The sequence below is a fragment of the Actinomyces sp. zg328 genome (assembly GCF_009829635.1).
Lineage (GTDB): Bacteria > Actinomycetota > Actinomycetes > Actinomycetales > Actinomycetaceae > Actinomyces > Actinomyces marmotae.
Map to the genome: position 1 here is coordinate 1 of NZ_VWPE01000001.1, position 56557 is coordinate 56557.

49 protein-coding genes (1 of these 49 cut by a window edge) are annotated in these 56557 nt (G+C 71.4%); 24 read left to right on the forward strand and 25 right to left on the reverse strand.

All coding sequences use genetic code 11. The annotated features are described in order from the left end of the window. Positions 1 to 107: 107 nt before the first annotated feature. Genes GVV75_RS00005 through GVV75_RS00015 form a run of 3 tightly spaced genes read right to left on the reverse strand, consistent with a single transcriptional unit; the run spans position 108 to position 2796 of the window. Entirely contained in the window at positions 108 to 1118 is a 1011-nt protein-coding gene (locus GVV75_RS00005) for an Fpg/Nei family DNA glycosylase (RefSeq protein WP_159812941.1), read from the reverse strand. Between the two features lie 57 nt (positions 1119 to 1175). After that, entirely contained in the window at positions 1176 to 2285 is a 1110-nt protein-coding gene (locus GVV75_RS00010) for a glycerate kinase (protein ID WP_159812943.1), read from the reverse strand. 49 nt (positions 2286 to 2334) lie between these two features. After that, the gene (locus GVV75_RS00015) at positions 2335 to 2796 is read right to left on the reverse strand and encodes a ribose-5-phosphate isomerase (RefSeq protein WP_159812945.1); all 462 of its coding nucleotides are present in this window, start codon (positions 2794 to 2796) and stop codon (positions 2335 to 2337) included. 92 nt (positions 2797 to 2888) lie between these two features. Here GVV75_RS00015 and GVV75_RS00020 point away from each other — a divergent pair, with 92 nt between their 5' ends. The 7 genes from GVV75_RS00020 to GVV75_RS00050 all read left to right on the forward strand — a co-directional run bounded on the left by GVV75_RS00020 (position 2889) and on the right by GVV75_RS00050 (position 11843). After that, positions 2889 to 5009 carry a M13 family metallopeptidase gene (locus GVV75_RS00020; protein WP_159812947.1) on the forward strand — a complete coding sequence of 707 codons (2121 nt, stop codon included), beginning with the start codon at positions 2889 to 2891 and terminating at the stop codon, positions 5007 to 5009. 317 nt (positions 5010 to 5326) lie between these two features. Continuing rightward, entirely contained in the window at positions 5327 to 6280 is a 954-nt protein-coding gene (locus GVV75_RS00025; RefSeq protein ID WP_159624826.1) for an LPXTG cell wall anchor domain-containing protein, read from the forward strand. Between the two features lie 20 nt (positions 6281 to 6300). Continuing rightward, positions 6301 to 7377, forward strand: a complete 1077-nt coding sequence (locus GVV75_RS00030; RefSeq protein WP_236266008.1) for an LCP family protein — start codon at positions 6301 to 6303, stop codon at positions 7375 to 7377. Between the two features lie 123 nt (positions 7378 to 7500). Further along, on the forward strand, positions 7501 to 10080 hold the full coding sequence (gene pepN, locus GVV75_RS00035; protein ID WP_159812949.1) for an aminopeptidase N: 2580 nt from the start codon (positions 7501 to 7503) through the stop codon (positions 10078 to 10080). Positions 10081 to 10198: 118 nt separating this feature from the next. Beyond that, the gene (locus GVV75_RS00040) at positions 10199 to 10993 is read left to right on the forward strand and encodes a GntR family transcriptional regulator (RefSeq protein WP_159812951.1); all 795 of its coding nucleotides are present in this window, start codon (positions 10199 to 10201) and stop codon (positions 10991 to 10993) included. A 113-nt stretch (positions 10994 to 11106) separates the two neighbouring features. Next, positions 11107 to 11388, forward strand: a complete 282-nt coding sequence (locus GVV75_RS00045) for a PTS glucose/sucrose transporter subunit IIB (RefSeq protein WP_268891767.1) — start codon at positions 11107 to 11109, stop codon at positions 11386 to 11388. Beyond that, the gene (locus tag GVV75_RS00050; RefSeq protein ID WP_159812953.1) at positions 11385 to 11843 is read left to right on the forward strand and encodes a PTS sugar transporter subunit IIA; all 459 of its coding nucleotides are present in this window, start codon (positions 11385 to 11387) and stop codon (positions 11841 to 11843) included. Before GVV75_RS00045 ends, GVV75_RS00050 begins: the two co-directional genes overlap by 4 nt. A gap of 80 nt (positions 11844 to 11923) precedes the next feature. Here the strand turns inward: GVV75_RS00050 and malQ are convergent, their stop codons facing one another. Both malQ and GVV75_RS00060 read right to left on the reverse strand, forming a co-directional pair. After that, on the reverse strand, positions 11924 to 14110 hold the full coding sequence (gene malQ / locus GVV75_RS00055; RefSeq protein ID WP_159524167.1) for a 4-alpha-glucanotransferase: 2187 nt from the start codon (positions 14108 to 14110) through the stop codon (positions 11924 to 11926). 258 nt (positions 14111 to 14368) lie between these two features. Further along, complete coding sequence (locus tag GVV75_RS00060; protein ID WP_159524166.1) at positions 14369 to 14623, reverse strand: glucose PTS transporter subunit EIIB; 255 nt, start codon at positions 14621 to 14623, stop codon at positions 14369 to 14371. Positions 14624 to 14858: 235 nt separating this feature from the next. On the opposite strand from GVV75_RS00060, the gene ptsP reads away from it, so the two are divergent. After that, entirely contained in the window at positions 14859 to 16556 is a 1698-nt protein-coding gene (gene ptsP / locus GVV75_RS00065; RefSeq protein WP_159524165.1) for a phosphoenolpyruvate--protein phosphotransferase, read from the forward strand. Further along, positions 16553 to 17509: an acyl-CoA thioesterase gene (locus GVV75_RS00070; protein WP_159524164.1), complete on the forward strand. Its 957-nt coding sequence runs from the start codon at positions 16553 to 16555 to the stop codon at positions 17507 to 17509. Before ptsP ends, GVV75_RS00070 begins: the two co-directional genes overlap by 4 nt. A gap of 284 nt (positions 17510 to 17793) precedes the next feature. On the opposite strand, the gene ettA is transcribed toward GVV75_RS00070, so the two are convergent. From ettA to sucC, 4 genes are all read right to left on the reverse strand, one after another. Beyond that, positions 17794 to 19476 (reverse strand): energy-dependent translational throttle protein EttA, encoded by a 1683-nt coding sequence (gene ettA, locus GVV75_RS00075; protein WP_159524163.1) that lies wholly within the window; start codon positions 19474 to 19476, stop codon positions 17794 to 17796. Positions 19477 to 19668: 192 nt separating this feature from the next. Beyond that, complete coding sequence (gene purN / locus GVV75_RS10170; RefSeq protein WP_235905475.1) at positions 19669 to 21582, reverse strand: phosphoribosylglycinamide formyltransferase; 1914 nt, start codon at positions 21580 to 21582, stop codon at positions 19669 to 19671. Beyond that, positions 21579 to 22517: a succinate--CoA ligase subunit alpha gene (sucD, locus tag GVV75_RS00085; protein WP_159524162.1), complete on the reverse strand. Its 939-nt coding sequence runs from the start codon at positions 22515 to 22517 to the stop codon at positions 21579 to 21581. Before sucD ends, purN begins: the two co-directional genes overlap by 4 nt. Positions 22518 to 22520: 3 nt before the next feature. Then, positions 22521 to 23777 (reverse strand): ADP-forming succinate--CoA ligase subunit beta, encoded by a 1257-nt coding sequence (gene sucC, locus GVV75_RS00090; protein WP_235905473.1) that lies wholly within the window; start codon positions 23775 to 23777, stop codon positions 22521 to 22523. Positions 23778 to 24047: 270 nt separating this feature from the next. On the opposite strand from sucC, the gene GVV75_RS00095 reads away from it, so the two are divergent. Both GVV75_RS00095 and GVV75_RS00100 read left to right on the forward strand, forming a co-directional pair. Beyond that, on the forward strand, positions 24048 to 26450 hold the full coding sequence (locus GVV75_RS00095) for a 6-phosphofructokinase (RefSeq protein WP_235905466.1): 2403 nt from the start codon (positions 24048 to 24050) through the stop codon (positions 26448 to 26450). A 70-nt stretch (positions 26451 to 26520) separates the two neighbouring features. Next, entirely contained in the window at positions 26521 to 27816 is a 1296-nt protein-coding gene (locus GVV75_RS00100; protein WP_175994054.1) for a chloride channel protein, read from the forward strand. An 88-nt stretch (positions 27817 to 27904) separates the two neighbouring features. Here GVV75_RS00100 and GVV75_RS00105 read toward each other — a convergent pair whose 3' ends face one another. From GVV75_RS00105 to GVV75_RS00130, 6 genes are all read right to left on the reverse strand, one after another. Next, on the reverse strand, positions 27905 to 28387 hold the full coding sequence (locus GVV75_RS00105) for a hypothetical protein (RefSeq protein ID WP_159524161.1): 483 nt from the start codon (positions 28385 to 28387) through the stop codon (positions 27905 to 27907). Then, complete coding sequence (locus GVV75_RS00110) at positions 28387 to 29679, reverse strand: AAA family ATPase (protein WP_159812955.1); 1293 nt, start codon at positions 29677 to 29679, stop codon at positions 28387 to 28389. Before GVV75_RS00110 ends, GVV75_RS00105 begins: the two co-directional genes overlap by 1 nt. 28 nt (positions 29680 to 29707) lie before the next feature. Then, complete coding sequence (locus tag GVV75_RS00115; RefSeq protein WP_159524159.1) at positions 29708 to 31561, reverse strand: glycoside hydrolase family 13 protein; 1854 nt, start codon at positions 31559 to 31561, stop codon at positions 29708 to 29710. A 204-nt stretch (positions 31562 to 31765) separates the two neighbouring features. After that, positions 31766 to 32674 (reverse strand): carbohydrate ABC transporter permease, encoded by a 909-nt coding sequence (locus tag GVV75_RS00120; protein WP_159812957.1) that lies wholly within the window; start codon positions 32672 to 32674, stop codon positions 31766 to 31768. Between the two features lie 6 nt (positions 32675 to 32680). Next, positions 32681 to 33610: a carbohydrate ABC transporter permease gene (locus GVV75_RS00125; protein WP_236263174.1), complete on the reverse strand. Its 930-nt coding sequence runs from the start codon at positions 33608 to 33610 to the stop codon at positions 32681 to 32683. Positions 33611 to 33619: 9 nt separating this feature from the next. Continuing rightward, positions 33620 to 34891 (reverse strand): ABC transporter substrate-binding protein, encoded by a 1272-nt coding sequence (locus tag GVV75_RS00130; RefSeq protein WP_159524157.1) that lies wholly within the window; start codon positions 34889 to 34891, stop codon positions 33620 to 33622. A gap of 144 nt (positions 34892 to 35035) precedes the next feature. Between GVV75_RS00130 and GVV75_RS00135 the strand changes: the two genes are divergently transcribed. From GVV75_RS00135 to GVV75_RS00150, 4 genes are all read left to right on the forward strand, one after another. Next, positions 35036 to 36280: an ROK family transcriptional regulator gene (locus tag GVV75_RS00135; RefSeq protein ID WP_236263176.1), complete on the forward strand. Its 1245-nt coding sequence runs from the start codon at positions 35036 to 35038 to the stop codon at positions 36278 to 36280. 244 nt (positions 36281 to 36524) lie between these two features. Further along, positions 36525 to 37253 carry a hypothetical protein gene (locus GVV75_RS00140; RefSeq protein ID WP_159812959.1) on the forward strand — a complete coding sequence of 243 codons (729 nt, stop codon included), beginning with the start codon at positions 36525 to 36527 and terminating at the stop codon, positions 37251 to 37253. Further along, complete coding sequence (locus GVV75_RS10175; protein WP_159812961.1) at positions 37250 to 37912, forward strand: OmpA family protein; 663 nt, start codon at positions 37250 to 37252, stop codon at positions 37910 to 37912. Before GVV75_RS00140 ends, GVV75_RS10175 begins: the two co-directional genes overlap by 4 nt. A 71-nt stretch (positions 37913 to 37983) precedes the next feature. Further along, positions 37984 to 38661: a sugar O-acetyltransferase gene (locus GVV75_RS00150; RefSeq protein WP_159812963.1), complete on the forward strand. Its 678-nt coding sequence runs from the start codon at positions 37984 to 37986 to the stop codon at positions 38659 to 38661. A 134-nt stretch (positions 38662 to 38795) separates the two neighbouring features. On the opposite strand, the gene GVV75_RS00155 is transcribed toward GVV75_RS00150, so the two are convergent. The 3 genes from GVV75_RS00155 to GVV75_RS00165 are packed head-to-tail and all read right to left on the reverse strand — an operon-like array spanning position 38796 to position 42023. Beyond that, complete coding sequence (locus GVV75_RS00155; RefSeq protein ID WP_159624854.1) at positions 38796 to 39671, reverse strand: carbohydrate ABC transporter permease; 876 nt, start codon at positions 39669 to 39671, stop codon at positions 38796 to 38798. Continuing rightward, on the reverse strand, positions 39668 to 40690 hold the full coding sequence (locus GVV75_RS00160; protein WP_159812965.1) for a carbohydrate ABC transporter permease: 1023 nt from the start codon (positions 40688 to 40690) through the stop codon (positions 39668 to 39670). The genes GVV75_RS00155 and GVV75_RS00160 overlap by 4 nt, the downstream gene beginning before the upstream one ends. A gap of 52 nt (positions 40691 to 40742) precedes the next feature. Then, complete coding sequence (locus GVV75_RS00165; protein ID WP_159812967.1) at positions 40743 to 42023, reverse strand: ABC transporter substrate-binding protein; 1281 nt, start codon at positions 42021 to 42023, stop codon at positions 40743 to 40745. Positions 42024 to 42303: 280 nt separating this feature from the next. Here GVV75_RS00165 and GVV75_RS00170 point away from each other — a divergent pair, with 280 nt between their 5' ends. The 3 genes from GVV75_RS00170 (at position 42304) to GVV75_RS00180 (ending at position 44514) form a co-directional block, all read left to right on the forward strand. Next, positions 42304 to 43221: a cation diffusion facilitator family transporter gene (locus GVV75_RS00170; RefSeq protein WP_159524150.1), complete on the forward strand. Its 918-nt coding sequence runs from the start codon at positions 42304 to 42306 to the stop codon at positions 43219 to 43221. A gap of 240 nt (positions 43222 to 43461) precedes the next feature. Beyond that, positions 43462 to 44013, forward strand: a complete 552-nt coding sequence (locus GVV75_RS00175) for an NAD(P)H-dependent flavin oxidoreductase (RefSeq protein WP_201288673.1) — start codon at positions 43462 to 43464, stop codon at positions 44011 to 44013. A 12-nt stretch (positions 44014 to 44025) separates the two neighbouring features. Continuing rightward, the gene (locus tag GVV75_RS00180; protein ID WP_159812969.1) at positions 44026 to 44514 is read left to right on the forward strand and encodes an MBL fold metallo-hydrolase; all 489 of its coding nucleotides are present in this window, start codon (positions 44026 to 44028) and stop codon (positions 44512 to 44514) included. A gap of 71 nt (positions 44515 to 44585) precedes the next feature. Here the strand turns inward: GVV75_RS00180 and GVV75_RS00185 are convergent, their stop codons facing one another. Continuing rightward, on the reverse strand, positions 44586 to 47495 hold the full coding sequence (locus GVV75_RS00185) for a UvrD-helicase domain-containing protein (protein WP_159812971.1): 2910 nt from the start codon (positions 47493 to 47495) through the stop codon (positions 44586 to 44588). A 201-nt stretch (positions 47496 to 47696) separates the two neighbouring features. Here GVV75_RS00185 and GVV75_RS00190 point away from each other — a divergent pair, with 201 nt between their 5' ends. Then, positions 47697 to 48326: a hypothetical protein gene (locus GVV75_RS00190; protein ID WP_159524146.1), complete on the forward strand. Its 630-nt coding sequence runs from the start codon at positions 47697 to 47699 to the stop codon at positions 48324 to 48326. A 241-nt stretch (positions 48327 to 48567) separates the two neighbouring features. On the opposite strand, the gene GVV75_RS10515 is transcribed toward GVV75_RS00190, so the two are convergent. The 3 genes from GVV75_RS10515 to GVV75_RS00205 form a co-directional block, all read right to left on the reverse strand. Continuing rightward, a complete protein-coding gene (locus GVV75_RS10515) occupies positions 48568 to 49665 on the reverse strand; it encodes a DNA alkylation repair protein (protein ID WP_442858375.1) in 1098 nt (365 codons plus the stop codon). Positions 49666 to 49709: 44 nt separating this feature from the next. After that, the gene (locus tag GVV75_RS00200) at positions 49710 to 50585 is read right to left on the reverse strand and encodes a hypothetical protein (protein ID WP_159812973.1); all 876 of its coding nucleotides are present in this window, start codon (positions 50583 to 50585) and stop codon (positions 49710 to 49712) included. 306 nt (positions 50586 to 50891) lie between these two features. Next, the gene (locus tag GVV75_RS00205; protein ID WP_159812975.1) at positions 50892 to 51578 is read right to left on the reverse strand and encodes a GntR family transcriptional regulator; all 687 of its coding nucleotides are present in this window, start codon (positions 51576 to 51578) and stop codon (positions 50892 to 50894) included. Positions 51579 to 51765: 187 nt separating this feature from the next. Here GVV75_RS00205 and GVV75_RS00210 point away from each other — a divergent pair, with 187 nt between their 5' ends. The 3 genes from GVV75_RS00210 to GVV75_RS00220 are packed head-to-tail and all read left to right on the forward strand — an operon-like array spanning position 51766 to position 53707. Then, positions 51766 to 51999 carry a hypothetical protein gene (locus GVV75_RS00210; protein ID WP_159522292.1) on the forward strand — a complete coding sequence of 78 codons (234 nt, stop codon included), beginning with the start codon at positions 51766 to 51768 and terminating at the stop codon, positions 51997 to 51999. Next, positions 51996 to 52796, forward strand: a complete 801-nt coding sequence (locus GVV75_RS00215) for an alpha/beta fold hydrolase (protein WP_159812977.1) — start codon at positions 51996 to 51998, stop codon at positions 52794 to 52796. The genes GVV75_RS00210 and GVV75_RS00215 overlap by 4 nt, the downstream gene beginning before the upstream one ends. Next, positions 52793 to 53707 (forward strand): alpha/beta hydrolase, encoded by a 915-nt coding sequence (locus GVV75_RS00220; protein ID WP_159812979.1) that lies wholly within the window; start codon positions 52793 to 52795, stop codon positions 53705 to 53707. Before GVV75_RS00215 ends, GVV75_RS00220 begins: the two co-directional genes overlap by 4 nt. A gap of 192 nt (positions 53708 to 53899) precedes the next feature. On the opposite strand, the gene GVV75_RS00225 is transcribed toward GVV75_RS00220, so the two are convergent. Next, positions 53900 to 54622 (reverse strand): DNA alkylation repair protein, encoded by a 723-nt coding sequence (locus GVV75_RS00225; protein ID WP_236266009.1) that lies wholly within the window; start codon positions 54620 to 54622, stop codon positions 53900 to 53902. 66 nt (positions 54623 to 54688) lie between these two features. Here GVV75_RS00225 and GVV75_RS00230 point away from each other — a divergent pair, with 66 nt between their 5' ends. Next, positions 54689 to 54892 (forward strand): hypothetical protein, encoded by a 204-nt coding sequence (locus GVV75_RS00230; protein WP_236263178.1) that lies wholly within the window; start codon positions 54689 to 54691, stop codon positions 54890 to 54892. On the opposite strand, the gene GVV75_RS10415 is transcribed toward GVV75_RS00230, so the two are convergent. Both GVV75_RS10415 and GVV75_RS00235 read right to left on the reverse strand, forming a co-directional pair. Then, a complete protein-coding gene (locus GVV75_RS10415; RefSeq protein WP_268891820.1) occupies positions 54871 to 55002 on the reverse strand; it encodes a hypothetical protein in 132 nt (43 codons plus the stop codon). The two genes, GVV75_RS00230 and GVV75_RS10415, sit on opposite strands and share 22 nt — an antisense overlap. Positions 55003 to 55127: 125 nt before the next feature. Next, positions 55128 to 55880, reverse strand: a complete 753-nt coding sequence (locus GVV75_RS00235; RefSeq protein ID WP_159812981.1) for an NAD(P)H-binding protein — start codon at positions 55878 to 55880, stop codon at positions 55128 to 55130. Between the two features lie 322 nt (positions 55881 to 56202). Between GVV75_RS00235 and GVV75_RS10420 the strand changes: the two genes are divergently transcribed. Then, positions 56203 to 56557 carry the 5' portion of an ATP-binding cassette domain-containing protein gene (locus tag GVV75_RS10420; RefSeq protein WP_159812983.1) on the forward strand. 131 nt of this gene lie beyond the right edge of the window, so 355 of the gene's 486 nt are visible here — the first part of the coding sequence; the start codon lies at positions 56203 to 56205; its stop codon lies beyond the right edge, outside the window.

Consider the following 56557-nt stretch of genomic DNA (forward strand, 5'->3'; position numbering starts at 1 on the left):
TGGCCCGCCCCGCGCTGCCGGGGCTCCGCCCGGGGCGCTGCCGGGGCTCCGCCCGGGGCCCACCGGCCCACCGGCCCATCGCCCGCCCGGGGCGGATGGGAGCGGCGTCAGGCGCGCTGGCAGGCCGGGCACCAGAAGAGACGGCGCCCGGCGACCTCCCGCTGCGCGATCGGCGTCCCGCAGCGCAGGCAGGGGCGCCCGGCGCGGTGATACACGTACCAGCGGGCGGCCTCCGGATCATCCTCGGGCAGCGGTGACGGGACGTCGTCGAGGTCGACGGTCGTGATGAACCCCGTGGCCACCCCGTACTCCATGAGGGGGACAAGGTCGTCCCACACCGCCCTCAGGCGCGCCAGGCTCACCCGGTTGCCCGCCCTGAAGGGGCTGATGCCGCAGCGGAAGAGCGTCTCGGCGCGGTAGATGTTGCCCGCGCCGGCCAGCACCGACTGGTCCATGAGCAGCTCGCCGATCGCCTTGCGGCGCGCCCGGGCCGAGGCCACAAAGGCCTCCCGCTGTCCGTCGGCGCGAAGCGGGTCGGGGCCGAGGCGACGGCGAACCGCCGCCACGCCCTCGGCGTCGATCACCTCACAGGCGCTCGGCCCGGTCAGGTCCGCCACCCCGTGCTCGCCGAGCAGGCGCAGCCGGACGGCGCCGCGCGGCTCGGGCGGCACCCACGCCCCTGGCTGGGCGCTGGGCGCGCCGGCCCCATGGCCCGCGCCGCCGTCGGCGTCCTCGGCGCCTCCCGCCAGGCCCGCCAGCGCCGATCCGCCACCGCCGCGCAGGGCGTGCTCCCCGCGCTCCCCCACCTTCCGCCTGGGCGCCCCGATGGCGTGCGGGGCGGTGAAGCGGGAGTCGCCGTCGAAGGTCCATGAGCCGTACAGCCCCAGGTGGATGCGCAGCCAGACGACGGCGCTGTCGCCCACCGGCATATCGGCGCGGGGCGCGAAGGCGGTGAAGAGGTGCTTGCCGTGGGCCTGCGCCTCCAGGAGGACCCGGCCATCGAGGAGGGCGGCCCCGGCGGCGAAGCGGCCCTGGGGCGAGGAGACTCTCAGCACCTGCCCGCCGTAGAGCTCGGTGAGGGCGGCGGCGAGTCGGTGGATGGTGTGTCCTTCGGGCATGGGCCGACGGTACCCGCGCGCGGCCCGCGCCCGCGCGCCGGCGGTGAGGGGCGGGCGTCAGAGGCGGTCCCGCAGGTAGCCGGCGACCGCCTCGCGCATGTTCTCCGGGCCTCGGGCCAGGGCTTGGGCCAGCGGCTCATCGGGGGACCCCACCTTGACGAGGTCGCGAACGCCGTGGTCGAGGAGGGCCTCCGCGCCGGGCTTGATCCGTCCCGCGAGGACGACGCACGGAACGCCCTCCTGGCGGGCCAGGCGGGCCACGCCCGCGGGCGCCTTGCCGTTGAGGGTCTGCTCGTCGACGGAGCCCTCCCCGGTTAGGACGAGGTCGGCCCGCGCGATCGCGTCGCGCAGCCCGATGGCCTCGGCGACGAGCTCGACGCCGGGGCGCATGCTCGCGCCGAGGAAGGCGCTCAGCGCGAAGCCGAGCCCCCCGGCCGCCCCGGCCCCCGGCTGCGCCGCCTCGGCCCGCGCGCCGGTGAGCTCGGCGAGGCGGGCGAGGCGGGCGTCGAGTATCCCCACCATGTCGGCGCTGACGCCCTTCTGGGGCCCGAACACCGCCGTCGCTCCATTGGGCCCGGTCAGCGGGTTAGTGACGTCGCAGGCCACGAGGATGGTCGCCTCGCGGGCGGCCTGGGACAGGCCCGCGAGGTCGACGCTCTCGATGAGCCCCATCCGCGCCGGCTCGGGACCGACCGGCCCGCCCGAGGCGTCGAGGAGGCGGACGCCGAGTTCGGTGAGCATGCCCAGGCCGCCGTCGTTCGTCGCTGACCCGCCCAGGCCGATGACGAGGGTGCGGGCGCCGCCCTCCAGCGCGTGCGCCATGAGCATGCCCAGGCCGCGCGTGCTGGAGCGCAGGACGTCCCGCTCGCCCGGGGCAACCCGCTCCAGCCCGGCGCAACTGGCGACGTCCATGACGGCGCGGTCGCCGGCCAGCCCGTAGACGGCCTCGATGGGCCGCCCGAGCGCGTCGGCGCTGGGCGCGCGGACCATGTCGGCGCCCCAGGAGGCGCCGACCGCGTCGACGAACCCCTCCCCACCGTCGGACATGGGCATCAGGACGGTGCAGGCCCCGGGGACGGCGTCGCGCACGCCCTCATCCATGGCCCTGGCGGCCTGGAGGGCCGTCATGCTCTCCTTGAAGGAGTCCGGCGCGAGCACGATCCTCATCGCTGCTCTCCTCTTATCGGCTCGGTGGATGGCCCGCCCCGCCCTCTCCTCAGGCGTGCCCTGGGCGCGCAGCCTCGTAGGCGGCCAGCTGGTCGATGCGGCGCTGGTGGCGCGCCTCCCCGCTGAAGGGCTCGGCGATGAAGGCGTCGACGATCGCCAGGGCCTCCTCCAGTGAGTGCATGCGCCCGCCCACGCTCACCATGTTCGCGTCATTGTGGGCGCGGGTCAGGCGCGCCGTCTCCAGGTTCCAGGCCAGGGCGCAGCGCGCGCCGTCGACGAGGTTGGCGGCCATCTGCTCGCCGTTCCCGCTGCCGCCCAGCACCACCCCGAGGCTGCCGGGCTCGTCGACGACGGCCTGGGCCGCCTCCAGGCAGAAGGCGGGGTAGTCGTCGTCGGGGTCGTAGGAGAAGGCGCCGTGGTCGATGACCTCATGGCCGGCGTCCTGAAGGTGGCTGACGAGGGCCTCTTTGGTCTCGTAAGCGGCGTGGTCCGTGGCGATATGGATGCGCATGAGCCGATTCTGCCCCAGCTCAGCGGCGCGCGCCCACCCCCGCCGGCCCACAGATGTGCGACAGGGGATGGCCCCCGGGTTAGGTTGGGCGCATGACCACCACAGGCAGCACAGCCAGCACCGCCAGCGCCCCTGAATCACCCGATGCCGGCCGTGTCCGCGCGGGAGTCCTCGAGCTCGACGCCGTCGACGCCGGGCTGCGCCCGCAGGACGACCTGTTCCGGCACGCCAACGGCTCCTGGCTCGCCACCGCCGAGATCCCCGCCGACCGCCCGGGCACGGGCTCCTTCACGCTCCTGCGCGACGCCGCTGAGGAGGCCTGCCACCAGATCCTGCGCGACGCCGCGGCGAGCGAGGAGGCGGCCCAGCCCCGCCCCGCCACGCCGGCGGGCAAGATCGGGGCCCTGTTCGCGACCTTCATGGATGAGGAGCGCATCGAGGCTCTGGGCGCGGCGCCCCTGGCCCCCGAGCTCGCCCCCGTCCTGGAGGCCCCCACCAAGGAGGCCCTCGCGCGGGCCCTGGGGGCGGGCGCGCACTTCACCGGGCCCATCGACGCCGGCGTCTACAACGACATCAATGATCCCAACCGCTACACCACCTGGATGGACCAGGCCGGCCTCGGCCTGCCCGATGAGTCCTACTACCGCGAGGAGGGACGCCAGGAACTGCGCACCGCCTACGTCGCGCACGTGGCCAGGATGCTGGAGCTCGCCGGGCTGCCCGAGCGCCTCGGCGCGGGCCCGCAGGACCTGGCCGAGCGGATCATGGCTCTCGAGACCTCCCTGGCCAAGGGCCACTGGGACCGCGTGGCCTGCCGGGACATCGACAAGACGAACAACCCGATGAACTGGGAGGGGATCGTGGGCTCCTCCCCCGCCTTCCCCTGGGAGGCCTGGCGCGAGGGTGCCAGGGCGGCCGCCGCCGCCGCGGGGGTGGGGCGGACCACTTACCTGGACGAGACGATCGTCAACCAGCCCGATTACCTCGCTCACATGGCTGGCTGCTGGGAAGCCGCCCCCCTGGCGGACCTGCGGGCATGGGCCTGCTGGCACATCACGCAGAGCCGGGCCACGCTGCTGTCCAGCGACTTCGTGAATGCCAGCTTCGACTTCTACGGAAAGACCCTTCAGGGCACCGATGAGTTGCGGCCGCGCTGGAAGCGCGGCGTGGGCCTGGTGGAGTCGAGCCTCGGGGAGGCCCTGGGCGAGATCTACGTGGCCGAGCACTTCCCGCCCGAGCACAAGGCCGCCATGGAGCGGCTCGTGGCCGACCTCATCGAGGCCTACCGGGGCTCGATCTCCACCCTGGAGTGGATGGGCCCGGCCACCCGCGAGCGCGCGCTGGCCAAGCTCGACCAATTCACCCCCAAGATCGGCTACCCGGACTCCTGGCGCGACTACTCCGCCGTCGTCATCACCCCAGGGGACCTGCTGGCCTCTGTCCGCTCGGTGGAGGCTCACGAGAACGCCCGGGCCCTGCGCAAGCTCGGCGAGCCGATCGACCGCGCCGAGTGGCACATGACGCCGCAGACCGTCAACGCCTACTACAACCCGGCGATGAACGAGATCGTCTTCCCCGCCGCGATCCTCCAGCCCCCGTTCTTCGACCCCGAGGCCGACGACGCCGTCAACTACGCGGGCATCGGCGCCGTCATCGGCCATGAGATAGGTCACGGCTTCGACGACCAGGGATCGACCTTCGACGGCACGGGGAAGGTCGCCGACTGGTGGACCCCTGAGGACCGTCAGGCATTCTCCGCGCGCACCTCCGCGCTCATCGCCCAGTACGACGCCCTCACCCCGGCCGCCATCGCCGCCAAGCATGAGGAGGCCGGCACCCCGGCCGCTGATGTTCCGCACGTCAACGGGGCCCTGACGATCGGGGAGAACATCGGCGACCTCGGGGGCGTGGGCATCGCCCTGAAGGCCTACCGCCTGGCCCTGGCCCGCGTCGGCATCGAGGGCTTCGAGGGGGCGCCGGTCATCGACGGCCTGACGGGCCTGCAGCGCTTCTTCTACTCGTGGGCGCGGATCTGGCGGACGAAGAACCGCGACGACTACGCCGAGCTGCTGCTGACGATCGACCCGCACTCGCCGGCCGAGTTCCGCTGCAACAGGATCGCCAGCAACGTTGACGCCTTCTACGAGGCCTTCGACGTGGCCCCCGGTGACGGCATGTGGCTCGACCCGGAGCAGCGCGTGTCCATTTGGTAAGACCCAGGCTCGCCGATGGGGGCGGTGGGGAGGACTCCCCACCGCCCCCGTCGCACCCCATGGGCGCGGCGATTCCTGGCGGTCCGATGAGCGCAGCCGATGACCGCCATCCCGGGCCATGGGCCCGCCCGCCGCCGCCCCCGCCCGGCATGGGGCGTCGCCAGAATGGATGAGACTGCTGCGACACGCGAGCCTCCTGGGACGAGAACCGGGCTCATCACACGGGTTATGCGCCTTGCATCCGCAATCAGATCGAGGCAGGATCGTTACCGTCCCCAGGCACCCCATGGTGCGCCCCGACCTCAAGGAGGACACAGATGCGTCTTGGACGTCCCCTCGCTATCACCGCCGCAGCCGTTCTCGCCGCCGGTGCCGTCACCACCACCGCGACCGCCGCCGAGTCCGACTTCGCCTTCAGCGACGACGTCGCCCGCGTCGCGGACCCCGCCAGCACCGCCTTCCCCATCAGCGGCACCGGCTGCACCAGCACCGCTGACCGCCCCACCGAAGTTCTGGTGACCCTCGCCCAGGGCGACCCGGCCAAGAACCCCAAGGCAGCGACGCCCACCACCATCAGCGTCAAGCCCGGCACCAGCAACTGGTCCGGCACCCTCAACCTGGCCGCCGCCATCAAGGAGGTCGGCGCCGACCCGACCACCGAGCCCTGGTTCCTCGCCGCCGAGTGCCAGGAGTACGACAAGCACGATGGCGCGACCACCGCCCGCCGCCTCATCCTGGACGCCACCAAGGCCGAGGGCACGCTGACCCTCAAGGAGGACAACGGCGCCCAGAGCTTCGAGTTCACCGGCTCCGGCTTCACCCCCGCTGAGACCGTCACGCTGACCCTCAGGGACGACAACGGCAAGATCGTGGCCACCCTGGCCACCATGACCGCCGATCCCGATGGCAAGGTCTCCTCCTCCTTCCCGGCCCCCGCCGGCGTCCCCGACGGCTCCTATGACGCCGTCGTCGAGGGCTCCCGCTACGGCGAGGGCGGCACGCTCGAGTACAAGGTGACCGTCTCCAACGGCGTGTTCTCCTACGAGGGCAAGGGCGGCAGCGGGCTTGTGCGCTCCGCCAACAAGCCGTCCGCCAACAACGCCGCGGCCGACCCGGCCGTCGCCGCCCCCGGCGCGGCGCAGAACGCCGCCGCCCCCGCGAAGGAGGGCCTGGCCAACACCGGTGCCGACGCGATGACCTTCGTCATCATCGGCGGCAGCCTCGCCACCGCTGGCGGCCTGCTCCTGGCGGCCCGCCGTCGTCGCGCCTGACGCCCCATCGGGCCGGTCGAGTGAGCAGTTCACCCGCCGCCCCTGACCGCGCGCCCGCCCGGGCCCCGAAAGCGCTCACCGCGCTCGGGGCCCGGGCGGGCCGTTTCGCGCGCGCTCACCGCGCCCTGACCGTCCTCATCGCCGGCCTCGTGCTCGCCCTCGCCCTGGCGCTCGGCGACCTGGGGCTCCTCGCCCACCGCATCAGGCACATGCCCGTCGCGATGCCCCACCACGCGAGCGCCCTGGCCGCGGGCGACGCCACCGTCCCCTACGAGGGCGAGACCTGGCTCATCATCGGCACCGACTCCCGGCTCAGCGTGCCGGGCGGGCCGGACCGCTACGGGGACGCCTCCGGGGACCGGGCGGGCGCCCGGGCCGACGTCGTCGTCCTCCTCCAGCCCGGGCCCGGCGCCCCGCGCGCGACCGTCCTGCCCCGCGACCTCACCCTGCGCGTCGGCGCCCTTCATCACGAGCGTCTGACCACCTCCTACCTCAAGGGCCCGCAGAGCACCGTCGACCTGCTGTGCTCCGCCCTGGGCGTGCCCACCACGCACCTGGTGACCGTCGACATGGCCGGCTTCGCAAGCATCGTCGACGCCGTCGGCGGGCTCACGCTCGACTTCCCCGAGCCCATCCGCGACGAGAGGGCCGGGCTGGACATCCCCACCGCCGGAACGCGCACCCTCAGCGGGATCGACGCCCTCGCCCTCGTGCGCTCCCGCCACCCGCAGATCCTGCGCGACGGGCAGTGGACCGCCCTGAGCGAGACCGAGGGGGCCCAACGCCGCAGCGAATCCACCGGCCTCGTCATGAGTGCCCTCATGACCGCCCTCGCCCAGAAGTCCTCGACCCCGTGGGGCGCGCGCTCCCTGGCGCGCGCCGTGGCCGGCACCCTCACCACCGACGAGGGCACCGGACTGGTCGATCTCGCCCGGCTCGGCTGGGACCTGGCCGCCGGGATCGAGGACTCTCAGGGGCTGGAGGTCACCACCGTCCCCGCCCCCACCGTGGGCGACGGCTTCATCGCGCTGCCCACGCCACAGACCTACTCCGCGCTCTCGGCCCGGGGCTACGCCCCCGGCACCTGCTCGCCCTGATGCCCCGGGAGCCCCAGCACTGTTCACGCGCCGCGCATGAGGGGGCCGCGCCGGCGCGGCAGTGAGAGGATCGGGCGAAGCCCCGCGGGGCGCGCGAGCCCCGCCACGATGACAGGAGCGCAGATGCCCGGAATCAACCTGACCCGCGATGAGGCCCGCGAGCGCGCCTCGCTCGTGACCACCGAGAGTTACGACGTGGTCCTGGACCTGTCCGGGGCGGCAGACCCCGACCAGGTGACCTTCCGATCGGTGACCACCGCGCGGTTCTCCGCGACGCCGGGCGCCTCGACCTTCATCGACCTCATCGCCCCACGGGTGCGCGAGGTCCGCCTCAACGGGGCTGCCCTCGACCCGGCCGCGGTCTTCGCGGACTCCCGGATCGCCCTGGAGGATCTGGCGGAGTCCAACGAGCTCGTCGTCGTCGCCGACTGCGCCTACATGCGCACCGGTGAGGGCCTGCACCGCTTCACCGACCCCGCCGACGGCGCCACCTACCTCTACACGCAGTTCGAGGTGCCCGACTCCCGGCGCGTCTTCGCGGTCTTCGAGCAGCCCGACCTCAAGGCCTCCTTCACCTTCACCGTCACCGTGCCCGACGGCTGGACCGTCTTCTCCAACTCCCCCACCCCCGAGCCGAGCCCCGCGGGCGCCGGGGCGCGGGTCTTCTCCTTCGCGCCGAGCGAGCGCATGAGCTCCTACATCACGGCGATCGTCGCCGGGCCGTACGTGGGGGCCACCGATGAGTACCGCGCCGATGACGGCCGCGTGGTGCCGTTGGGCGTGTACTGCCGCGCCTCGCTGGCCGAGCACCTCGACGCCGACGAGATCCTGGCGCTGACCAAGGGCGGCTTCGCCTTCTACGAGGAGCTGTTCGGCACGCCCTACGCTTTCCCCAAGTACGACCAGGTCTTCGTCCCCGAGTTCAACGCCGGCGCCATGGAGAACGCCGGGATCGTCACCCACCGGGACGACTACGTCTTCCGCTCCCGCCCGGTGGAGGCCCGCGTCGAGCGCCGCGCGGTGACGATCCTCCACGAGCTGGCCCACATGTGGTTCGGGGACCTGGTGACCATGGAGTGGTGGAACGACCTGTGGCTCAACGAGTCCTTCGCCGAGTACACCTCCACCCTGGCCACGGCCGAGACGACGCGCTTCACCGACGCCTGGACCACCTTCCAGACCCTGGAGAAGGCCTGGGCCTACAACCAGGACCAGCTCTCCTCCACCCACCCGATCGCCGCCGAGATCAGGGATCTTCACGACGTCGAGGTGAACTTCGACGGCATCACCTACGCCAAGGGCGCCTCGGTGCTCACCGCCCTCGTGGCCTATGTGGGCCGCGAGCGGTTCTTCGCGGGGATCGCCCGCTACCTGGAGGCGCACGCCTTCTCTAACGCGACGCTGGCCGACCTGCTGAGCGAGCTCGAGGCCGTCTCCGGGCGGGATCTCGCGGCCTGGACGCGGGTGTGGCTCCAGGAGGCGGGGGTGACGGCCCTGCGCCTGGAGACCACCACGGATGATGCGGGCCGCATCGCCTCCGCCACCGTCGTCCAGGAGGTCCCGGAGGGCTCTCCGGCGACGCTCCGCCCGCACCGCCTGGCGATCGGGGCGTATAGCCATGACGACTCCGGGGCGCTGACGCGGGTCGGGCGCGTCGAGTTGGACGTTGCCGGCGCGCGCACGCCAGTGCCGGGCCTGGTCGGCATGCCCCGCCCCGAGGTCCTGCTCGTCAACGACGACGACCTCACCTACGCCAAGCACCGCCTAGACGAGGCCTCCCTGTCCGCCGCGCTGGAGGGGATCGGCGACTTCACCGACTCGTTGGCGCGCTCACTGATCCTGGCCTCGGCCTGGGACATGGTGCGCGACGGCGAACTGCCCGCGTCCCGCTACCTCTGCGCCGCCTTGGAGGCGCTGAAGGCGGAGTCCCACTCCAGCGTGGTCCAGGGGCTCCTGGCGCGGATCGGCACCTGCCTCGCTCTCTACCTACCCCCCGCGGTGCGCCGCGAGGCCGCCCCCGAGGCCGCCGGGGCCCTGCTGGCCCTGGCCCGCGGCGCCGAGCCCGGCTCCGACCGCCAGCTCCAGCTCGTGCGCGCCGTGGCCGCTCACGCCGTGAGCGAGGAGCAGATCGACGCCGTCGCCGGGTGGCTCGACGGCTCCGCCGCCCTGCCGGGACTGGCGGTGGACGCCGACATGCGCTGGGAGCTCCTCACCGGTCTGGTGGCGGCCGGCCGCGCCGGCGAGGCCGAGATCGCCGCCGAGGAGGCCCGTGACCGCACGACGACGGGCCGCGAGCGGGCGGCGGGTGCCCGCGCCTCGATCCCCACCGCCGAGGCGAAGGGGGCGGCCTGGCGGGCGCTCGTGGAGGACTCCTCAATGCCCAATGAGACGCAGCGCCAGGCGCTGGCCGGCTTCGGCCGCGTTGAGCGCGCCCCCGAGCTCATGGCGCCCTTCATCGAGGAGTACGTGGCCGCCATCGAGCCCGTCTGGTCGTCGCGGACCTTCCACATGGCCGAGGCCCTCCTGGAGGGGCTGTGGTCCTGCGCGACCGTCGGCCTCCCGGGCGCCGACCCGATCGGGGCACTCGAGGGCTGGCTGGACGCCCACGCCGATGCCCCGGCCGCGCTGCGCCGGATCGTGGCGGAGAATCTTGACGACGCTCGCCGGGTGGCCCGCGCCCAGGCGGCGCAGGCGGCGGCCTGAGTGGCGAGGGGCCGTGGCCTCCCACGGCCCCTCGTGGCTCTCGCCCGTCCAAGAGCGCACATCGCCCTGACGATGCGAGGCACAATGGGACCGCCCCTGGCCCCTTTCCGAAAGCGCCATGACCACCTCATCATCCCCATCGAGCCGCCGCGCCCGCTCAGCCCCGCGCGCGCCCGCCAAGTACGTCGTCGTGAGGGACCACCTCCTCTCCCTCATCGCCGACGGCCTTGAGCCGGGCTCGCCCATCCCCTCCGAGAGGGAACTGTGCGAGACCTTCTCCGTGTCCCGGATGACGGTGCGCCAGGCAATCGACACCCTCGTCGTCGACGGCGCCCTGGAGCGCCACCAGGGCCGGGGGACTTTCGTGTCCCAGCCCAAGCTCGACCTCCAGTTGCGCCTGTCCTCCTTCACCGATGAGATGCGCCGGCGCGGCATGGAGCCGGGATCTGTCTTCCTGACCGCCGAGACCACGCGGGCCACCCCTCAGGTGGCCCAGGCCCTCGAGATCGCCACCGGGGACGAGGTGCATCACCTGCGGCGCCTGCGCACGGCGGACTCGACCCCGATGGCGATCGAGGAGAACTGGCTGACCGCCTCGCTGCTGCCCGGCCTCCTGGAAGGAGCGCTCGACTTCTCCGTCTACCAGCGCCTGGGGGAGGTCGGCCTGGAACCGAGTTGGGGCGAGGACGTCATCCAGGGGCATGTCGTGTCCTCGGAGGAGGCGATCCTCCTGGGCGTGCCCGAAGGCGCGCCGGCCCTCGACATCACCCGCCGCGCCTTCCACGACGACGTGGCGGTGGACTACTCCCGCTCCCTGTACCGCGCGGACCGCTACACCCTGTGGGTGCCCGTCGCGGCCCCTCACCCCGCGGCCTCGCGCCCCTCCGCCCTGCGAACCAGGCTGAACCAATGAGCCCGCCCGCACGGGCCCGCGGAGCGCCCGCGCACCGGGCGAACGGCGCCCCCATCGGGTGACGCGGGAGTGATAACGCTCTCAATCAGCGGTATCGTTCACATCCAGCCGCTATAGCCGGCAGCGCACCGCAGCCGCGCCCACCGCATCCAGGAGGAGCAACCATGTCCCAGGCACGCCAGATCGTCGAGGCCCTCGGCGGCTTCGACAACATCATCGAGATCGAGCCCTGCATCACCCGGCTGCGCTGCGAGTTGGAGAGCGCCTCCGCCGTCGACGAGGCCGCGCTCAGGGCCGCCGGAGCCCACGGCATCATCACCGTCGGCGACGTCGTTCAGATCGTCATCGGCCCCACCGCGGACGCGCTCTACGAGCAGATCGAGGACCTTCGATGACCCTGGAGGTCCTCTCCCCCCTGGCCGGAGCCGTCGTCACCCTCGACGACGTCCCGGACCCGGTCTTCTCCGGCCGGCTGATCGGGCCGGGGCTCGCCGTCGATCCGCCCCGCGCCCCCGGGGAGGTCGTCACGCTGGCGCCGATCCCCGGGCGCGTGGCCAAGATCCACCCGCACGCCTTCGTCATCGCCGCCGATGACGGCAGGAGCGTGCTCGTCCACCTGGGCCTGGAGACCGTGGGCCTGGGGGGCGGGGGATTCACCGTCCACCGGGAGGAGGGGGCGAGGGTGCGCGCGGGCGACCCGATCATCACCTGGAGCCCGGCCCGGGTCGAGGAGGATGGTTTCAACCCGGTCGTCCCGATCGTCGCCCTCGACGCCGGTGCGGCCGACCTCGCCCTCGTCGCCCCCGGCACCGCCGTCGCCCCCGGCGACGCGCTCATCACCTGGTCCTAGGCGGACGGACGGCGCCCCCAGGGACCAACGAGGCGGGGTCCCGGCCGATCGGCCGGGACCCCGCCTCGCGCTCACGATGATCAGTCCCGGGGCGTGCGGCGCTGGCCCATCTCCTGACGGATCGCCTGGAACAGGCTCGCCGACCGCGTATTGCCCGGTAGGTCCTCGATGAGGACCGGCTCGCCCGAACTGTCCGCCAGGGGGATCCTCCAGTTCGGGTACTCCTGGTCCGTGCCCGGCTGGTTCTGCGTCCTGCGCTCGCCGACGCAGTCCACGAGGGCGACGCCGATGAGAGCCGAGGGAGTACGCGCGATGTACCGGTGGAGCGCTTCGACGATCTCGCGCTCGGAGGGGTCGGCGCCCAGCAGGCGGTGCTCGCGCAGGCGCTCGATCATCCGGTCGCGCTCCATGCTCGCCTCGGCGCGCACCTGCTCGACCGGGTCCGCCAGCAGGCCGAGGCGCTCGCGCAGGGCGACGTGCTCGTCGGCGAGGTAGCCCGCGGTGGGCGGCAGGTCGTGGGTGTTGACGGTGGACAGCGCGAGGCGCCGGTAGTCCTGCGGCTGGAGCGGCCAGCCATCGCCCTGCTTCTCGAACCAGAGCACGGAGGTGCCCAGCACGCCCCGGCCGGCGAGGTAGTCGCGGGCCCAGGGCTCCACGGTGCCCAGGTCCTCGCCGATGATGACGGCGCCGGCGCGGTGAGCCTCCAGGAGGACCACGCCGACCATTGCCTCGTGGTCGTAGCGCACGTAGGCGCCCGAGGCGGCGCCCATGCCCTTGGGGATCCACCACAGGCGGAACAGGCCGATGATGTGATCGACGCGCAGCGCGCCGGCATGGCGCAGGACGGTGCGCACCATGTCCCGCAGTGGCTGGAAGGCCGTCTCGGCCAGGTACACGGGGCTCCACGGCGGCTGGGACCAGTTCTGCCCCAACTGGTTGTACATGTCCGGCGGGGCGCCCACTTCGATGCCGGGGGCGAAGGCCTCGGGCTCGGACCACACGTCCGCCCCCCGGGCGTGGACGCCCACGGCGAGGTCGTCCATGATCCCCAGCGCCATGCCGGAGGCCTTGGCCTGCTCCTGGGCCCGCGCGAGCTGCTCATCGACGATCCACTGCAACCAGGCGTAGAAGTCGATGCGGTCGGTCAGGGCGCGGGCCTCGTCGGCCACGACGGCAGAGGAGGGGTCCTTGAGGGCCTCGGGCCAGCCAGCCATCTCGCCGTGCTTCTCGGTCAGCGCGCACCACAGGGCGAAGCGCTCCAGGCCCTCGCCGGCCTCGGCGCGGAAACGCTCGAAGTCCCGGCGCCGGGAGCGCGAGCGCCCGGCGGAGAAGACGACCTCAAGGGCGTCGCGCTTGAGCTGCCAGATGGAGTCCCGGTCGATCGGGTCGACGGTGCGGTTGGTCGCGGCGAGCTCTTCCAGGGACCACTGGATGAGCGAGCGGCGCGGCCCCGACAGCCGGGTCATCTCCGGGATGGCCTCGGGGCGGATGTAGATCGGGTTGACGAAGCGCCGGGTGACCGGGAGGTAGGGCGACGGCGTCATCCGCCCTGAGGGCTCGGCCGCGTGCAGGGGGTTGATGAGCAGGAAGTCAGCGCCCTCGTCGCCGAGGAAGGAGGCGAGCTCGGTCAGGTCGTCCGCGTCGCCGATGCCCCAGGAGTCGGCTGAGCGCGCCGAGTAGAGCTGCGCCATGACACCCCAGCCGCGCTCGCCCAGGCTGGCGGGGAGGTCGAGGCGGTCCGGGGTCATCGCCAGCGCCGCCGTGGCGGTGGTGGCGGGGCGGTCCTCGACGGCCTCGATCTCGGCCACGAGGGTGTGCCATCCCAGTGGCAGGTCCCCGGGGACGCGGAAGGAGGCGCGGCCGGTGAGGACGCCGTCGACCTCCCGGGGGCGCTCCCAGTCCTCGGCCTGCTCCAATTCCACGGAGCCCCCGGACTCGAGTTCGACGCGCACGGTGACCTGGGCGCCGTGGGGGATGTGGAGGGCCACGGGGGCCTCCCATCCCTGGCGGCGCACGACGGTCGGGGGGAGGATGCGCTTCCAGGGGGCGAGCTCGGCATCGGCCAGGGACGCCTCGATCTGGGCGTCGGTCGCGGCCGCGACCCCGAGCGCGGCGAGGACCGCCACGAGGGTGGCGCGGCTGGGCGCGGCGCGATTGCCGTGGTAGTCCCAGTACTCGGTGGAAACGCCGTGCATCTCCGCGAGGCGCTTGAGGTCCTCGCCCGCGGGCTCGTCGGAGGCGGTTCCAACGGGGGTCGACTCAGTCATGGGCAGTGCCGCCTGTTCTCGTGAGCGCTCTCACGCCGGGAGCGCTCGTGCGATGCCGTCGCGCTCGGGATGGATCGGGTACGGACCTTCCCGCCGGGGTGACGTCTTAGTCAGTCGCGGTCGTAGGAACAGGATAGGGTCCGCGTGTTGCTGCAAGCCTTTCACAGTCTGGGCCGGAGCGCCAAAGCCTCCCGTCGGCGAGTCGCGCCCGCGGGGCGGGATGAAGGGCGCCGAGCGGGAGGGCCCGCGGGAGGGCCCTCAGAGCGACGCGATCTCGTCGGCGAGGGCGTCCGCCGTCGGGCCGACGACGACCTGCACGACAGAGCCGGAGCGGACCACGCCGAAGGCGCCCGTAGCCCTCAGGGCCTCCTCATCGACCTTCCCCTGATCGACGACCTCGACCCTGAGCCGGGTGATGCAGGGCTCGAGGACCATGATGTTGTCACTGCCCCCGAGGCCCGCGACAATGCGCTCCGCCGTCGTACTCATCGCTACTCCTTCACTCGCCTTCATGCGCGGCCCGCACTCCCTGTGCGAGAGTGATCCGACATCTATTATCAGGCTCGCCCGGCGCCGCCGCGCACGGCTCGCCATCATGTGCGCTCCATCACCTCCCCCGGGACGCTGCTCCCCTTTAAGGCGGGGCCGTGTGCCAATCGTGATTCATACCCCGGTCCCTCTCCCGAAAGCGCCCCCAGGCGTGCACAATGGTCCCTACGACCGCCTCCAGCACTGACGAGGAGCACTCATGGCGCTGTCCGACGCATCTCCTACTTCCCTGTCCGGTATCGGCGTGAGCCCCGGCATCGTCGCGGGGCCCGTCGCCCGCATGGCGCCGGGCATCCCCGAGCCCGAGCTCGCGCTCATCGACGCCTCCCGCGACCTCGACAAGGAGTGCGAGCGGATCGAGGCCGCGGCGCAGACCGTCAAGAAGGGCCTGGAGCTCTCCGCCGCCCAGGCCAAGGGCGAGGGGCGCACCCTCCTGGAGACGACGGCGCAGATGGCCGCGGACCCCACCCTCACCTCCTCCGCGCAGGCCATGGTCCGCGAGCGCAGGCTCGTGCCCGAGCGGGCGGTCTGGGAGGCCGCCGGCACCCTCGCCTCGATGCTCGAGTCGCTCGGCGGCTACATGGCCGAGCGCACGCGCGATGTCGCCGACGTGCGCGACCGCATCGTCGCCGTCCTGACCGACTCCCCCATGCCCGGCATCCCGGTACTGCCCGAGCCCTTCATCCTCGTGGCCGAGGACCTGGCGCCCGCAGACACCGCGCTGCTGGACCCGGAGAAGGTCGTCGCCTTCGTCACCTCCGAGGGCGGCCCCACCTCGCACACGGCGATCCTCGCCCGCGCCCTGGGCATGCCCGCCATCGTGGGCACCGGCGCCGAGGTCGCCGACCAACTCCATGATGGGGACATCGTCCTGGTGGACGGCACGAAGGGCGTCATCACGCTCAACCCCGACGAGGCCGCGCTGCGCCGTGCCAAGGAGTTGGCCAGCCGGGTGCGCGTCTTCAACGGCGACGGCGCCACGAAGGACGGCCGGGAGGTCCAGTTGCTCGCCAACGTGGGCGACGCCGCCGGGGCCCGCAGCGCCGCTGAGGCCGGGGCCATGGGCGTGGGCCTGTTCCGCACGGAGTTCTGCTTCCTCGACCAGCCCGAGGAGCCCACCATCGAGGCGCAGGTGGAGGCCTACACCGGTGTCCTGGCCGCCTTCCCCGGCAAGAAGGTCGTGGTGCGGACCCTGGACGCGGGCGCCGACAAGCCCCTGCCCTTCCTCACCGACGCGACGGAGGCCAACCCGGCTCTCGGCGTGCGCGCCTACCGGACCGCCCGCCGCGACCCCGATGTGCTGGAGCACCAGCTCGAGGCGCTGGCCAAGGCCGAGGCCGCCACGGACGCCAAGGTGTGGGTCATGGCCCCCATGATCTCCACCGCCGAGGAGGCCAAGGCCTTCACGGACAAGGCGCGCTCCTACGGCCTCAAGACGGCCGGCATGATGATCGAGGTCCCCTCGGCGGCCCTCATGGCGGATAAGCTCTTCGAGTACGCCGACTTCGCCTCGGTGGGCACCAATGACCTCACCCAGTACGTCATGGCAGCGGACCGCCTCCTGTCCTCCCTGGCGGACCTGTCCACCGCCTGGCAGCCGGCCGTGCTGCGGCTCATCAAGCAGGCCTGCGACGGCGCGGCCCCGCACGGGCGCCCGGTGGGCGTGTGCGGCGAGGCCGCGGCGGACCCGGCCCTGGCCACCGTCCTCGTGGGCCTCGGCGTGGCGAGCCTGTCGATGACCGCGCGCGCCCTGCCGGACGTGGACGCCGTCATGAAGTCGGTGACCTTCGAGGAGTGCCAGGAGCTGGCGCGCATCGCCATCGACTCGCCCACCGCCGAGGACGCGCGCGCGGCTGTGCGCGCCAAGCTGCCGATCCTGGAGGAGCTCGGCCTGTGACGACGCCGTATCCCGTCCCCTCCGCCAGCGAGGAGCCACTCGGCTCCCTCACCCGCATCCTGGCACTGGCGGAGGGTGACGGGACCGACTCGTTCCTCGGCGACTCCCTCCCCCACCTCTCCGGGCGCATCTACGGCGGGCAGGTCATCGCCCAGGGCCTGCTGGCGGCCGCCGCCACCCTTCCGGAGGCGGCCGATAACGCCCTGGAGCCGCGCCTGCCACACTCGCTCCACGCGTACTTCATGCGGGGCGGGGATCCTAAGCAGCCCGTGGTCTACGAGGTGGAGCGGCTCCATGACGGGCGCTCCTTCTCCCAGCGCCGCACCACCGCCCTGCAGGCGGGCCGGGCGATCCTGGCCATGGTCGCCTCCTTCCAGATCGACCAGGAGGGATCACAGGCCCAGATCGCCGCGCCATCGGTCCCCGGTCCCGAGGAGTTGGTCAGCGCCCTGGAGATCTTCCGGACGCTGGACGACCCGGCGGCCAAGTTCCTCGGGCGCACCGCCTCCTTCGATATCCGCCATGTGGAGGGGAACATCTACCTCGGCCCGGGCGCGGAGGTCACCCACCGGCAGCGCCTCTGGCTGCGCTCGCGCGGACACGTCCCGGAAGAGGCCTCGCAGACGGTGCACCGGGCGCTGCTGACCTACGTCTGCGACCAGGTGATGCTGGAGCCGGCGCTGCGCAGTCAGGGGCTGAGCTGGCGCAGCGAGGGGATGAGTCTGGCCACGCTCGACCACGCCCAGTGGTTCCACCGGGATGTCGACGCCTCGGACTGGCTGCTGTTCGTCCAGGACTCCCCCACCTCGCAGGGCGGGCGCGCGGCGGCGCGGGCAGAGGTCTTCGACTCCGCCGGCCGCCTGGTCTCCACGATCGCCCAGGAGGGCATGATCCGCATGCCCACGGCCACCTCGCGCGGCAGCGGCGAGTGGGCCGTCCGCTTCGACGCCTGAGCCCCGGACCTGGTGAGCGCCCGCGAGCCTGAAGCTTCTCCGCGGGCCTCCATCCACGCGGCGGGAAGTTGCTCGCGCGTCGACATCCGTTCCCTCCGCGCCGGGGCCCTCAGCCCGCGGATACCGTCTCACCCCGCTCCTGCGCCCTCAAACTGCGAGAATGAGGGCGCAGGAGCGGGGTGAGACGGTATCTGGCGAGTTGGCTCAATCGCGTGTGTTCGGCCTACGGCCCCCAACACCGCTCAATCGCCTCGGCAGCACGAGCAAGCTCGGCTGCGCTCGGCTCAATCGCGTGTGAGCTTCCGGTAGGTGACGCGGTGGGGGCGGGCGGCCTCGGCGCCCAGGCGCGCGACCTTGTTCTCCTCGTAGGAGGCGAAGTTGCCCTCGAACCAGTACCAGTTCGCCGGGTTCTCCTCCGTTCCCTCCCAAGCCAGGATGTGAGTCGCGACTCGGTCGAGGAACCAGCGGTCGTGGGTGATGACAACGGCGCAGCCGGGGAACTCCAGCAGCGCGTTCTCCAGGGAGCCCAGGGTCTCGACATCGAGGTCGTTCGTGGGCTCGTCCAGCAGGATGAGGTTGCCGCCCTGCTTGAGGGTCAGCGCCAGATTGAGGCGGTTGCGCTCACCACCGGAGAGCACGCCAGCGGGCTTCTGCTGGTCCGCGCCCTTGAAGCCGAAGGAGGCCACGTACGCGCGGGACGGCATCTCCACGCCCCCGACCTGGATGTAGTCCAGTCCGTCGGAGACGACCTCCCAGAGGGTCTTGGCAGGGTCGATGCCGGCGCGGGACTGGTCCACGTAGGACAGCTTGACGGTCTGGCCGATCTTGAGGCTGCCGCCGTCGAGCTCCTCCAGCCCCACGATGGTCTTGAACAGCGTGGTCTTGCCGACGCCGTTGGGGCCCACGATGCCCACGATGCCGTTGCGCGGCAGCGTGAAGGACAGGTCATCGATGAGGGTGCGGCCGTCGAAGCCCTTGCTCAGGTGGCTGGCCTCAAGGACCTGGTTGCCCAGGCGCGGGCCCGGCGGGATCTGGATCTCCTCGAAGTCGAGCTTGCGAGTGCGCTCGGCCTCGGCGGCCATCTCCTCGTAGCGGGCCAGGCGGGCCTTGGACTTGGCCTGGCGGCCCTTGGCGGAGGAGCGCACCCACTCCAACTCCTCCTTGAGGCGCTTGGCGAGCTTGGCGTCCTTCTTGCCCTGGACCTCCAGGCGCTTCTCCTTGGTCTCCAGGTAGGTGGAGTAGTTGCCCTCGTAGGGGTAGAGGTGCCCGCGGTCCACCTCGGCGATCCACTGGGCGACGTGGTCGAGGAAGTAGCGGTCGTGGGTGACCGCGATGACGGCGCCCTTGTAGGTGCTCAGGTGCTGCTCCAGCCACAGCACGGACTCGGCGTCCAGGTGGTTGGTGGGCTCGTCGAGCAGGAGCAGGTCGGGGGCCTCCAGGAGGAGCTTGCACAGGGCGACTCGGCGGCGCTCACCACCGGAGAGGTGCTTGACCTCGGCATCCGGCGGCGGGCAGCGCAGGGCGTCCATGGCCTGCTCGAGCTGGGAGTCGAGGTCCCAGGCGTTCGCGGCGTCGATCTCCGTCTGGAGCTTGCCCATCTCCTCCATGAGGGCATCGAAGTCGGCGTCCGGGTCCGCCATGGCCGCGGAGATCTCGTTGAAGCGGTCGAGCTTGCCCTTGATCTCAGCCACGCCCTCCTCGACGTTGCCCAGGACGGTCTTGTCCTCATTGAGGGGCGGCTCCTGCATGAGGATGCCGACGCTGTAGCCGGGGGTCAGGCGCGCCTCGCCGTTGGAGGGCTGGTCGATGCCGGCCATAATCTTGAGGATCGAGGACTTGCCGGCGCCGTTGGGACCGACCATGCCGATCTTGGCGCCGGGCAGGAAGGCCATGGTGACGTCGTCGAGGATGACCTTGTCGCCATGGGCCTTGCGCGCCTTGATCATCTGATAGATGTACTCAGCCACTGTGCGGTGCGCCTTTCGTCGAATTACGGGGAGGTCTGGTGGGCTCGCGCTCGGGACGGGCCCGCCGGTGGTCCTCCGGGGCCGACGACGCGCGCCGCGGCCCAGCCTAGAGCAGTCGCCGCCCATCGGCGACGACGCGGCGCATGACCCCGCGCACGCGGCGCTCGGATGGGCCCGGCGGGGCTGGGTCCCTCAGCGCCCGGGGCCGACGAGCAGGCGGATCTGCTCAATGAGCTGAGGGGTCTCGGCGGCCTTGATGCGCTCGGTGAGGGCTGCCTCGTCGTCATCGGCCAGTACCGGGACCTCCACCTGGGCGATGATCTTCCCGGTGTCCACGCCGGCGTCGACCCAGAACAGGGTGGCGCCGGCCCGCGTGGCCCCGGCGGCCAGGGCGTCGCGCACGGCGTGGGCGCCGGGGAAGTCGGGGAGGAGCGAGGGGTGGGTGTTGAGGACGCGCCCACCGAAGCGGGCGAGGAAAGCGCCCCCCAGCAGGCGCATGAACCCGGCGCAGACCACGAGGTCCGGCACGTATCCGCCCACCGAGCGGGCCAGGGCCTCGTCCCAGGCGGCGCGATCCGGGTAATCGGCCAGGGCGACGACCTCGGTGGGGATGCCCGCCGCGCGAGCGCGCTCCAGCCCCGCGCACTCCTTGTCCGCGACGACGCCGACGACCTCGGCGCCGTAGGCGGGGTCCTCACAGGCCTCGATGAGGGCGGCCAGGTTCGAGCCCGTCCCCGAGACGAGCACGACGAGGGCCGCGGGCTCAGCGCCCTCCGGCTCCTCATCCCACGGGCCCGCCGGGACGGCGTCGCCGGCCTCCTCGGCGCTGCTGGCCCCGTGGGCGCTGTTGGCCCCGTGGGCGCCGCGCCGCTCGCGCAGGCCCTGGGCCGTGCTCCCGGCCGCCTGACTGGCCGCGCTCACGCCGCGCCGCGTCATCCGGCGGGTCCAGGGGTGGATCATGAGAGCGGCGGTGAGCAGTCCGAGGCCGACCTCGATCAGGCACAGGATGATGATGGAGGAGGTCGTCGGGCCGACGTGCGCCAGCCGCGCGGGCCCGATGGGACCGGTGGCGCCCAGGCATAGGACGGCCACCCCGGCGGTGAGAAGGAGCGCCCCACCGGCGGCGGCGGCGAGGGCCCGTCCGAAGCTCAGGGAGGTCAGCTCGCCCCGGTGGCGCCAGCCGATGGCGATCGCCCCCAGGACGATGAGGAAAGGCAGCAGGCGCGCGGGCCCCCAGGTGCCGGCGGGGAGGGCGCCGAGGATCGGCAGGGACGGCACCGCGCCGGCGATGATCGCGCTGGGGGCGAAGAGAGTCCCGCTCCCCACACTGAAACCGGGGCCGAGCACCCAGGACATCGCCCAGATGAGCCCCGTGGGGACCCAGGCGGCCTGGAAGAGGACGAGTCCGGCCGAGGAGATGATGCCGCCCCCGGCGATGGAGTCGTGGAGCAGTGAGATCCTGCCCGCCCCGGCGACGACGGCGGCCAGGAGCGCCACGAGGGACAGCCCGAGCAGCCCGAGCGCGCAGTCGCGGGCCATGCCCAGCGCGGGGCTCACCCAGTCGGGCCGCTCGCGCCACCAGCGCTCCAGTGCCGGGATGCCCCGCCCCTGGGAGTGGAGGCGGGCGCCGATGACGGCCGTCGACAGGACTATGAGGCCCGGCAGGGCCGACCAGGCCCCGCCGCTGGGGGCGGACAGCAGGAGGAGGACGGCCCCGGTCAGGGCTGCGGAGGCGGCGGCCACGCCCCCGGCCGCCGGGCCGGAGAGGCCGGCCCGGCGGGCGGAGGAACGCAGGAGCAGCGCCTGGAGGATGGTGACTCCCAGGAGGGGCAGGCCGAGGGTGCCACTGGGGCCCCCGGCGTCGCCGAGGCGCCCACCCAGGCCGAGAGCCCACAGGCCCGCGCCCGTGCGGATCGTGGAGCCCAGGTTGAGAGCGGTGGAGGCGCTCAGCGGGGCCGAGGTCATCATGACAGCAGTGGTCGCGCCGACGACGAGGAACCAGGCCAGGAGGACGGCCTCGATCCCCGCGCGCAGCGCGAAGGGCCAGTCGTCGGGCAGGGCGGCGCGTCGGCGCGGCTCCGGCCGGCGTTGGGCGGGCCCGCTCACGCGCGCGCGCCCGCGAGATCGCGGTGGATGCGGCGCGCGAGCTCCGCGGTCTGGCTCGGGGTGCGGCCCACGGTGACCCCCACGGCCTCAAGGGCCTCCTTCTTGGCGGCGGCCGTGCCCGCGGAGCCCGAGACGATGGCGCCCGCGTGGCCCATGGTCCTGCCCTCGGGGGCGGTGAAGCCGGCGACGTAGGCGACCACTGGCTTGGTGACGCTCTGGGCGATGTAGGCGGCGGCGCGCTCCTCGGCGTCGCCCCCGATCTCGCCGATCATGACGATGAGCTCGGTGTCGGGATCGGCCTCGAAGGCGGCGAGGGCGTCGATGTGGGTGGTGCCGATGACGGGGTCCCCCCCGATGCCGATGCAGGTGGTGAACCCGAGATCGCGCAGTTCGTGCATGAGTTGGTAGGTGAGGGTCCCGGACTTGGAGACCAGTCCGATGGGGCCCGGGCCGGTGATGTCCGGCGGGGTGATGCCCACGTTGGAGCGGCCGGGGGAGATGATGCCGGGGCAGTTGGGGCCGATGACGCGTGCCCCGTGGGCCGCGGCGTGGGCGCGGAAGGCGACGGCGTCGGCCACGGGGATGCCCTCGGTGATGACGACGATGAGGCGGATCCCGGCATCGACGGCCTCGATGACGGCGTCCTTGGCGAAGGCGGGGGGCACGAAGATCACGGAGACCTCGGCGCCGGTGGCGGCCCTGGCCTCGGCGACGCTGCCGTGGACGGGGACCTCCACGGCGCCGGTGGGCACGGCCCCGGCGCCCGGTCCGATGGGCTCGACGTCGAAGGCGACCGAGGTGCCCGCCTTGCGGGGGTTGACGCCGGCGACGACCCGCGTGCCGGCGCAGAGCATGCGCCGCGTGTGCTTACGGCCCTCCGATCCGGTCATCCCCTGGACGATGACGCGGTCGGACTCGGTGAGGAAGACGCTCATGGCTCAGGCCTCCTGGGGGGTCGGGGCAGCGGTGCGCGGGTCGGGCAGGGGCGGGGCCGGCCGCCCCTCCGGCGCTTCACGCGTGACCCGCTCGGCGATGGCGGTCACGGCGTCGGCGGCGCCGTCCATGGTCTCCACGATGGTGACGCCGGGCAGGTCGGCCTGGCGGAGGATGCGGCGGCCAAGCTCCGCGCTGTTGCCGTCCAGGCGCACCACGATGGGCTTGGCGGGGCCGGTGAGCGTCCCGTGGGCGGCCACGATGCCCTCGGCCACGGTGTCGCAGGAGGTGATGCCGCCGAAGACGTTGACGAGGATGGCCCGCACCTGCGCGTCGGAGGCCACGATGCTCAGGGCGTCGGCCATGGCCTGAGCCGATGAGCCACCGCCCAGGTCGAGGAAGTTGGCGGGGCGCATCCCCCCATGCCTCTCCCCCGCCCCGGCGACGACGTCGAGCGTGGACATGACCAGGCCCGCGCCGTTGCCCAGGACGCCAACCTCGCCGCTCAGGCGCACGTAGTTGAGGCCGGCCTCCTTGGCGCGGGCCTCAAGGGGATCCACCGAGGAGGCATCGACGAGGCCCTCGTGGTCCCGGTGGCGGAAGCGGGCGTTGTCGTCGAGGGTGACCTTGCCATCCAGGGCGATGATCCGCCCGTCGTCGGCCAGGACGAGGGGGTTGACCTCCACGAGGGTGGCGTCCTCAGCCACCAACGCCTCCCAGAGGCGCTCGATGACCCCGGCGACGCCGTCGGCGGTCGGCCCGGGCTCGAAGCCGGCGGCGGCCACGATCTGGCGCGCGGCCTCGGCGGTCAGGCCGGCCACCGGGTCGATGGGGATGCGGGCCAGGGCCTCGGGGCGCTCGGCGGCGAGGGCCTCGATGTCCATACCGCCCTCGCGCGAGCACATCGCCAGGTAACCGCGCTCGGCGCGGTCCAGGAGGATCGCGAAGTAGTACTCCTCGGCGATATTGGTCCCCTCGGAGATGAGCACGGAGCGCACAGTGTGACCCTTGATGCTCATGCCGAGGATGGCGGCGGCGCGCTCGGCGGCCTCCTCGGCGCTGCGGGCGAGCTTGACACCACCGGCCTTGCCGCGCCCGCCGGTCTTGACCTGGGCCTTGACGACGAGCAGCCCGGCCCCGCCGTCGAGGAGGTCCTGGGCGGCGGCGCGCGCCTCCTCGGGGGTGGTGGCGATGATGCCGGGCAGGACGGGGACGCCATGGCGGCGGAAGAGGTCCCGAGCCTGGTACTCATAGAGGTCCATGAGGCGGTGTCCTTTCGCGCGGGTATCGGCCCTCGTCGGGCACCGGCCGGCCGCGGGCCCACTTTGGCTCTGGTCTGAGGGTATCGCGGAGTAGGGCGCCGCGGTGGAGAATCGCGCGCGAGTCTTGGAGGGCCGGCGGGCTCGCACCCCGATGATGGTGACGCCGCGTCATCGGTGTGACGCAGGCCCCTCCGGCGGGACACAATAGGGGCTGACCGGACTGGGCCGGACAGGACCGGGTCGCAGCCGGACCGCATGAGAAGGAGTCCCATGACCGCCGCAGGCAACACCGCTCCGCAGCCGCCGTCCACCGCCTCCCAGGAGCCGGTGATCGACGCCGTCACCTCCGTGGTCCGCGACACGACCGATGCCGCGGCGCCCGCCGGCCCCGCTGGGGAGCCGATCAGGGTCGGGGTACTCACCTCGGGCGGCGACGCCCAGGGCATGAACGCGGCGGTGCGGGCCGCCGTGCGCACGCTGCTGCGCCTGGGCGCCCAGCCCTACGCCGTCATGGAGGGCTGGGCCGGGGCCGTCGCCGGGGGCGAGGGCATCCGCCCCCTGGGGTGGGACTCCGTGGGCGCGATCCTCCACCGGGGCGGGACGATCATCGGCACCGCCCGCTCCGCGGAGTTCCGCGAGCGCTCCGGGCAGCTCGACGCCGCCGCCCATCTCCTGGAGCACGGCATCGACCGGCTCATCGTCATCGGTGGGGACGGCTCACTCACCGGCACCAATGAGTTCCGGATGAACTGGCCGAGCCTGGTGGCCGAGTTGGCCGAGACCGGGCGCATCACCACCCAGGTCGCCCAGGCGCATCCGGCGCTCATGGTGGCGGGGATCGTCGGCTCCATCGACAACGATCTCGTCGGCGCGGATATGACGATCGGCACCGACTCGGCCCTGCACCGCATCTTGGAGGCCATCGACGACATCTCCTCCACCGCCGCCTCCCACCAGCGCACCTTCGTGGTGGAGGTCATGGGCCGCCACTGCGGCTACCTGGCGCTCATGGCGGCGGTGGCCGGCGGCTGCGACTACGTGCTCGTTCCCGAGATCCCGCCGGCCGAGGGCTGGGAGGAGGACATGTGCGCCAAGCTCGCCAAGGGCCGACGGGCCGGGCGGCGCGAGTCCATGGTCATCGTCGCCGAGGGCGCCACTGACCGCTGCGGCAATCGGATCACCGCCGACGACGTCAAGCGGGTCCTGTCCGAGCGCCTCGGCGAGGACGCCCGGGTGACGATCCTCGGGCACGTCCAGCGGGGTGGCAAGCCCAGCGCCTACGACCGCTGGATGTCCACCCTGCTGGGGTGCCAGGCGGCGCGCGAAGTCCTTCAGGCCTCCCCGGAGACGGTGCCGGTGATCGTCGTCGAGCGGCACAACCGCATCCGCTCGGTGCCGATGATGGAGCAGGTCGAGGCCACGCGCGCGGTCAAGGACCTGGTGGCAGCCGGGGACTGGGAGGGCGCCGTGGCCGCCCGGGGGCGCAGTTTCGGCGAGATGCTGCGGGTCTTCGAGACCATGTCCACTCCCCCCGGGCCCACCGCCGCCGGGGCCGCCCCCAGCAGGAGGGTGGCCATCATCCATGCCGGCGGGCTCGCCCCGGGCATGAACACGGCGGCCCGCGCCGCGGTCCGGCTCGGCCTGGACCACGGCTTCACCATGCTGGGCGTGGCGGGCGGCTTCCCTGGCCTTCTCGACGGCGAGGTGCGCGAGCTGAGCTGGGACGACGTCGAAGGCTGGGTCGGCGACGGCGGGGCCGAGCTCGGCACGCGCCGGGAGGTCCCCGAGGTCGAGCAGCTCTACGCCCTGGGCCGGGCCATCGAGAAGCATGAGATCGACGCCCTGCTCGTCATCGGCGGCTTCAACGCCTACCTGGCCGCGCACCGCCTGGTCATGGAGAAGGTCCGCTACCCCGCCTTCCAGATCCCCATCCTGTGCGTCCCGGCGTCGATCGACAACAACCTGCCCGGCTCCGAGCTGTCGATCGGCACGGACACGGCGCTCAACGCGACGATCAGCGCCCTGGACTCGATCAAGCAATCGGCGGCGGCATCGCACCGCTGCTTCGTGGCGGAGGTGATGGGCCGCAAGTGCGGGTACCTGTCCTTCATGAGCGGCCTGGCCACGGGCGCCGAGGGCGTCTACCTCCACGAGGACGGCATCGGGCTGGCGCGCCTAGCGGAGGACTCCAGGCGGATGGTCGAGGCCTTCGAGAACGGCCGGAAACTCCACCTGCTCATCCGCAACGAGCGGGCCAGCGAGTGCTACACCACGGATGTGCTGGCCAAGATCTTCGCCGCCGAGGGCGTGGGCCTGTACGACGTGCGCAAGGCCGTGATCGGGCACCTCCAGCAGGGCGGGGACCCGACGGCTTTCGACCGCCTCATGGCCACCAAGCTCGTCGCGCACGCCCTGGACCTGCTCGCCGATCAACTCCAGAGGGGTACGGACCACTCCAGTTACGTGGGCCTGACCGGTGGGCGCATCACCCACCACCGCCTGGAGCGCATGGAGGAGGAGGTGGACATGGCCAACCGCCGGCCCCTCCATCAGTGGTGGCTGGGGATGCGCCCGGCCCTGGATCTCGTCTCCTCGGACCTGGGCCCGCTGTCCATGGCCGACGTCCCCGACTTCGGCGAGGCCGTGGACGCCGCGGCCACCGCCGAGGACTGAGGGACGTCGACCACCGGCCCGCGCCGACCCGGGCGCGGGCCTGGCGCTGGCGGGAACTATCCTCGGTGCGATGGTCCCTGCCCGTACTCCTCCCCTTGAGCCCGCGCGCCGACCCGCCCTGCCGGCGGCCGCCAGGCTCCTCTGCGCGCTGGTGCTGTCGGGCGTGGCGGCGGGCCTCATCGGCATCGCCATGGCCTACCTCCTCGAGGGCTTCGAGTGGCTGTTCTACGGAGTCGAGGAGGGCTCGCTGCCGGAACGAGTGGCGGCCGCGCCCGCGTGGCGCCGTATCGCGGCGCCGGCCCTGGGCGGCGCCCTCGCGGGCGCCCTGTGGTGGTGGGAGCGCTCCACCGGCGGGGTGGTGAGCGTGGAGCGAGTGGTCGCCGACTCCGGCGCCCCCGGCCCCGACTCGCCCTCTCGCCGCATGGGGGTGCTGCGCCCCTTCGGCGACGCCGTCCTTCAGGTCCTCACCGTCGGCGCGGGAAACTCGGTGGGGCGCGAGGGGGCCCCGCGGCTGGCTGCGGGGGCTGTCGCCGTCGTGGTCGGCCGCAGGCTGGGTCTCGATCGTTCCTGGGCCCGGCTTCTTGTCGCCTCCGCCGCCGGGGCGGGCCTGGCGGCCATGTACAACGCGCCGCTGGGCGGGGCGGCCTATGCCGTCGAGATCGTCATGCTGACCGGGATGCGGCGGCGCGGCGCGCTCCTCGCGGTGCCGCTGAGCGCTCTGGCGACGGTGGTCTCCTGGTGGGGCTCGGGCGGCCGGGCGAGCCTGGTGATGCCCGCCGCCCCGCTCACCGCGCAGACCCTCCTGGCCTGCCTGCTGGCGGCCCCGGTCGCGGCGCTCCTCGGATGGCTGGCGGCGCGCGCCTGGGCGTGGTGCAAGGCGCGCCGGCTGCCGGATTCCTGGAGCCTGCCCCTGGCGATCGGCGGCGCCGGCCTGGCCACGGGCGCGGCCTCCCTGTTGCTGCCAGAGCTACCCGGCAATGGCCGCGACGCCTTCCAGGGAGCGCTCGACTCGCCCGCCGCGGCGGGCGCGCTCGCGGCGCTGCTCGGCGTCGTCGTCCTCAAGCCGCTCCTCACCGGGGTGACGCTCGGGGCCGGGGCCACCGGCGGGCTGCTGGCGCCGTCCTTCGCCCTGGGGGCCAGCGGCGGGGCCGCCATCGCCGTCGGGCTGAGCCTGGCGGGGATGTCCCCGAGCATCCCCGCGGCGGCCCTCATGGGCGCGGGGGTGGCCCTCGCGGTCACGCAGCGCGCGCCCGTCTTCGGAGCGGTGTTCGTCTGGGAGGTCGCCCAGGGACCGACCTGGATCCTCCCGCCGCTCCTCGTGGCGTGCTGGGCCGCCTGCCGGATCACGCGGCCGCACGCCTCCTGAGCCGCCCGGGGCCGAGGGCCGGGCCGCTCCCCGCGGGATCACTCATCCGGACACGGGCAGGGCCCTCGCCCGAGAGGCGCGGCAGCGCTCAGGAGAACGCGCCGAGCACCTTGTCCAACGTCCAAATACCGACGTCGCAGACGGACTTACCGTTCCGCTCACAGTACTGCTGGCGCTCCACGAGGATGCTGAGATCACCACCTCCCATGGTTTTGCTCGCCGCGAGGTCAATCCATGGCATCCCTGTTTCACCGCCCTCCAGGAAGGCCTGGAGGAAGGTGCCGTCCCACTGGACCGCGTCTAGCACCCATGGGCTCTTCCCCTCGACGACCTTCTTGAGGACGTCCGCGAATCGTTGTGCGGCCTCTCGCCGGTCGCCTTTGGCCTGGCAGATGTGATTACCCGTCTCGACGACCGCAGTGATGGGCAGAAGGAAGAGGTGCTTATCGTCGATCCGCGTCCTGAGGGTTTCAAGGACATCGTCCCGCGCGCCCCCCTTCTTCGAGTAGCCCGGCACCTGGAGGATGTGGTCCAGGACAGATGTGTCAATGAACCAGATTCTCGGCCCCATCACATGGCTCCGACGAGTCGCAAGAAGTCCGAGTAGTCGGCCCCGTCATCCTCGGAAGGACCGGTGAGCAGCCCCTGGGACACCACGCGCCCGAGAGTCCCCCGCGCCATGGCGCGGTCGTAGCCGGGAAGGTCGGGCAGTCGTGTCACCTGCCCGTCATGGCAGACGAGCACATCCTCGGCACGGCTTCCCCCAATAGCGTCGAGGAGGGCGGGCGAGTGGGTGGTGATGATGATGGAGATCCCCGCCTGCGCGCCCGCTCCCTCGACGAGCTCGAGCAAACGGGCCGCGTGAGAGGGGTGCAGGCCGTTCTCGATTTCCTCGATGGCAACGACGCGGGCCGCGGAGGTCCGCCCGTCGTCAGGCTCTTCCTGAGCGCTCTGCGGGACGAGAAGGAGCGCGGTGGCGATGGCGAGGAACCTCAGGAGCCCATCGCTCATCGACCTGGCACCTGTACGAGCGGCCCCCGACTCCCTGAGCGCGAGCATGACCTCGTGACCGTCATTCGCGGTGATGAAGTCAAGCGCCTCGATAGGACAGCCCGCGACTTCCCGGGCAAGCGCCTCAAGCCTGCTGAACAGCGATGGGCGCTCAGATCTCATGAGACACACGAGGGCCGACAGGTTGGCCATATCCGGCTCGATCTCCCTGCGACCCCGCGAAACATAGTCCTTCATGCTGGTCACATCCGCGTTCAGGATCACCGCGTTCCGCAGCGTCCGAAGAACGATGCCAGCGGCCTCAGCGCTCCGAGGATCATGAGAAATGGTCTGGATACCGCCTGGGAAGAAAGACAGCGCGGTAAAGGACCTCGGGATCTTGAAAGCCGGCAAAGGCCCAATCGCGACCGTTAACTCCTCCTCGTCATCGCCGGAGAGGGCTGTGAGCAACGGGGTTGGATCCTGCTGGTCGTCGCCCTGGAGCTTGAGCGTCTCGGCCACAACCCCTGGCTCTTCTCCCGCCTCGACCTCGACATCGTAGAGGTAGTCGACGGCGCCGTCCGCCCCGCTCACGCGAACCGTGCACCCGAGAGTGAACGAGCTCTCACCATGCGGCGCCAGGCCTTTCGCCCCGCCTCGCACTGGCCCGCCCTCGCGGCGGTGGCCATCGAGGCTGTCTCGCAGGCGCTCCGGCGTGGCCAGGCGCGACAGGACGTCCAGCGCGTCGAGGACGTTCGACTTGCCGCTGGAGTTCCGCCCGGTCAGCACAGTCATGCCATCCAGGGGCACGACAGCGTCCCGGAAGGACTTGAAGCAGGTGAGTCGCAGTTCGGTCAGACGCGCTGTCTTCATGCCCTCATGCTACGTGGGCAGTACCGCATCAGAGGACGCGGCGCAGGATGAGGGAGTCCCACGCCTCCAGGCGGTCGGGGGCCCCCCGGCCCAGGACGCCGGCCTGATCCGCGGGCAGGGAGGCGGTCAGCGCGCGCTCGGCGTCGGCCCACTCCCCCAGGTCAAGGCCCTCCGCCGCGAGACGCGCCCGCAGGGCGCCGCCCTCGGTCAGGTCCAGGGGCGCGCTCCCGTAGGCGGCTAGGAGGAGGATCTGGCGCGCGGCGCCGTCGGCGCCCTTCCACGAGCGCAGGATGATCCAGGTGTCGGGGCTGGCGGCGTCGAGGAGCCGGAAGGCGCCCAGCGCCATCGCGGGCTCGGCGTGCCGCAGGGAGATGAGCGCCCGGTAGTGCTCGAAGACGCTGCCCGGGACCCCAACCTGGCTGGCGGCGTTGACCTCGTCGGCGTTGGGGGCGATGGGGATCCACGGCGTCCCCGTGGTGAACCCGGCGCCGGGGCCCGGCTCCCACTGCACGGGCGTGCGGGCGTTGTCGCGGGAGTTCGCGCGCAGGCTGTCAACGACGGCGCCGGGGTCGTCCCCCGCGGCGACGCGCTCCCGGTAGTGGTTGAGGGACTCCAGGTCCCGGAAGGACGAGATGTCCGGGAAGACGGTGTTCGTCATGCCCAGCTCCTCGCCCTGATAGATGTAGGGCGTGCCGCGGTGCATGTGCAGGATGGAGGCCAGGGTCTTGGCGCTCATCGCCCGCAGGCCGGGATCGTCGTCCCCGAAGCGGGAGACGGCGCGGGGCTGGTCGTGGTTGTCCCAGTAGTTCGAGTTCCAACCGCGCTCGGTCAGCGCGCCATCCGGGGCGGCCTTCGGGGCGAGGGCGTCCTGCCAGGATGCGAGGTTGGCCTTGAGTGCCACATGGTCCACGGGGACGGGGTCGAACTTCCCGCCGGGGCCGTCGGCGAGCCCCACGTGCTCGAACTGGAACACCATGTCGAGCTCTCCCCGATCGGGGGCCGTGTACAAGGGCCCGTCGGACAGGCGCACCCCGGGGGCCTCCCCCACGGTGATGATGTGGCCGGGGCGCGGGGCGAGGACCTCACGGTTCATCTCGGCGAGGAACTCGTGGATCCTCGGCCCATTGGCGACGGCGTGGAATCCGTCCCCGAACAGGTCGCCCGGCCCCTGGGCCCCATCGACCAGCGGGTAGGTCTTGGAGACGAGGTTGATCACGTCCATCCGGAAACCATCGACGCCGCGGTCGAGCCACCAGGTCATCATGTCGTGGACGGCGCGACGCACCTCGGGGTTCTCCCAATTGAGGTCCGGCTGCTTGCGCGAGAACAGGTGCAGGTAGAACTCCCCGGTCGTCTCGTCCCACTCCCAGGCGGGCCCCGAGAAGAAGGACCCCCAGTTGGTGGGCTCAGTGCCGGGTTGGCCGGGCTCCAGGCCCGGCACCTGGCGGGGCGGCCGCCAGATGTACCAGTCGCGCTTGGCGGAGCCGACTGCGCTGCGGGAGTCGACGAACCAGGGGTGCTCGTCGCTCGTGTGGTTGACGACGAGGTCCATGACGAGCCTCATCCCCCGGGAGTGCAGGCCGGCGATAAGCGCGTCGAGGTCGGCCAGGGTGCCGAAGGCCGGGTCGATGTCGCGGTAGTCGGAGATGTCGTAGCCGTTGTCGTCCTGCGGGGAGCGGTAGACGGGGCTGAGCCAGACGGCGTCGACGCCCAGGGCGTCGAGGTAGTCCAGGCGCTCGATGATTCCGGGGATGTCCCCGACGCCGTCGCCATTGGTGTCCTGGAAGGACCGGGGGTAGACCTGGTAGACGACGGCGTGGCGCCACCAGTCGGGCTCCTGCCCGACGTGACGGGGGCTGGGGATGAGGGCGGGGTGGCTCATGGGTCTCCTCGAGGTGGTCCGGGGCGCTCGACGTCGGTGTCGCGGTGGGCGCCGAGCCGGTGGTGATCGGGCGGGAGCGGGCCGCGGCGCACGCGGGTGCCGGTGGCAGGAGCGTACGCCGCGGCCGATGGGGCGGTGCGCCCCTGCGTGCCACAGGGCACGAGGCCCCCTGGCGCGCGGGGGCGCGTCAGCGCGGGTGCGCGCTCACTTCTGCGCGCCGCGCATGACGCCGGAGATGACCCAGCGCTGGGCGAGGACGTAGACGACGAACATGGGGGCGATCGCCATGAGGTAGGAGGCGAAGGACACCGGGTAGTTCGTGTTGAACTGGCCCTGGAAGACGTACTGGGCCAGGGGCAGCGTCGCCTTGGACTGGTCGGTGAGGATGACCAGCGGCAGGAGGAAGTCGTTCCACGCCCACAGGCAGGTGAGGATGCCGACCGTGGCGTTCATCGGGGACAGCAGCGGGAAGATAATCCGCCAGAAGATGCCCCAGCGCGAGGCGCCGTCGATCGCGGCGGCCTCCTCCAGCTCCTCAGGGATCGCCTTGATGAAGGAGGTGTACATGAGGATGTTGAAGGCCAGGCCGTAGACGACGTACAGCAGGATGAGGCCGGCCTCGTTGTCCAGGTGCAGCATGGCGGTCTCCCGCACCACCGGCAGCATGATGATGGGGAAGGGCACGAACAGGGCCGCCACGACGTAGTAGTACATCCACCTCACCCAGCGCCGGTGCATGTTGCGCCCCAGCGCGTAGGCGACCATCGAGTTCGACACGATGGTGAGGACCGTGGCGCCCAGGGTGATGATCGTGGAGGTGAGCACGCGCCGGGGGTAGGAGGTCATCTCCCAGGCCTGGGCGAAGTTGTTGATGCGCCAGTGCTCGGGCAGCGCCCAGCCGGAGGCGGCGAGCTCGGCCGGGGTCTTGAAGGCCGTGATGATAGTGAAGTACAGGGGGACGAGGATCGTGAGGCTGAGGACGACGACGAGCAGCGTCGTCCACCAGTTGGTGCCCCCGAAGGCGCCGCGGCTGCGGCGGCGGACCTTGTAGGCAGTGGCCGGGCCGGCGCCGACATGAGTGGTGGCCGGTCGGGCGGAGGAGGTAGTCGTCATGGCGGATCAGACCCTTTCCTGGCTCTGCGTCACACGCAGCTGGGCGAAGGACAGGATCACCACGATGAGGAAGTAGATGATGCCGTTCGCCGTCTGGTAGGCGTACTCGCCGCCCTGGAAGCCGTTCTTGAAGATGAGGTAGGAGATGGACTGGGTCGCGGTGCCGGGGCCGCCGCCGGTGAGGGCGACGATCTGGTCGAAGACCCCGAGGAAGCCCTTGAAGGACAGGACCATGTTGATGCCGAGGTAGGGGATGATGAGCGGCAGCGTCATCGACCACAAGCGGCGCACGGGTCCGGCGCCGTCGAGGGCGGAGGCCTCGTAGATCTCCTCCGGCACGGTCTGGAGCCCGGCGAGGTAGATGATCGTCGTGTAGGCGACTGACTGCCACACGCCGACGACGACGATGGCGAGCCAGGCGAGGTCCTCGTTGGCCAGCAGGGAGGTGCTCAGCCACTGCCAGCCCAGCGCCTGGCCGACCTGGGGCAGGTTGTTGGTCAGCAGGTAGCTGAAGATGTAGGACACGACAAGGACCGGCAGGATGTAGGGCACGAAGAACACGCCGCGCCACAGGCTCTGGGCCTTGAGCCGCGTGTTGAGCAGGAGGGCCAGGCCCAGCGCGATGACGTTGGTGAGCACCGAGGCGACGATCGCGTACTTGAAGGTGAAGAGGTAGGAGCCCCAGATGATGTCGTCGCGCAGGAGGTTCGTGTAGTTCGTCAGGCCGACGAAGCGCCAGTCGCCGTAGCCCTGGAAGTTCGTGAAGGTGTAGAAGACGCCGGTGAGCAGGGGGATCGTGAGCAGGACGGTGAAGATGAGCGCCGCGGGCACGATCATCCACACGAAGGCGGGCTCGATCGGCTTGGGCCGGTTGCTCGGCCGGGGCTGGGCGCCAGCGTCCTGGGCGGGTGCGGCCTGGGTGGTACGTGCTGTCATGGTTCCGCCTCAGGATGTCTCGTTGATGCGCGTGACGACCTTGTCCCACTGGGTGTCGAGGGTCTGGATGAGGGCCTCGAGGTCGCCGTTGAAGAGGTACTGCTGGAGGTAGGCGTTGAGCGTGATCGCCTGCGGGAAGTTGTGGTCGGAGTAGGTGGCCAGGCGCTCGTCGTCGACGTAGGGCTGGAGGCCCTCAAGCGCGGGGTCGTCGGCCCTGAGGGTGGTGAGCGTGGGGTAGGCGGTCTGCTGGGCGCAGTAGGCGGACATGTTGGCCTCGCTCATGATGTGCTTCAGGAAGCGCTGGTTCTCCTCGGGGTGGGCGGGGTCCTTGCCCATGGTGAAGGCGACGTCGACGCCGGAGACGACCTTGGTGTCGGCCTTGTCGTCGGCGGGGGTGGCGAAGGTGCCGAGGTTGATGTCCGGGTTGTAGGAGCGGATCGCGGGAATGGCGTAGGTGCCGTGCCAGTACATGGCGCCCTTGCCCTGGGCGAAGCCCTGGTTGCCGTCGTTGTAGCCCAGGGCGGCCTTGTCGTCGTTGCCGTACTGGTAGGCCTGGAGCATCTTCTCGAAGACGGGGCTCAGCTCGCGAAAGGACGTGCGTCCGTCGATGACGCGGCGCCTGCCGTACCAGGCGGCGACGCCGTCGGTGAGGAAGGAGCCGGACAGGGAGGAGAAGGCGGGCGCCCCCGTCCAGCTGTCCTTGGTGGCCCAGTAGAAGGGGTTGATGCCCTGCGCCTGGAGCGTCTGGCAGACCTCGATGAGCTCAGCCCACGTGGTGGGTGGCTCGACGCCGGCGGACTCGAAGACGTCCTTGTTGTAGATGATGCCGGAGCCGTTGTCGGCGAAGGCGAGGCCGTTGGTCTGGCCCTCGGCGCCGGTGCCCAGGGTGTTGAGGATGCCAGCCATCGTGGGGTTGACGCCGTCGAGCAGGCCGGAGTCGGTGAAGTCGGCGAAGATGCCGGTGCGGGCGAGCGCGCCGTAGGAGTAGTCGCCGTTGATGGTGATGAGGTCGGGGATTGAGCCCTTGACCAGTCGCGCGCGCAGGGCGGTGATGTTGTCGGCCTGGAAGTTCTGGGTGACGACGACGTCGGGGTTGGCGGCGTTGAAGTCGGCGCAGATCGTGTCGAAGAGGGCGATCGCCTCGCTCTTGAACTGGAAGAGCTCGAGGTGGACTTTGCCGTCGTCGCCGGACGAGCAGCCCGCGAGCGCGCCGCCCGCTGCCGTGAGCGCCGCCGCCCCCGCCGCGGTGGCGAGGAAGGAGCGTCTGCTCAGTGCTGTCATGGAGGGACCTTCCGTGCGTCATTGCTGAGGAGTGGGTGCCGGATGCGTGGCCGGGGGCCGTGACGCATCCGTGATTATTTTGCTCTGGAATAAACGTGGGCGCAAGCCCCGGCGCCTGGCGGCCGCATGGGGCAGGATGGGGCCGTGACCCCCCGCGACCGCGCGCACCCTCCGCCCGCAGGCGCCGCCCCCGGCGCGCCCACAGGGGCCCGCGCCGCCGTGCCCACCGCCCCCGGCGCGTGGTCGGGCCTGAGCGTCACGCAGCGGCGCATCGCGCTCGAGCTCCTGCGCCACGGGCGCATGTCGCGCGCCAGCCTCATGGGGCGCGTCGGGATCTCCGCGGGGTCGATCACGCGCCTGACCTCCCCCATGCTGGAGTCCGGCACGCTGCTGGCCACGGCCGAGCAGGTCAGCGCCACCGGCCGTCCGCAGTCGCACCTCGAGGTCGACGCCGGCGCCGAGCGGCTCGTGGGCGTCACCCTGTCCGGCCGCCACCTCACCGCCGTGCTCACCGACCTCAGGCTGACGGTGCTGGCCTCCACCCGGCTCGAGGTCACTGACCACGCCCCCGAGGCCGTCGTGGCGCTGCTGGCGCGAGCCGTCGGCGACCTGCGCTCGCGCCTCGCCCAGGACGGGGCGCCCGTGACGGGGCTGGGCCTGACGCTGGGCGGCTCGAGCCGTGACGGGCGCACCGTCGACGAGGCGGTCTTCCTCGGCTGGCACGGCGTGCGCCTGGCCGAGGCGGTGGAGGCCGCCACCGGGATCCCCACGCTCGTCGGCAACGACCTGGCCGCGATGACGGAGCAGGAGTTGTGGTTCGGCGCCGGGCGCGAGCACGAGCGCTTCAGCCTCGTGACCGTGGGCGCCGGCATCGGCCACGGGCTCGTCGTGGGCGGCTCGGTCATCTCCTCGCCCGACGCCCAGCTCGGCCTGGCGGGCATGGTGCCCGTGCCCGACGGCGCTCACCCCCCGGTCTCCTCGCCCGCCATGGCCTGCCTGACCGACGCCGCCCTCGAGCGCGCCTGGTCCCAGCGCCTGGCGGCCGGTCGCCACCGGAGCCCCGACCGGGGCGCGCGCGCCGCCCGCATCCTGTCCCTGGCCGAGGACGGCGACGGTGACGCCATGGACGTGTGCGCCTCCTTCGCGCTCCGCCTGGGCCGCTTCATCGGCATCACCGCGGCCTTCACCCTGCCCGAGACGGTCATCGTCGCGGGCGAGCGCTCCGGCGTCGCCTCCCTGTTCGAGGACCAGGTCATGCTCGGGATCGCCGCGGTGCGCCGCCCCGGTGCCGCGCCCCTGGACGTCGTCGTGCGCGAGCACGACCGCGCCCAGTGGGCCCGCGGCGCGGCGGTGCTCGTCCTGCGCGCGCGCATCGCCGGCGAGCTCTGAGCGGGCCGGCACGGGCGTCGCGCCGCTCCCCGCTCGCAGTCGATCCCGGGGCCACCGGACGGCTCCACGGGGAGCGGATGGGCAGTGCCCATGGAGTTGGGCACTGCCCGGGGAACGGGAGCGTCCTTCCCATTTCCGGCCCGCTCCCACCCTCCTAGTCTCAAGGCATCAGCGCAGGAGCGAAGACAGGAAGAAAGCACGATTCGCCGAGAATCACTGCGCGCCGCGCCCCAGAGGAGGAACCATGAATCGCATCGACCAGCCCGCGCCCAGCAGCGACCCGGCGGCCGGGTCCCGTCCCGCTGCCGGGCGGCACCGCCGCGCCCTCGTCGGCGTCGTCCTCGTCACCGCGCTCGCCGCTGCTGGCCTGGGGGCCTGCGGCATCGGCGGCAAGGAAGACGTCGTCTCCGATACCGCCGCCCAGGCGCAGCCCGTGGACCCGGCCGTCGCCCAGCTCCTCGATCTCACCGCGGCGAACGTCGGCGCGAAAAAGCCCATCGACGTCTCCACCGAGCTGCCCTCGCTTGACACGCGCGCCACCTCGGACCAGGGCACTCCGCTGACCGTCACCCTCAATGCCGTGACCGTCAGTGGCTCCGTCACCACCGTGGTCTTCTCCGCGACGAACAACGGCAAGGGCGGGAGCAGCCGCTGGCAGGTCTCTGATTTCTTCTCCGACGGCGAGAGGAAATACCCCATCGACTCCGCTGGCCACAAGTCCGAGAACTGGGGGAAGAGCGATAACACCGATGGGGTCTACATCACCGACACCACGAATCAGAAGGTTTACCGCACCGCCTATGACACCTCCGGGGGCTGCCTGTGCTCGGGGAATCTCAGCCCGGCATTCGTCAGCGAGGGGCGGACGCTGGTCTTCCAGACCTCCTTCGCGGCTCTCCCCGAGGGCGTGAGCACGGTGGATGTGTCGATCCCGGGAGCCGGGACCTTCAGCAACGTGAAGGTAACGCGATGAGCGCCCCGGCCCGTCGGACATCACTGCGCGCGGCGGCCTGCGCCGTCGCCCTCGCGGGGGCACTGGCGCTCGGGGGCGCCGCGAGCGCGGCCACCCCCACCCCGAGGGCCGACGACTCCTCGAGGTACTCGCCCAAGGCCTCGACCCTGCCCTCGCTGACCCAGGCGGCGCCCCCGGAGACCGCATCGACCGTCACGCACATCGCCGCCCCGGTACTCGACCTCGCCCTGCCGGTGCTGGACATCATCGCCCCGGTGGCCAGCGCTGATGGCGCGGTGAGCACGAGCAAGGTCGGTGGTACGACGACGGCGACGCTGTCCAACGACGTCACCTTCGACGTCGACTCCGCGACGCTCACCACGCGCGCCACCCAGGTCCTCGACTCGATCGTCACCGGCTGGGCGGGCACGGCCCCGGCAGAGGTGACCGTGGTGGGGCACACGGACTCCGTGGCCGACGACGCGTACAACCAGGCGCTGTCGGAGAAGCGCGCCCGGGCGGTGGCCGACTACCTCATCTCGAAGTCCCCGGGGCTCAAGGTGACGGCGTCCGGAAAGGGCGAGACGGAGCCAGTGGCCTCGGAGACCAAGGAGGACGGCTCGGTCTCCGAGGAGGGCAAGGCCGCCAACCGCCGAGTGGTGCTCACCTGGAAGCAGTAGCGCCTTCCCGTCCCAGGGGCGGCGGCTTGGTCCCATGCGGGATCGGGCCGCCGCTCGCTAGGCTTAGACCCATGCCGGGCACTCAGAGCACCACGCCGAACGGCGCCCCCGACCACGCCGGCGCTTCCGAGCGCTTCCCCGAGGCCGCACCCTTCTTCGCCGGGGACGAGCGCTCCAACCGCGAGCGCATGATCGCCGGGGACTGGTACGTGGCCGATGATCCGGAGAACTCCCGCATCTCCGCGGCCGCGCGCCGCGCCCTCCACCTCTACGAGGAGGCCTTCAACCTCGGCGAGCCGGGGGCCGAGGAGCACCTGCGCGCGGCGATCCCGCACCTGGGCCCCGGCTGCAAGCTGCTGCCGCCGGTGCGCGTGGACTACGGCGATCGGATCACGGTCGGCGAGGGGACCTTCGTGAACTACGGGCTCGTGGCCCTCGACGTCGCCGAGATCCGCATCGGCGCGCATTGCCAGATCGGCCCGGGCGTCCAACTGCTCACCCCGGTCCACCCCTTGGAGCCGACGGCCCGCAGGGCGGGCCTGGAGTCGGCTGACCCGATCACCATCGGGGACAACACGTGGCTGGGCGGCGGCGTCATCGTCTGCCCGGGCGTGACGATCGGCGAGGGCTGCGTGGTGGGGGCCGGAGCCGTCGTCACCAGGGACCTTCCGCCCTACTCACTGGCGGTGGGCAATCCCGCGCGCATCATCCGCTCCCTCGACGACTCCACTTTCGCACCGCGCCACTGAGGACCCCGGCAGCGCCGCGGGGCGGCGCCGTCGAGAGCCGCCGGACCCGGGGCGCGAGCGGTGGCCCTAGATGGCCGTCCGGCCCGCCTCCCCCGACGGGCGGGCCGGGCGCCGTCCTGGCCGGGGCCGCTCGCTCACTGCTTGAGGCCGCCCGCGGCCAGGCCGGCGACGATGCGGCGCTGGAAGAGCAGCACCATGATGATCAGCGGGATCGTCATGATGACCCCGGCGGCCATCTGGGAGCCGAAGGGTGTGTTGAACTGCGAGTCACCGGTGAACTTGGACAGCAGTACCGTGGCGGGCTGCATGGTCGGCTTGTTGATCATCGTCACGGCCACGAGGAACTCGTTCCACGCGCCGATGAAGATGATGATCGCGGTGGTGAAGATGCCGGGGGCCGCGATCGGCAGGATGACCTTGCGGAAGGCCTGGCCGGGGGTGCAGCCGTCCACCATGGCGGACTGCTCGAGCTCGATCGGCATCTGGCGGAAGAAGCTCGTCAGGTTCCACACCGCCAGGGGCAGTGAGAAGGACAGGTCGGGGACGATCATCGCCTGATAGGTGTTGATCCAGCCCCAGTCGGTGAAGTTCTTCAGCAGCGGCACCATGATCGCCACGAGGGGGAACATGGAGGTCGCCAGCACGACGATGAGGAGCACCCCCTTGCCCCGGAAGTCCAGGCGGGCCAGGGCGTAGGACGTGAACGTGGCCACGGCCAGCGCGACGATCGTGACGACGACGGACACGATAAGCGAGTTGAGCAGGCCCTGCCCGAAGTAGTTCCCCGAGGAGAAGACCGATTCGTAGTTCTCCAGGGAGGGGTGGGCGGGCCACCAGGAGTTGTCGAAGACCTCGGTGTCCGGGCGCAGGGAGGAGACGAGCATCCAGTAGAAGGGCGCCAGGCAGTAGATGACGATGAGGACGATGCCGAAGGTAGAGGCGATCTCGCCCCAGGAGTGCTTCTTGCTCGGCCGCTCGATCGCGTGCGTCGGTGTTGCTGAGGCGCTCATGAGTCACTCCTGTCGGCCGAGGCGGATGCGGGGCGCTTGGGCAGGAAGGCCGAGGCCGGGAGCCTCCCATCGCTCCTCTTCCTCCTGCGCCTCTTCTCCGGCCCCGTGCCCAGGTCGGCGTGGGTGATCCTGGTGAAGGCGAGGGCGAAGACGAAGACGTAGAGGAACAGGAAGAGCGCGTACACCGCCCCCGAGCCGTAGCGCAGGTTGGAGGCCTCGTCCTGGACGAGCATCGAGATGGTCTCCACGCTCGCCTTGCGCGGCCCGATGAGAATGTAGGGGAGGTCGAACATCCTCAGGGCGTCCAGCGCACGGAAGAGGACGGCCACGGCCAGGGCGGGCTTGACCAGCGGCAGTGTGATGCGGGTGAAGCGCTGCCAGGTGGTGGCGCCGTCGATCTTGGCGGCCTCGTAGACCTCGTCGGGGATGACCTGGAGGCCGGCGAGCGTGAGCAGCCCGATGTAGGGGGCGGTCTTCCACACGTCGGTGATGATGATGGCCATCTTCGCGGTCAGGTTGCCGGACGCCCACATGATGTGGTGGCCGAGGACGGCGTTGGCCACGCCGTTCTGGTTGAAGATCCAGGCCCACAGGATGGAGGACACGGCGGTCGGGATGGCCCAGGGCACGAGGATCGCGGCGCGCACGATGCCGCGTCCCCTCATGGCCCTGTGCATGATGATCGCCATGGCGACGCCCAGGAGGGTCTCCAGGACGACGGTGACGACCCCGAACAGGGTGGTGTTGTAGACCGCGTTCCAGAATCGATCCCCGGAGCCGGAAAAGATCCGGGTGTAGTTCTCGAACCCGACAAAGCGCTCGGCCTCATCGAAGAAGCCCGTCGACTTGTTCAGTTCGGGCGGGGCGAAGAAGGACTGGTACAGGGATTGGATGACGGGGATGACGATGACGACGCCCAGGACGAGGATCGTCGGGGTGATGAGGAGCCAGGCGAGGCGCGATTGCGCCCGGCTCGCCTGGGAGCGGTGCTTGAGCGCCGCCCGCATGTCCGTGCTCATAGGCTCTTCTCGTTTCCTTCTTTGGTACGACTAGTGGATCGCCGCCGGGCGCTCAGGCCAGGCTCTTGAGCGTCGCCTCCAGACCGGAGATCGCGGCCTGCGCGGTGGTGGCCCCAGTGATCGCCGGGTAGAGGGCGTCCTGGATGGCGGCGGTGACATCGCCGTAGTAGACGGCCTTGGGGCGGCTTCTGGCGGAGTCGAGGGACTCCCTGAGCGTGGGCAGGAAGGGGAAGGACTCCAGTTGCGCGGGGTCCTCGTAGAGGGAGCCGACGATTGGCGCCAGCGTCTGGGTCTCCAGCGCGTAGCGCTCGGAGTCCAGGGAGGTGAACCACTGGATGAATCTCAGCGCGGTGGCCTTGTTCCTCGAGTAGGCGGAGATCGCGCAGTTGTGTCCACCGAGGGTCGGCACGAACTTCTTGCCGTCGATCATCGGCAGGGGCGCGACGGCGAACTTGTCCTCACCCAGGGACTCCATGTCGTTCTTGTACTGGTAGGACCACTGCCGGTAGAAGAGGAGATCGCCGGACTCGAAGGCGTTGCGGCCGTCCTCCTCCTTCCACTCCAGGGACTCCTTGGGGATGTAGCGGCCGGCGAAGGCGTCCATGAGGTTCTGGAGCCCGGCGACGGCCTCGGGGGAGTTGATCGCGACCTCCCCCTGGTCGTCGTAGAAGGAGCCCCCGGCGGTGTTGATGAACTCCGATGCGCAGCAGGTCAGGCCCTCGTACTTGGCGTACTGGCCGCCGAAGCCCCCGATGGACGAGTGCCCGGGCAGCGCGCGCACGGCGTCGATCGCCCCCTTGATCCCCTCCCAGTCCTTGGGAGGCTCCTGGATCCCGGCCTCGGCGAGGAAGTCCTTGCGGTAGTACATCATCGAGGAGTCGGTGGCGAAGGGCATCGCGAAGAGCTTGTCCCGGTAGATCCCGGTGTCCCACACCGACTCGATGACATCGGGGCTGGCGAGCCGCTCCTGAGGCAGCTCGATGATCCAGCGGTGGGCGGCGAACTCGGCGATCCACACGAGGTCCACGGAGATGACGTCGTAGGCGTCGGACTTCGTCTGGGCGTTGTTGATCATGGACTGGCGCTGCTGGTCCGCCTCGGAGGAGAGCTCGATGAGGGTGACCTCCTCACCCGGGTTCTCAGTGTTCCACTGGTCGATCCGCTTCTTGACCATCCCCCCGGAGTTGTCCTTGCCCTGGACCCAGGTGATCGGCCCGTTCCCGGTGATCTCAGTGCTGGCGCCGGCTCCTTTGCCGCAGGCCGCGACGGCGACGCCGGCCGCCGCCAGGGCGGAGCCCTGGATGAATCGGCGACGGGGTAGCGAGCTCGTCATATGAGCCTCCTCCTTGAACCTCATCGGTGGCGGGCTGCGGACGCCCGCGCATCGGCCACAGACATCAATGGCTATGACCCAGGTAACAGTAGATCGGTCGCAGAGCGGCTTCCGCCACCTTGCGAACGCCCCATCTGTGATCTTCAACTCAACAGATATCCGATGTTCATGCTGATGGCGACCACTTTCACGTGAGATGACGGCGATGCCGGCCCTCGCTCGCGGTAGCGTCGCCGTGATGCGCGCTCGGCGGCGCGCCCACTCGATCCAAGGAGGACCCATGGCCCACGACCATTCTGGCGGCAAGGCGATCATCGCGGCGCTGGCCGCCAACGTCGGCATCGCCGTCACGAAGGCCGTCGCCTGGCTGCTCACCGGCTCATCGTCGATGCTCGCCGAGTCGGTCCACTCCCTGGCGGACTCCGGCAATCAGGCGATCCTCCTCCTCGGCGGCAAGCGGGCCAGGCGGCAGGCCGATGAGCAGCACCAGTTCGGCTACGGGAGCTCCCGCTACCTCGCGGCGTTCATCGTCTCGATCGTCCTGTTCACCCTGGGCGGCCTGTTCGCCCTGTACGAGGCCTGGGAGAAGTTCAGCCACCCGCGCGCCATCGACTCCTGGCACTGGGTGCCGGTGGCCGTCCTCGTGGTGTCGATCGGCTTGGAGGGCTTCAGCCTGCGAACCGCGCTGCGCGAGGCGCGCGCCGCCCGCGGGAGCCGCGGCCTGCTCAGCTACATCCGCGATTCCCGGTCCCCGGAGATCCCCCTGGTCCTCCTGGAGGACATCGGCGCCCTGGTCGGGCTCGTCCTCGCCCTGGGGGGCGTGTCGATGACCCTGCTAACCGGTGACGGCCGGTGGGACGCCATCGGATCGGCATCCATCGGCCTACTGCTCGTCGTCATCGCCCTGTTCCTGGCCTTCGAGATGTCCTCCCTGCTGCTGGGGGAGGCGGCGGCCCCCGAGCACCGTGACGCCATCCTCGCGGCGATCCCGGGCGGGGCCCTGGAATCCGTGGTCTACCTGCGCACCATCCACACCGGACCCGAGACCCTCCTCGTGGCGGCCAAGGTGGCCGTGCCCACCGGGGCCACGGGCGCGGCGATCGCCGAGTCGATCAACGCCGCCGAGGCGCGGGTGCGCGAGGCGCTGCCGGGCCTGAGCGCCACGATCTTCCTCGAGCCCGACATCCGCCGCGCCTGAGCCGCGGCGATGAAGGCGCGCAGGTGCCGTATCTCCACGTCCATGCCGCTGAAGCATAGATCATGCCTGACAGGCACTTCCCTCGGGCGCGAGGCTCTCCTAGCCTGACAGGCGGTTCCTGTCCATCGTTCCTAGGAGACACCATGGCGACCACCCCGCTGCTGGCCTCGTCGCTCCCTCTCGCTGCCGCGCCGATGGCGGGCGGGCCCTCCACCGTGGCGCTGGCCGGCGCGGGAAGCCGTGGCCGCTGCCGAGGCCGGGGCGGATGGGCTGGTGGTCCAGGGGCCGCGGGCTGGTGGTCACAGCGCCACCTTTGACCCTTCTCGGACGATCGGTGGCCAGGCCACGGCGGATGTGGTTCAGGAGGTGCGCGGGGCGACCACGTTGCCCGTCATCGGTACCGGTGGAGTCGGCGGCGGCGAGGACGTCCGGGCGATTCTTGCTGCCGGGGCCCAGATGGTCGCCGTCGGCACGCTGCTGCTGCGAGCCGACGAGGCGGGGACCCCTGAGACGTATCGCCGCGCCCTGGCGGACCCGGGCTTCACGCGCACGATCGTGACACGAGCGTTCAGCGGGCGGCCGGCACGCTCGTTGCGCAACGGATTCGCGCTGCGGCATCCTCATGCTCCCAGCGCTTATCCGGCGGTCAACCGCCTGACGCTGCCCCTGCGCGCGGCCGCCGCCAGGGCGGGTGACATGCAGAGGATCTCCCTGTGGGCGGGCACCGGCTGGCGTGGCGCCCGCCGCGGGAGCGCGGGAGACGCCGTCGCCAGGCTCGCTGCCGCGCTGTGAGCAAGACGGCGGATGGGCGGCGCGGCTCGGGGCCTGGCCGCGGGCGAGAGCCTCAGCCTCGGTGAACTCACGATCCACGCCGTCGAGGCCGTTCATGGCCCGGCGGACGGTGAACGGGATTCACGGGGCTTCGTCAACTGCGAGGTCATCGGCTTCGTGCTCCAGGCGCGCGCGGAGCAGATGTTCCTCAGCGGTGACACCACCTCGCTGGATGGGGTGACAGCGGTGGCTGAGCGCTTCGGCCCGATGGACTACGCGGTGCTCCACGCGGGCCGGGCGAGCGTCCCAGCCAAGTTCGCGGGCCGCCCCTTGTCCATGACGGCTGACCAGGCGGCGACGGCGGCGCGAGTGCTGTCGGCCCGGCGCGTCGTCGTGGCGCACCAGACGCAGTGGGCGCACTTCACGCAGGGTCCTGAGCGCACACGGGCGGCATTCGCCACCGCCGGCCTGGGATCTGTCCTCGCTCCTAGCGAGCCCGGCGTGTGGGGGAGCCTGACCTAGGCGCGCCAGGCGCGGTCGCTGCCGGCCAGTGGGAGCCGCGGAGGCGCCCCCGAGGCGGGATGGGGATCCGATCAGGCCTTGGCCAGGGGCGCTAGGCGCAGCATGAGGCGCTTGACGGCGCGGGCGCCGTCGATGGTGAACTCCACGCGGGCGACCTTCGAGCGGCCATGTCCCTCCAGGGCGATCACGGTGCCGACGCCGTAGGTGTCGTGGCGCACGGCGTCTCCCTCTCGCAGGCCCTGGACGGCCGCGGGGAGCTCCTCCTCTCCCCCGTTGCCCGTGGACCGCCCGCTGCCATCCAGGCGGACCGGGGCGGATCCCTTCTTCGCGGCGGCGCGCTTGGCGGCCCGGTCCTTGGCGGTCTCCACGCGCCCGATCTTGCCGGTGCGCGCGGGGCGGGCGCCGATCGGGGGAGCGAAATCGTCGTCGTCGAAGTGCCAGGAGCCTCGGGAGCGGGAGCCCCTGCGACCACCCCCATCATCGCCCCAACCGCTCCCCCAGCCGGTGCCGCCCCCGCGCAGGGCGTCCATGGAGGAAGCCAGGCGCTTCCAGTCCATGGTCTCGGGCGGGATGTCATCGAGGAAGCGGGAGGCGGGCATGGCAGTGGCCTGCCCCCAGGCGGAGCGCACGGCGGCGCGGGTGACGTAGAGCCGCTCACGCGCGCGGGTGAGCGCCACATAGGCCAGGCGCCGCTCCTCGGCGAGCTCGGAGTCCTCGGCCAGGGCCCGGGAGTGAGGAAAAGTGCCATCCTCCATGCCGGTGACGAAGACGACCGGGAACTCCAGGCCCTTCGCGGTATGGACGGTCATGAGGGTGATCTGGCCCTGCTCGGCGGCCTCATGGGCCTGCGCCGCGGCCTCCTCGCCGACGGCGCCCTCGGCGGAGGGGAGCTGATCGGAGTCGGCGACGAGGCTGACGCGCTCCAGGAAGTCGGCGAGACTCCCCTCGGGGTTGGCGGCCTGGAAATCGGCGGCCACGGAGTGGAGTTCGGCGAGGTTCTCCACGCGGGTGGCATCCTGGGGATCATCGGAGGCGCGCAGCTCTGCGAGATATCCGGAGGCGTCGAGGGCGGAGTCGAGGATGTCCGCGACCCCGTCGCCCGAGGCCTGCTGATGGCGCAGGCCCTCAAGGAGCTCGTGGAACCGGGTGACCTGGGCTCGGGCGCGGGTGGCCAGGCCCTCGACCCGCGGGGCCCCCTGCGCCTCGGGCTCGGTCAGGCCCGAGCGGGGCGCCCCGGCGGCGTCGGCGATGGCGTCGGAGAAGGACACGCGGTGGCGGGCGCCGTGCTCGGCGAGGGCAGCCTCGGCCTTCTCCCCCAGTCCGCGCTTGGGGACGTTGAGGATGCGGCGCAGGGAGACGTCGTCATCGGGGTTGTCCACGGCGCGCAGGTAGGCGATGGCGTCCTTGATCTCGCGCCGCTCGTAGAAGCGGGTGCCCCCGATGACCTTGTAGGGCTGGCCGGCGCGGATGAAGACCTCCTCCAGGGCGCGGGACTGGGCGTTGGTGCGGTAGAAGACCGCTATGTCCCGGGGCCTCACCCCGTGCTCGTCGGCGAGGCGGTCGATCTCGGTGGAGATCCAGCGGGCCTCGTCGTGCTCGGAGTCGGCCACGTAGCCGGTGATGGGGGCTCCGGGGCCGGAGTCGGTGAAGAGGTTCTTGGGGCGGCGCCCGGTGTTGCGCGAGATGACGGCGTTGGCGGCGTCGAGGATGTTCTGGGTGGAGCGGTAGTTCTGCTCCAGTAGAATGGTGCGGGCGGACGGGTAGTCCTGCTCGAACTCCTCGATATTGCGGATGGTGGCGCCGCGGAAGGCGTAGATGGACTGGTCGGAGTCCCCCACGACGGTCAGCTCGGCCGGGGGAAGCGCGGTTCCCTCCCCGGAGGTGCCGAGGCCGCCGACAAGCTCGCGCACGAGGATGTACTGGGCGTGGTTGGTGTCCTGGTACTCGTCAACGAGGATGTGGCGGAATCGGCGCCGGTACATCTCGGCCACCGCGGGCTTGGCCTGGAGCAGTTGGACCGCGCGCATGATGAGGTCGTCGAAGTCCAGGGCGTTGGCGGAGGCCATGCGCGAGGCGTAGGCGGTGTAGACCTCGGCGAGGTGGCGCTCGAAGGGGTTGGTGGTCACCGCCTTCTCCGCGAACTCGACGGGGGTGACGAGCTCGTTCTTGAGGTCGGAGATGCGGTGGGCGAAGGCCTTGGGGGTGAATCGCTTGGGGTCGATGCCGAGCTCGCGCACGATCAGGGTGACCATCCGCGTGGAGTCGGCGGCGTCGTAGATGGAGAAGGTGGAGCGCAGGCCGGCGGCCTCGTGCTCACGGCGCAGGATGCGCACGCAGGCGGAGTGGAAGGTGGAGACCCACATGCGCCCCCCGGCGGGCCCGACGAGCCCGGTGACCCGCTCGCGCATCTCCGCGGCGGCCTTGTTGGTGAAGGTGATCGCGAGGATCTCGCCGGGATGGGCCCGGCCGGTGGCCAGCAGGTGGGCGATGCGGTGGGTCAGGACGCGGGTCTTGCCGCTCCCGGCGCCGGCGATGATGAGCAGGGGGGCGCCGGCGTGGGTGACGGCCGCGGCCTGGGGCCCGTTGAGGCCGCGAGTGAGTGCGGTGGGGTCGCCGACGGCGAGGCCCCGTTCCCGGCCGACGCCGCCTCCCGCAGGCCCTGGGTCGGGCGCTCCTGCCTGGGCGGCGCGCAGGGCGGCAGCCCTGGCCTGGGCGCGTGCGACGAGGGCGGCGGTCTCGGCCTGGCGTTCCTCCCAGGTGTCGGCAACGGAGTCGCGTTCCTCGGCGGAGGGGAGCTCGTCGTCGGACTCGTATCCGGACTCGGCAGGGGCCTCGGTGTCGAGCAGGGAGTCGGCCCAGCCGTCGTCGGCGTCGAAGGAGGCCGGGGCGAGGGCCGGCAGGGCGGCCTCGACGGGGGGCGTGGCGCCGCCCTTCTGGCCGGGCATGGGCAGGGAGCCGAAGAGGGAGTCCATCGCGTTCATTCTGGCCCTAGCCTACCGGCACCCACCCGCCCCCAGGGCCGGGCACGGCGCTGCCGCCCAGACCGCGCGAGGAGGTCACGCGCCCACCTCGACCGCGCCCGGGGAGTCCTCCCCCGGGAAGTCACCCCATGGCACGCCTGGCCGGGGCCGTCCACACTTAAGGAGCCAGTCGGCCCGCCACCTACTACTCCGGAGACGCCTATGCGCCCGCTCCCTTCCCTCCTGTCCGTCACTGCCACTGCTGGCTTGGTTCTCAGCCTCGGCGCCTGCGGTGGCACCATCCCCGTGGCAGCGAGCACCGCTGATGCGCAGGCCTCTGCCGCAGCGGCCCTGGGCGCGCGGGACATCGACCCCATCGTCTTCAGGGACTCCGCCGCGCACCGCACCGTCACCTGCGACAAGATCATCCCGGACTACGACACGTCAGCCGTCCGGGGGGCGCCGGGACAGATCGGCAAGATCCAGGAGGAGGACACGGTCTCCCTCGTCCACTGCACGATGGACTTCGAGGATGACTCGGCGTATGAGGCCTTCGGCGGCGACGATCTCAACATCCGCCTGGAAGCCGGCCCGGGGGACGAGACCTTCCAGATGAGGTACAGCAGTCTTGAGGAGAAGCTTCTTCCGTCCCAGGGCCTGGCGGTCTTTGACAACTCCGACATGGGGAAGACCTCGGTTGACGGATGGATCATCATTCTGCGCAGGGGGCAGGGCAGCGAACTGCCGGAGCACGGTACGACCATGGTCTACGAGCGTGGCCGCGGTATCGCCGTCTCGGGCGACCAGACGGCCATCGAGTACACCGAGAGCCACGAGGTGACGTTCAAGTAGGCCTTAGCACCGCATCCCGAGCGGCGTGCTGGGCATCCCACAGGTGCGCGGGGGTCTCAGGCAGCATACAGCTCCTCCGCCGTCGCAAGAGCAGCCTCGGTGACGTACGGGTTCCGCATCGATTCCACAATCACCAGGTCGACGGGTGTGCCCATCAAGCGGGCACGGTCATCCCGGAGTCCCAGGTCATCAGCGAGCCGGTCAGCGCGCCCCGGGAGGCAGAAGCAGCCGGCCGCCCATCTCACAGGTGCTTGAGCGCCTCGCGGCGGCTGAGGGCGGACAGGCCGGGGTGGGTCTCGACGAAGGCACGCACCCAGTCGCCGTCGGTGCGGGCGTAGTCGCGCAGCGCCCAGCCGATGGCCTTGCGGATGAAGAACTCCGAGTCCTCCTCGTTGGCCTCGATAACGTCGGTCAGGAGGCCCAAGTCGGTGCGCTCCTTGTGCTGGAGCTGGCAGATGATCGCGCTGCGTCGCACCCACAGGTCGGGGTCCACCGCCCAGGCACGCATGCGTGCGGCCGCCGCCAGGTGGGCGCGCACGACAAGACCCACAGCGTGGGAGGTCTCATCGACCAGGTCCCACCACTGCCCCGTGCGCAGGAGGTGCTCGTAGAGCGCGAGGGACTCCAAGCGGTCGGCGTGCGGCGCGGAGCGCGTGGAGCGGATGATCGCCAGGACGGCGAAGCGCTCCTCGCGGTGGGTGGCGCCGTCCCACAGGTGGCGCAGCGCCTCCTCCCAGGTGGCGGCCTCGCACCAGAGGTCTGGGTGGGCGGCGGCGATCCGTCCGTCACGCATGGCGACGAGGTGGTCGGCGTAGCGGGCGGCGAGGTTGATATCGCGCAGGACCATCACCACGGTCGTGCCGCGCAAGCGGTTGAGGTCGGTGAGCAGGTCGAGGACCTCGACCTGGTGGGTGAGGTCGAGGAAGGTGGTGGGCTCGTCAAGGAGGAGGACATCGGTGTGCTGTGCGAGAGCCATAGCGATCCAGACGCGTTGGCGCTGCCCCCCGGAGAGCTCGTCGACCGAGCGGTCCGCGAGCTCGGCGGTGCCGGTGGCGGTCAGGGCGTCCTCGACGACGCGGCGGTCCTCATCCGTCCAGGACGGCGAACAGACCGTGGTGGGGTGCCGACCGCGGCCGACGAGATCGGCGACCTCGGCCTGGCGCTCCTCCCAGGTGGGGGCGACGGCGTCAGCGTCCTCCGGCGCGATGGCCTCCTCGGGGTCCGGCGCGGCGTCGTCAGGGGGCTCGACGCCGGCCCAGGAGTCATCGTCCTCCCAGCCGTCCCAACCCGAGGCGCCGGGGGGGGCGGGGCCGTGCTGGCCCCGCCCCCCGGCGAGCACCGACTGATCAGGATGAGCCGCGATGGTCGAGCGCGTCGCCGCGCTCAGGCGCGCCGAGAGGCCGCCCGCAGGACGATGCCGGCCGTCACGAGCCCGATGGCGAGGACGCCGAGGACCGTGGAAGCACCCGTGCGGGCCAGGGAACCGGGCTGGGAGGCGGCGGAGCCCGCCGGGACACCCGCGCTGGCGGCGGCGCCGGCAGCGGCGGAGCGCGCCAGGGCACCTGCGCTGGCGGCGGCGGTGACGGACGGCGCCTGAGTGGCGGTGGTCGCGGAAGGCGCGCTGGGAACGGCGGAGGCGCTCGGCGCCGCCGAGGCGGAGGGCGCCGCGGAGGCCGAGGGTGCCGCGGACGGGGCGCCGCCGGGGGCGGCGTCAGCGCCGGGCTTCGCGGCGGTCACGGTGACCTTCGCCGTGAGGTCCGGATGGTCCTTCAGGGAGATCGTGTAGACGCCAGGCTTCACATCCTTGCCGACCTTCCAGTCGACAGTGCCGACGCCCTGGGCGTTGTGGATTGTCTTACCGACGGCGATGTCACCGGGGGACGCGATGACCTCCGACTCGGTGCCGGAGGGCAGACCGGTCACCGTGATGGTAAGCGTCTTGCCGACCTCAACGGAGGAGGCGGACAGGGCGATGGCCGGGAACACGATCCTCGCGTCGTCATCGCCCCGCTTGCCAGCGTCACCAGCGTCACCAGCGCTACCAGCGTCACCAGCACTACCAGCGTTGTCAGCGCCACTAGCGTCGCCAGCGGCACCAGCGCTGCCCGAGTCGTTGACCGTGGGGGACGCGGCGCTCGGGGAGCCGGTGGCATCGCCGGCGCCGCTGGCGCCTTCAGCGGCGGCGCTCGGGACGGCCATGAGGCCGAGGGAGAGGACGGCGGCGGCGCCGCCGGCGGCAAGACGGGGAAGCCTTCTCATTCTGGGAATCCTTCGATTCAGGGAACACGGGTGCCAACATCCTACGGCCCTCCGAGCCCCCGCCGGACCGCTCGTGCGCTCTCGGCCATCATTTGATGCCAATACGTCACCTGCGCCGCGCAGGCCCATGGTCAGGACGGCACAGTTCAGGGCTGAAGTGGGCGCGCTGCTGCTCGGCACGGGCCGGACCCCGTGGCGGCCAGGCCTCGCCAAGGTCACGGGCGAAGACCCGCATCGGCTCCAACCTCCCGCGGGGCACCGACCACGAGGGGGCCAGAATGAGTCACAGCCGTCCCGAATGCGGGCTCAGATGGCGAGCTCATACATGTCGCCGCGATAGAGCGCCACCGTGCGCTCAAGGTTCTGCCCGCCTGAGACCTGGGCGGTGACAACCGTCTGCAGGCACGGCTCCGCGGGCTCCACCTCAAGCAGTTCCGCCTCGTGCCCCTCCGGGAGCCGGGCGGACACGACGATGCCGGTGCGCTCGATCTGAAGCTGGTACTGCTGCTCGATCAGCTCGTACAACGACCCGGTGAGATCGCATCCGAGAATACCGGGGACGATGGCCGCATTGAGGACAGCCGACTCGAACCCGATGGGAATCCCGTCCCCCAGGCGCACACGCCGCACCTCGACGACGAATCCCCCCTCACCGACGGCGAAGAAGTCGCCCTCGGCGTCATCGATGGGCGGTCGCAAGGTCGCCGAGACGAGCCGACTACTGGCTCGACGCCCCGAGGCCCGCAGCGCCTCGGTGAACGAGGCGGACGCGCGAGCCACCTTGGTCACGCGGGAACGCGCCACGAAGGTGCCCCTCCCAGGCACCCCGCGAAGCAAGCCGTTCTCCGTGAGCATCTGAAGCGCGCGACGCACCGTCATCGTTGAGGCGTTGAAGCGTCGAGCCATCTCCTTCTCGGTGGGCAGGCGGGCCCCAGGCCCCGCCTCGGCCGCCATCGCCGCGATGGCCTCACGGATAAGCTCATACTTATGCACGACTTCCCCCGTACGTGATCGAGCCGCTCTCCCCCGCCCGCCATGGGTGTACCATCAGCATCGATCACCCTATGGTTGGCGACGCTACCATATGGTGACCTGCGGAGTCTCAGCGGCAGGCCCGCCACGCGCGAGATCCCGCTCCCCCGACCTCGCCCGGAACCAGCTCAAAGGAGAGTGAGCTCTCATGCAGTCCCCACCGCATCGGGGCGCCGTCATCACCCCGCGCGAGGTCGCGGCACTGGATATCGGCAACGCCAAGATCAACGCGGAGCCGGCGCGCGCCGGTGGAGCGGGCGCGCTCGGGATCCATGCCGCGGCGACCGCGCCGTCGGCCGTCTTCGCCCTCAAGGCCACCCCTGGGGCGCGCGGCAAGACGCTGGAGGACATCGAGCATGAGTTCATGAGGAGCGAAGCATGACGGAAGCAACTGGGATCGCCCGCATCCGCACCATCAGGGCCGGAGCGCCTCAACTGCTCCTCAATCACGGCGTCACCGACAACGCGGCATCACTATCGGCGGCGCACCGGCACTGGCGGAGCCATTACGATGTCACGTCGATTGACGCGCGTGGACACGGCGTCTCCCCCCATTTCAACCCCGCGGAGCTGAGCGATCCGATCGGGGTTATGGTCAAGGATCTCATCACCATCCTTGAGGGCCGCCAGCACGATACCGCGGTGATTCTCATCGGCCACTCGATGGGGGGCGCGGTCTGCGCCGCCGCCGCCGCCAGCCGCCCGGATCTCGTCGACGCGCTCGTGCTGGAGGATCCCGCCTGGCTCTCCGAGAGCCAGAGGACCGCTTACAGCGACGAGGGGCCGACGCTGGCTGCCCGGATGGCATGGATCGCGGATCACCCTGACGAGGCGCTCACCGAGAATCGGAAGAGTTACCCGGCGTGGGACGTTGAGGAGTCCTGCGCATGGTTGCAAGCCAAGATCCAGGTGGATCGGGATTTCATCCACACCGGCGTCGTCTCCCCCGCCACTTTCTGGGCGGAGACGGCATCAGCCCTGGTCACGCCGACGCTCCTGGTCACATCCGACGGCGACGACGTCCTCATAGGGCCTTCCAGGCTGGAGGAGGTCCAGGCGCTCGGCAACGCCAGGATTCGCACGGCCATGGTCCCCGGCGCGTCGCACTGCGTGCGCCGCGACCGCTCCGAGGGCTTCTACGCGGTCTGCGACTCGTTCCTGAAGGAGGTGGCGTCATGACTCTCGACCCCGCCCGCCTCATCGATCCTGAGGTGTCCACGGCCGCGGCGGACATTCCGCCGCAGACCGCCTGGGATCCACTGACGATGCGCGCCGCCGGGGCGGCGATCCTCGATCATGAGACCCCGGTCCCCGATGGGGTCACTCGCACGATCCTCGCTGTGCCGAGCCGCGGCGAGGAGGTGGAGTTGAGGGTTCACGCCCCGCGGCACGGCGCGAATGCCGTCATCCTGTCCATCCATGGTGGCGGTTTCGTCTCCGGTCAGGCCAAGTACGACGACGCGTGGAACGCCACTCTGGCCTTGCGCACCGGCGCCACAGTCGTGAGCCCGAACTATCGGCTCGCTCCGGAGTCCGCCTTCCCAGGTCCTCTCGAGGACTGCGTCGCGGCCTGGGCATGGGTCACCACGCAATACCCTGAGGCGACGTGGATCGCTTACGGCGACTCAGCCGGAGGGAACCTGACCGCGGGGCTGACTCTTCGTTGCCGGGACACCGGCGCCCCCATGCCGGACCATGTGTTCCTCATTGAGCCGGTTCTCGATGACCGCCTCAACACGGCCTCAATGCGGAACGCCACCAGCACGCCCGTATGGGATCTGCCGAACGCGACCGCTTCATGGTCAGCATATCTTGGCGATCAGGATCCGACGCCCCATGCGGCTCCCGCCAGGGAGGCCGATCTTTCAGGGTTCCCGCCGACGTTCCTCCTCGTGAACCAGTGCGATCCGCTTATGGATGAGGATCTGGCTTTTGCCAGGGCCCTGACTGAGGCGAATGTTCTAACCGAGGCGGTCCTGCTTCCCGGGACCTGCCACGGAATCCTCGGCCTCAACGGGCCGAGGGTCGCCGAGCGGGCACGGGAGTTGGTTCTCGGACGACTGGCCGATCTCATCGACGCCAGGGCCTGAGCGACCCCATCTCAGCGCTTTGCGGAGGTCTCATCGTCTCCTGCCAGCGGCCACCGGCGCTGCTGGAGGCGCTCGGGGAGAGCGACTTCCGCCACGTGGGCGCTCCCCCGCCGTCGGCCCCACACCACCCGGGCGCCGCGCCACTCCCAGGCCCGCTTCTCGGCAGGCCGGAGAGACAAGCCGCCCCCGGCCTCACAGGTGCTTGAGCGCCTCGCGGCGGCTGAGGGCGGACAGGCCGGGGTGGGTCTCGACGAAGGCACGCACCCAGTTGCCGTCGGTGCGGGCGTAGTCGCGCAGCGCCCAGCCGATGGCCTTGCGGATGAAGAACTCCCGGTCTTCCTGGTTGGCCTCGATAACGTCGGTCAGGAGGCCCAAGTCGGTGCGCTCCTTGTGCTGGAGCTGGCAGATGATCGCGCTGCGTCGCACCCACAGGTCGGGGTCCACCGCCCAGGCACGCATGCGTGCGGCCGCCGCCAGGTGGGCGCGCACGACAAGACCCACAGCGTGGGAGGTCTCATCGACCAGGTCCCACCACTGCCCCGTGCGCAGGAGGTGCTCGTAGAGCGCGAGGGACTCCAAGCGGTCGGCGTGCGGCGCGGAGCGCGTGGAGCGGATGATCGCCAGGACGGCGAAGCGCTCCTCGCGGTGGGTGGCGCCGTCCCACAGGTGGCGCAGCGCCTCCTCCCAGGTGGCGGCCTCGCACCAGAGGTCTGGGTGGGCGGCGGCGATCCTCTGGGCGATGCGGCGGGTGACGGGGACGCCGACGCCGTACATCGCCATCTCGGACTTCAGGTAGGCGCGCTGCTGCTCGGCGCGGGCCGGGTCCCCCGCCGCGGCCAGGGCCTCGCGGAGGTCATGGATGAAGGCATCGGATTCCATATGGCCTTGCTCCCGGTCCAACGCATCAAGGCTCACGGCACCGTCTCCTCTCGCTGCGCTGCGGATATTCTTCCACGACGCACCCGTGCTTGGCTTGACCCCATGAGCAGCCGTTCCGACGCCGTCGTCCGCAAGCCCGACTCCTTCGCCGGAGCCACCCGCCTGGAGGCGCAGGGCCTGGACTGGCTGGCCGAGGCCATGCCCGACGGCGGCGCGCACGTCGTGCCGGTGAGAGTCGGCGAGGGCTGGATCGAGGAGCCCCGCCTGAGCGCCGGCGCCAACGCTCAGCGCACGGCCCGCGGGTAGCGCTCCCGGACGGTGAGGTCTTGTCCCGTGGCGGCCTCGCTGAAGCCGACGGTCAGCGCCTCCTCTCGCAGTGCCGAGTCGGAGGGACGGGTCTGGTTCATGTCGAACATGCCCCCCGGCAACGTGCCTATTCGACCCGCACGATGTCGGTGTACTCCTGCTCGAACAGGTCTACATCGTCGCCGTCACGCGTACGATCCCAGATGTCCTTATGCGGCACACGCGTGATCCAGCGTCACTTGCCACGTCGGGCGAGGTCGTCCTGGACACGCTGCGGCTCCTGGGCCAGCGGCACGTTGTTGGTGTCGAGCACGCCGTCGAGGCCGCCAGCCTCGTCCGCGCGCGTCGCGGCGAACAGGGCCTCGAAGTCGGTGACGGGGGCTCCGGCCCTGCTGAAGACCTCCACGGTGCGGCGGGCGCCGGAGAGGTTGAGCGCTCCCTCCAGGAGCACCTGGGCGATGTGGCGCCGGTCGACTCCGGGCTGCCCGGTGACTAGGTCGCCCTGCCGCAGGTCGATCTGGTGGTCGGCGGGACCCTGGTAGTCGAACCAGCCGGGGCGCACGATTGTGTAGGGGTGGCCGGAGGCGCGCACGAGCCTCTCGGCGCGGCGCTTCCACTCCACGAACTCGTAGTTGCTGGCGCTGGCGCCGGCGGAGTGGCTTGTGTTCATCGCCGTCATGAGGCTGATGTGGGTGTCGCGGTCCCCGAGCGCCTCCAGCAGCGCCGGGATGACGGCGTAGAAGTTGTTCTCGCCGTCACTGTCGCCGCCGTGGGTGAGGATGACGGCGTCCACGTCCGCGACGAGCGGACGCAACGCGTCGGCGTCGGCGGGCGCCGCCTCGACGATCTCGGCGCCGTCAGGCAGGGATCGGCGCGCCCGCTGGGCGTTGCGGGTCTGGGCCTTGACGGTGTGGCCGCGTTGGAGGGCCTCGTCGACGACGACGCGTCCGACTTTTCCGGTTGATCCGATCACCAGGACAGTGGTCATGTGGCAGCTCCGTTCAGAAGGGTTCGGCTGGGTAGCGACGACGGTACTCGTCGATCACGCAGGTCAGCCGTCGTCCGCTGCACGGGAAGTCTGCCCGATGGCCGCGGAGTGAGCCAGGGCCCACCGGCACCCCGATACCAGGGCCGATCCGCTCAGGCGTGGCGACTCGGGCGAGAACGTGAAACTGACTCGCACTCCTGGTCGCCCGCTGACACAGGACTGCGATCCCCCTGTCGGGCTGGGCACCAGGGCACCGCGCCAGGACGGGCGAGCACCACCAGTGCCCACCGTCAACCGCCTCGCGCACCCCCGAGGATCAGCCATGAGCGCCGCCGTCTGCAAGGACGTCACCCAGCGCTTCGGCGACCTGATCGCCCTGGACTCGGTCAGCCTGGAGGTCCGCACCGGGGAGATCCTTGGGATCATCGGACCCAACGGCGCCGGGAAGACCACCCTTCTCAGCCGGATCGAGGGACTGGCCAAGCCGACGGCGGGCAGCATCAAGGTCCTGGGCCTGAACCCAAGCGCGGATGCCCACGCCCTGTCCCTGCGCACCGGTGTCCAACCGCAGCAGGCCGCCCTGCCACCGCGGCTCAAGGTCGGGGAGGCGCCGGAGTCCCTGTCTGAGATCGAGGGCGTGACCGAGGTCGAGCGGGGGCACAGCGCCACTGCCTCCG

Bases quoted from the DNA above. Each gene is read 5' to 3' on its own strand.
- GVV75_RS00005 (WP_159812941.1), bottom strand. From the start codon at position 1,118: ATGCCCGAAGGACACACCATCCACCGACTCGCCGCCGCCCTCACCGAG.
- GVV75_RS00010 (WP_159812943.1), bottom strand. From the start codon at position 2,285: ATGAGGATCGTGCTCGCGCCGGACTCCTTCAAGGAGAGCATGACGGCC.
- GVV75_RS00015 (WP_159812945.1), bottom strand. From the start codon at position 2,796: ATGCGCATCCATATCGCCACGGACCACGCCGCTTACGAGACCAAAGAG.
- GVV75_RS00020 (WP_159812947.1), top strand. From the start codon at position 2,889: ATGACCACCACAGGCAGCACAGCCAGCACCGCCAGCGCCCCTGAATCA.
- GVV75_RS00025 (WP_159624826.1), top strand. From the start codon at position 5,327: ATGCGTCTTGGACGTCCCCTCGCTATCACCGCCGCAGCCGTTCTCGCC.
- pepN (WP_159812949.1), top strand. From the start codon at position 7,501: ATGCCCGGAATCAACCTGACCCGCGATGAGGCCCGCGAGCGCGCCTCG.
- GVV75_RS00040 (WP_159812951.1), top strand. From the start codon at position 10,199: ATGACCACCTCATCATCCCCATCGAGCCGCCGCGCCCGCTCAGCCCCG.
- GVV75_RS00050 (WP_159812953.1), top strand. From the start codon at position 11,385: ATGACCCTGGAGGTCCTCTCCCCCCTGGCCGGAGCCGTCGTCACCCTC.
- malQ (WP_159524167.1), bottom strand. From the start codon at position 14,110: ATGACTGAGTCGACCCCCGTTGGAACCGCCTCCGACGAGCCCGCGGGC.
- GVV75_RS00060 (WP_159524166.1), bottom strand. From the start codon at position 14,623: ATGAAGGCGAGTGAAGGAGTAGCGATGAGTACGACGGCGGAGCGCATT.
- ptsP (WP_159524165.1), top strand. From the start codon at position 14,859: ATGGCGCTGTCCGACGCATCTCCTACTTCCCTGTCCGGTATCGGCGTG.
- sucD (WP_159524162.1), bottom strand. From the start codon at position 22,517: ATGAGCGTCTTCCTCACCGAGTCCGACCGCGTCATCGTCCAGGGGATG.
- sucC (WP_235905473.1), bottom strand. From the start codon at position 23,777: ATGGACCTCTATGAGTACCAGGCTCGGGACCTCTTCCGCCGCCATGGC.
- GVV75_RS00095 (WP_235905466.1), top strand. From the start codon at position 24,048: ATGACCGCCGCAGGCAACACCGCTCCGCAGCCGCCGTCCACCGCCTCC.
- GVV75_RS00100 (WP_175994054.1), top strand. From the start codon at position 26,521: ATGGTCCCTGCCCGTACTCCTCCCCTTGAGCCCGCGCGCCGACCCGCC.
- GVV75_RS00105 (WP_159524161.1), bottom strand. From the start codon at position 28,387: ATGGGGCCGAGAATCTGGTTCATTGACACATCTGTCCTGGACCACATC.
- GVV75_RS00110 (WP_159812955.1), bottom strand. From the start codon at position 29,679: ATGAAGACAGCGCGTCTGACCGAACTGCGACTCACCTGCTTCAAGTCC.
- GVV75_RS00115 (WP_159524159.1), bottom strand. From the start codon at position 31,561: ATGAGCCACCCCGCCCTCATCCCCAGCCCCCGTCACGTCGGGCAGGAG.
- GVV75_RS00120 (WP_159812957.1), bottom strand. From the start codon at position 32,674: ATGACGACTACCTCCTCCGCCCGACCGGCCACCACTCATGTCGGCGCC.
- GVV75_RS00125 (WP_236263174.1), bottom strand. From the start codon at position 33,610: ATGACAGCACGTACCACCCAGGCCGCACCCGCCCAGGACGCTGGCGCC.
- GVV75_RS00130 (WP_159524157.1), bottom strand. From the start codon at position 34,891: ATGACAGCACTGAGCAGACGCTCCTTCCTCGCCACCGCGGCGGGGGCG.
- GVV75_RS00140 (WP_159812959.1), top strand. From the start codon at position 36,525: ATGAATCGCATCGACCAGCCCGCGCCCAGCAGCGACCCGGCGGCCGGG.
- GVV75_RS10175 (WP_159812961.1), top strand. From the start codon at position 37,250: ATGAGCGCCCCGGCCCGTCGGACATCACTGCGCGCGGCGGCCTGCGCC.
- GVV75_RS00150 (WP_159812963.1), top strand. From the start codon at position 37,984: ATGCCGGGCACTCAGAGCACCACGCCGAACGGCGCCCCCGACCACGCC.
- GVV75_RS00155 (WP_159624854.1), bottom strand. From the start codon at position 39,671: ATGAGCGCCTCAGCAACACCGACGCACGCGATCGAGCGGCCGAGCAAG.
- GVV75_RS00160 (WP_159812965.1), bottom strand. From the start codon at position 40,690: ATGAGCACGGACATGCGGGCGGCGCTCAAGCACCGCTCCCAGGCGAGC.
- GVV75_RS00165 (WP_159812967.1), bottom strand. From the start codon at position 42,023: ATGACGAGCTCGCTACCCCGTCGCCGATTCATCCAGGGCTCCGCCCTG.
- GVV75_RS00170 (WP_159524150.1), top strand. From the start codon at position 42,304: ATGGCCCACGACCATTCTGGCGGCAAGGCGATCATCGCGGCGCTGGCC.
- GVV75_RS00180 (WP_159812969.1), top strand. From the start codon at position 44,026: ATGGGCGGCGCGGCTCGGGGCCTGGCCGCGGGCGAGAGCCTCAGCCTC.
- GVV75_RS00185 (WP_159812971.1), bottom strand. From the start codon at position 47,495: ATGAACGCGATGGACTCCCTCTTCGGCTCCCTGCCCATGCCCGGCCAG.
- GVV75_RS00190 (WP_159524146.1), top strand. From the start codon at position 47,697: ATGCGCCCGCTCCCTTCCCTCCTGTCCGTCACTGCCACTGCTGGCTTG.
- GVV75_RS00200 (WP_159812973.1), bottom strand. From the start codon at position 50,585: ATGAGAAGGCTTCCCCGTCTTGCCGCCGGCGGCGCCGCCGCCGTCCTC.
- GVV75_RS00210 (WP_159522292.1), top strand. From the start codon at position 51,766: ATGCAGTCCCCACCGCATCGGGGCGCCGTCATCACCCCGCGCGAGGTC.
- GVV75_RS00215 (WP_159812977.1), top strand. From the start codon at position 51,996: ATGACGGAAGCAACTGGGATCGCCCGCATCCGCACCATCAGGGCCGGA.
- GVV75_RS00220 (WP_159812979.1), top strand. From the start codon at position 52,793: ATGACTCTCGACCCCGCCCGCCTCATCGATCCTGAGGTGTCCACGGCC.
- GVV75_RS00230 (WP_236263178.1), top strand. From the start codon at position 54,689: ATGAGCAGCCGTTCCGACGCCGTCGTCCGCAAGCCCGACTCCTTCGCC.
- GVV75_RS10415 (WP_268891820.1), bottom strand. From the start codon at position 55,002: ATGTTCGACATGAACCAGACCCGTCCCTCCGACTCGGCACTGCGAGAG.
- GVV75_RS00235 (WP_159812981.1), bottom strand. From the start codon at position 55,880: ATGACCACTGTCCTGGTGATCGGATCAACCGGAAAAGTCGGACGCGTC.